42 protein-coding genes and 1 pseudogene (2 of these 43 cut by a window edge) are annotated in these 57,671 nt (G+C 54.7%); 29 read left to right on the top strand and 14 right to left on the bottom strand.

Annotated elements, in window-relative coordinates; translation table 11 throughout:
• Positions 1-806: the 3' portion of a hypothetical protein gene (locus VN12_RS14740; RefSeq protein ID WP_146677544.1), read on the top strand. 271 nt of this gene lie to the left of the window's left edge; only the last 806 of its 1,077 coding nucleotides appear in the window; its start codon lies beyond the left edge, outside the window; it ends in the stop codon at positions 804-806.
• 12 nt (positions 807-818) lie between these two features.
• Positions 819-1,184, top strand: coding sequence for a hypothetical protein (locus tag VN12_RS14735; RefSeq protein WP_146677543.1), 366 nt, complete (start codon positions 819-821; stop codon positions 1,182-1,184).
• A gap of 64 nt (positions 1,185-1,248) precedes the next feature.
• Here the strand turns inward: VN12_RS14735 and VN12_RS14730 are convergent, their stop codons facing one another.
• Complete coding sequence (locus VN12_RS14730; protein WP_168164425.1) at positions 1,249-2,802, bottom strand: c-type cytochrome; 1,554 nt, start codon at positions 2,800-2,802, stop codon at positions 1,249-1,251.
• A gap of 302 nt (positions 2,803-3,104) precedes the next feature.
• On the opposite strand from VN12_RS14730, the gene VN12_RS14725 reads away from it, so the two are divergent.
• The 3 genes from VN12_RS14725 to VN12_RS14715 all read left to right on the top strand — a co-directional run bounded on the left by VN12_RS14725 (position 3,105) and on the right by VN12_RS14715 (position 6,574).
• On the top strand, positions 3,105-4,679 hold the full coding sequence (locus VN12_RS14725) for an FG-GAP repeat domain-containing protein (RefSeq protein ID WP_146677541.1): 1,575 nt from the start codon (positions 3,105-3,107) through the stop codon (positions 4,677-4,679).
• Positions 4,680-5,025: 346 nt separating this feature from the next.
• Positions 5,026-5,715: a phosphoribosylanthranilate isomerase gene (locus VN12_RS14720; protein ID WP_168164424.1), complete on the top strand. Its 690-nt coding sequence runs from the start codon at positions 5,026-5,028 to the stop codon at positions 5,713-5,715.
• Positions 5,716-6,112: 397 nt separating this feature from the next.
• Entirely contained in the window at positions 6,113-6,574 is a 462-nt protein-coding gene (locus VN12_RS14715; protein WP_146677539.1) for a hypothetical protein, read from the top strand.
• 9 nt (positions 6,575-6,583) lie between these two features.
• On the opposite strand, the gene pgl is transcribed toward VN12_RS14715, so the two are convergent.
• From pgl to VN12_RS14700, 3 genes are read right to left on the bottom strand one after another with little or no spacing between them, the layout of a single operon-like run.
• Positions 6,584-7,342: a 6-phosphogluconolactonase gene (gene pgl / locus VN12_RS14710; protein ID WP_146677538.1), complete on the bottom strand. Its 759-nt coding sequence runs from the start codon at positions 7,340-7,342 to the stop codon at positions 6,584-6,586.
• A complete protein-coding gene (locus tag VN12_RS14705; protein ID WP_240491157.1) occupies positions 7,320-8,048 on the bottom strand; it encodes a DUF2293 domain-containing protein in 729 nt (242 codons plus the stop codon). Before VN12_RS14705 ends, pgl begins: the two co-directional genes overlap by 23 nt.
• 53 nt (positions 8,049-8,101) lie before the next feature.
• Positions 8,102-9,499 (bottom strand): enolase C-terminal domain-like protein, encoded by a 1,398-nt coding sequence (locus tag VN12_RS14700; RefSeq protein ID WP_146677537.1) that lies wholly within the window; start codon positions 9,497-9,499, stop codon positions 8,102-8,104.
• A 212-nt stretch (positions 9,500-9,711) separates the two neighbouring features.
• Here VN12_RS14700 and VN12_RS14695 point away from each other — a divergent pair, with 212 nt between their 5' ends.
• From VN12_RS14695 to VN12_RS14680, 4 genes are all read left to right on the top strand, one after another.
• The gene (locus VN12_RS14695) at positions 9,712-10,551 is read left to right on the top strand and encodes a glycosyltransferase (protein ID WP_146677536.1); all 840 of its coding nucleotides are present in this window, start codon (positions 9,712-9,714) and stop codon (positions 10,549-10,551) included.
• Positions 10,552-10,775: 224 nt separating this feature from the next.
• Entirely contained in the window at positions 10,776-11,711 is a 936-nt protein-coding gene (locus VN12_RS14690) for an AAA family ATPase (protein ID WP_146677535.1), read from the top strand.
• Positions 11,708-13,111, top strand: a complete 1,404-nt coding sequence (locus tag VN12_RS14685; RefSeq protein WP_146677534.1) for a DUF58 domain-containing protein — start codon at positions 11,708-11,710, stop codon at positions 13,109-13,111. Before VN12_RS14690 ends, VN12_RS14685 begins: the two co-directional genes overlap by 4 nt.
• A 50-nt stretch (positions 13,112-13,161) precedes the next feature.
• Positions 13,162-16,611 carry an ABC transporter permease gene (locus VN12_RS14680; RefSeq protein WP_168164423.1) on the top strand — a complete coding sequence of 1,150 codons (3,450 nt, stop codon included), beginning with the start codon at positions 13,162-13,164 and terminating at the stop codon, positions 16,609-16,611.
• 43 nt (positions 16,612-16,654) lie between these two features.
• On the opposite strand, the gene VN12_RS14675 is transcribed toward VN12_RS14680, so the two are convergent.
• Positions 16,655-16,999 carry a hypothetical protein gene (locus VN12_RS14675; RefSeq protein ID WP_146677532.1) on the bottom strand — a complete coding sequence of 115 codons (345 nt, stop codon included), beginning with the start codon at positions 16,997-16,999 and terminating at the stop codon, positions 16,655-16,657.
• Positions 17,000-17,193: 194 nt separating this feature from the next.
• Here VN12_RS14675 and VN12_RS25860 point away from each other — a divergent pair, with 194 nt between their 5' ends.
• A complete protein-coding gene (locus tag VN12_RS25860) occupies positions 17,194-17,337 on the top strand; it encodes a hypothetical protein (RefSeq protein WP_168164422.1) in 144 nt (47 codons plus the stop codon).
• 90 nt (positions 17,338-17,427) lie between these two features.
• On the opposite strand, the gene rsmG is transcribed toward VN12_RS25860, so the two are convergent.
• Both rsmG and VN12_RS14665 read right to left on the bottom strand, forming a co-directional pair.
• Positions 17,428-18,132 carry a 16S rRNA (guanine(527)-N(7))-methyltransferase RsmG gene (gene rsmG, locus VN12_RS14670; RefSeq protein ID WP_146677531.1) on the bottom strand — a complete coding sequence of 235 codons (705 nt, stop codon included), beginning with the start codon at positions 18,130-18,132 and terminating at the stop codon, positions 17,428-17,430.
• Positions 18,125-20,866: a hypothetical protein gene (locus tag VN12_RS14665; RefSeq protein ID WP_146677530.1), complete on the bottom strand. Its 2,742-nt coding sequence runs from the start codon at positions 20,864-20,866 to the stop codon at positions 18,125-18,127. The genes rsmG and VN12_RS14665 overlap by 8 nt, the downstream gene beginning before the upstream one ends.
• A 242-nt stretch (positions 20,867-21,108) precedes the next feature.
• Between VN12_RS14665 and VN12_RS14660 the strand changes: the two genes are divergently transcribed.
• The gene (locus VN12_RS14660) at positions 21,109-22,545 is read left to right on the top strand and encodes a hypothetical protein (protein WP_146677529.1); all 1,437 of its coding nucleotides are present in this window, start codon (positions 21,109-21,111) and stop codon (positions 22,543-22,545) included.
• Here VN12_RS14660 and VN12_RS14655 read toward each other — a convergent pair.
• Complete coding sequence (locus tag VN12_RS14655; RefSeq protein ID WP_146677528.1) at positions 22,458-24,029, bottom strand: hypothetical protein; 1,572 nt, start codon at positions 24,027-24,029, stop codon at positions 22,458-22,460. The two genes, VN12_RS14660 and VN12_RS14655, sit on opposite strands and share 88 nt — an antisense overlap.
• Before the next feature lie 325 nt (positions 24,030-24,354).
• On the opposite strand from VN12_RS14655, the gene VN12_RS14650 reads away from it, so the two are divergent.
• Positions 24,355-25,542: a peptidase MA family metallohydrolase gene (locus tag VN12_RS14650; protein ID WP_146677527.1), complete on the top strand. Its 1,188-nt coding sequence runs from the start codon at positions 24,355-24,357 to the stop codon at positions 25,540-25,542.
• A 315-nt stretch (positions 25,543-25,857) separates the two neighbouring features.
• Positions 25,858-29,442 (top strand): type II secretion system protein GspD, encoded by a 3,585-nt coding sequence (locus VN12_RS14645; RefSeq protein WP_146677526.1) that lies wholly within the window; start codon positions 25,858-25,860, stop codon positions 29,440-29,442.
• A 153-nt stretch (positions 29,443-29,595) separates the two neighbouring features.
• Here the strand turns inward: VN12_RS14645 and VN12_RS14640 are convergent, their stop codons facing one another.
• The gene (locus VN12_RS14640; RefSeq protein ID WP_146677525.1) at positions 29,596-29,991 is read right to left on the bottom strand and encodes a hypothetical protein; all 396 of its coding nucleotides are present in this window, start codon (positions 29,989-29,991) and stop codon (positions 29,596-29,598) included.
• 278 nt (positions 29,992-30,269) lie between these two features.
• On the opposite strand from VN12_RS14640, the gene VN12_RS14635 reads away from it, so the two are divergent.
• The 3 genes from VN12_RS14635 (at position 30,270) to VN12_RS14625 (ending at position 32,883) form a co-directional block, all read left to right on the top strand.
• Entirely contained in the window at positions 30,270-31,202 is a 933-nt protein-coding gene (locus VN12_RS14635; protein ID WP_146677524.1) for a helix-turn-helix domain-containing protein, read from the top strand.
• 175 nt (positions 31,203-31,377) lie between these two features.
• Entirely contained in the window at positions 31,378-31,764 is a 387-nt protein-coding gene (locus VN12_RS14630; RefSeq protein WP_146677523.1) for a PAAR domain-containing protein, read from the top strand.
• Positions 31,765-31,773: 9 nt separating this feature from the next.
• Positions 31,774-32,883 (top strand): class I SAM-dependent methyltransferase, encoded by a 1,110-nt coding sequence (locus VN12_RS14625; RefSeq protein ID WP_146677522.1) that lies wholly within the window; start codon positions 31,774-31,776, stop codon positions 32,881-32,883.
• A 17-nt stretch (positions 32,884-32,900) separates the two neighbouring features.
• Here VN12_RS14625 and VN12_RS14620 read toward each other — a convergent pair whose 3' ends face one another.
• The 3 genes from VN12_RS14620 to tssK are packed head-to-tail and all read right to left on the bottom strand — an operon-like array spanning position 32,901 to position 36,944.
• Positions 32,901-34,784, bottom strand: a complete 1,884-nt coding sequence (locus tag VN12_RS14620) for a type VI secretion protein IcmF/TssM N-terminal domain-containing protein (RefSeq protein ID WP_168164421.1) — start codon at positions 34,782-34,784, stop codon at positions 32,901-32,903.
• A 46-nt stretch (positions 34,785-34,830) separates the two neighbouring features.
• Positions 34,831-35,472: a DotU family type IV/VI secretion system protein gene (locus VN12_RS14615; RefSeq protein WP_146677520.1), complete on the bottom strand. Its 642-nt coding sequence runs from the start codon at positions 35,470-35,472 to the stop codon at positions 34,831-34,833.
• Entirely contained in the window at positions 35,469-36,944 is a 1,476-nt protein-coding gene (gene tssK, locus VN12_RS14610; RefSeq protein WP_146677519.1) for a type VI secretion system baseplate subunit TssK, read from the bottom strand. The genes VN12_RS14615 and tssK overlap by 4 nt, the downstream gene beginning before the upstream one ends.
• A 406-nt stretch (positions 36,945-37,350) precedes the next feature.
• On the opposite strand from tssK, the gene VN12_RS14605 reads away from it, so the two are divergent.
• From VN12_RS14605 to VN12_RS14545, 13 genes and pseudogenes are all read left to right on the top strand, one after another.
• Positions 37,351-38,718: a hypothetical protein gene (locus tag VN12_RS14605; RefSeq protein WP_146677518.1), complete on the top strand. Its 1,368-nt coding sequence runs from the start codon at positions 37,351-37,353 to the stop codon at positions 38,716-38,718.
• 200 nt (positions 38,719-38,918) lie between these two features.
• Complete coding sequence (gene tssA, locus VN12_RS14600) at positions 38,919-40,094, top strand: type VI secretion system protein TssA (RefSeq protein WP_146677517.1); 1,176 nt, start codon at positions 38,919-38,921, stop codon at positions 40,092-40,094.
• A gap of 120 nt (positions 40,095-40,214) precedes the next feature.
• A pseudogene (gene tssB / locus VN12_RS14595) lies at positions 40,215-40,709 on the top strand (type VI secretion system contractile sheath small subunit); the annotation flags it as partial.
• Positions 40,710-40,974: 265 nt separating this feature from the next.
• On the top strand, positions 40,975-42,453 hold the full coding sequence (gene tssC / locus VN12_RS14590) for a type VI secretion system contractile sheath large subunit (RefSeq protein WP_146677515.1): 1,479 nt from the start codon (positions 40,975-40,977) through the stop codon (positions 42,451-42,453).
• A 215-nt stretch (positions 42,454-42,668) separates the two neighbouring features.
• Complete coding sequence (locus VN12_RS14585; protein ID WP_168164420.1) at positions 42,669-43,211, top strand: type VI secretion system tube protein Hcp; 543 nt, start codon at positions 42,669-42,671, stop codon at positions 43,209-43,211.
• Between the two features lie 173 nt (positions 43,212-43,384).
• Positions 43,385-43,936, top strand: coding sequence for a type VI secretion system tube protein Hcp (locus tag VN12_RS14580; protein ID WP_146677513.1), 552 nt, complete (start codon positions 43,385-43,387; stop codon positions 43,934-43,936).
• A 43-nt stretch (positions 43,937-43,979) separates the two neighbouring features.
• Positions 43,980-44,882 (top strand): type VI secretion system accessory protein TagJ, encoded by a 903-nt coding sequence (locus VN12_RS14575; protein ID WP_205855050.1) that lies wholly within the window; start codon positions 43,980-43,982, stop codon positions 44,880-44,882.
• A gap of 9 nt (positions 44,883-44,891) precedes the next feature.
• A complete protein-coding gene (tssE, locus tag VN12_RS14570; protein WP_146677512.1) occupies positions 44,892-45,395 on the top strand; it encodes a type VI secretion system baseplate subunit TssE in 504 nt (167 codons plus the stop codon).
• 43 nt (positions 45,396-45,438) lie between these two features.
• On the top strand, positions 45,439-47,310 hold the full coding sequence (tssF, locus tag VN12_RS14565) for a type VI secretion system baseplate subunit TssF (RefSeq protein WP_146677511.1): 1,872 nt from the start codon (positions 45,439-45,441) through the stop codon (positions 47,308-47,310).
• Complete coding sequence (gene tssG, locus VN12_RS14560; RefSeq protein WP_146677510.1) at positions 47,274-48,317, top strand: type VI secretion system baseplate subunit TssG; 1,044 nt, start codon at positions 47,274-47,276, stop codon at positions 48,315-48,317. The genes tssF and tssG overlap by 37 nt, the downstream gene beginning before the upstream one ends.
• 53 nt (positions 48,318-48,370) lie before the next feature.
• Positions 48,371-51,091 (top strand): type VI secretion system ATPase TssH, encoded by a 2,721-nt coding sequence (tssH, locus tag VN12_RS14555; RefSeq protein ID WP_146677509.1) that lies wholly within the window; start codon positions 48,371-48,373, stop codon positions 51,089-51,091.
• A gap of 32 nt (positions 51,092-51,123) precedes the next feature.
• Positions 51,124-52,023 (top strand): hypothetical protein, encoded by a 900-nt coding sequence (locus VN12_RS14550; RefSeq protein WP_146677508.1) that lies wholly within the window; start codon positions 51,124-51,126, stop codon positions 52,021-52,023.
• 14 nt (positions 52,024-52,037) lie between these two features.
• Entirely contained in the window at positions 52,038-53,741 is a 1,704-nt protein-coding gene (locus tag VN12_RS14545; RefSeq protein WP_146677507.1) for a type VI secretion system contractile sheath domain-containing protein, read from the top strand.
• A gap of 290 nt (positions 53,742-54,031) precedes the next feature.
• Here the strand turns inward: VN12_RS14545 and VN12_RS14540 are convergent, their stop codons facing one another.
• Together VN12_RS14540 and VN12_RS14535 are read right to left on the bottom strand one after the other, a co-directional pair.
• The gene (locus VN12_RS14540) at positions 54,032-54,652 is read right to left on the bottom strand and encodes a DUF4240 domain-containing protein (RefSeq protein ID WP_168164419.1); all 621 of its coding nucleotides are present in this window, start codon (positions 54,650-54,652) and stop codon (positions 54,032-54,034) included.
• Between the two features lie 37 nt (positions 54,653-54,689).
• A protein-coding gene (locus tag VN12_RS14535; RefSeq protein WP_146677505.1) for a hypothetical protein crosses the window boundary here: on the bottom strand, positions 54,690-57,671 show its 3' portion. The gene runs 300 nt beyond the window's last position; the window shows 2,982 of its 3,282 coding nt (coding positions 301-3,282); the start codon falls outside the window, past its right edge — the gene reads right to left on this strand; the stop codon is at positions 54,690-54,692.

Raw genomic sequence — 57,671 nt, 5'->3', positions numbered from 1 at the left:
AGCGAGATCCCTCGATCCAAACGTTGCTTACCAAACTGAACGGAGTCGTTTCCGCGGAGACTTTGCCCGATATCGAAAAAGCACTCAGCTCCGTTCTTGCCAACGGCGGCATTCCCGATTGGCTTAAAGCCGATGTGCAACTTCTGGTTTGCCGTAGTTGCGTCCAAAATGCCTTGTACGACGAAGCCATTGTGAAGCTCGAGATGCTTCCGCTGGACGCCGTGAGCGATCCATCGACGCTGCTGTTCCACTTGGCCGTCTGCCAACACCACCTGCTCCAACGGGACGCATGCGTCGAAACACTTGGCAAACTCTTAGAACGCGAAATCGATTTGCCCACCCGCTACGCCATCACGGCGCGATTGATGGAAGCGGACATCAAACCGCTCAAGGAAGATTCGCTCGACGAAATCTCCCGGTTGATGAATGACGTCGAACGACGATTGGCACATGGTCGAACCGGCAAACTCGTTCGAGATAAGCAGCAGGCAATCATCGATAAGCTGGAAAAGAGTATCGATCAAATCGAACAGCAGATGAAGCAACAGCAACAGCAGCAACAACAACAAAAGCAAAAACAGCAGCAACAAAACGATTCCTCGAAACCGATGGATCAATCCGAGATCGCCGAGGTCAAAGGGCCTGGCGAGGTCGATTCCAAAGATGTGGGCAACAGTTCGGGCTGGGGAAATCTCCCTCCCGCGCAGCGGCAAGAGGCGTTGCAGAACATGACCAAGGACTTGCCCAGTCATTACCGTGACGTCATTGAGGCGTACTTCAAACGCCTTGCGACCAATCCAAAATAACCACCTCTCCCTATGCTTGGTTTTCAACACTGGTATGTCTACCCGACGGAAGGGAGCCGCTTCTCCGTCACTTTCGAGCAGTTTGCTGAATCGGTTTCGGACTGGCCCGGCATGTATTTCGAGATGGATGGCTCGTTCGTCTGGTCCATCGTTTCAGAACCGAATCAAGTCCGTGCGCAAATCGATGGTATGGTGTACGATCGTGACGACCGCATCGAATACTTGGACCTCAAAGGGAACGCGCGACCCGAGGATTGGCTGGCTCTCTTTGGAGTGCTGGCAGGGTCTCCCTGCGACGACGTCCATCAGCAGTTGCGAATCTTTGACAATGCCAAGCAAGCGTATGTGAGTTGGAACGGGATAGAAGGATTGAGATGAGGGATGTCAGGAACTTATAATCGATCAGCGATAATCATTCCTCCATTTGGAAAGGACCAACGACCTACCAAGAAGGGTAGCGGCGGTTGTGGTTGGTCCCAGAACTCGGAGCTGTTTTCGCCAGTGCGATGACATAGTCGATCAGCGCGCGAGTCTCTTTGTCGGAAAGTTCTCCCAGGACCTTGGGGTGAAGCGTTCCGGGGATTCCCAGGAATATTCGCCGATACAATTCAATGGGGTCCGTCCCCCGGCGCATCGGTTCGTTCTGAAATCGACGCGCGATAATCGTTCTTCCTATGGCATCGTTGAATTGCGTCGAAGTAATAGGCCCGGAGTCATGCCCGGCATGGCAGTTGAGGCAAGCAAACTTTCGAAAAAGCTCTGCACCGGCAGAAAGCTGCGCGGGTTTTATCTCCCCTGTATCGTCTGACGACAATGCGATCGAAGATGCCGTCAGCCAAGTAGGTATGGGCAGTGCTTCGACGTCGCGCCAACGGGCTTCGATCCATGCCTGCGCGCTCGTCTCACCCGCAGAGGTAGTTTCATCCAATTGCAATCTGCGTTTGAAAGCGACCTCCAATCCAACCCGCTGCAATCTTCGAACTTCCCGTACCAACGCATCGATTTCATCGGGAGGGAGCTGAGAAAATCCCGGCATCGAAACCCCTTGCAAGCCTTCTGCAATGGTCTTTCTCAGATCTTCGTCGGTGGCCAACGATCGAATTCCCGAGACGTACCTCATCGGCTCTTTCAGGAAGTTGCGAGCTTGGGGTTCCAGAAACCTTGAGGCCGTTCCCTTGCTATCTCCTTGGATTCCATGGCACGCAGCGCAGTGCGTTCGGAAGAGCCGACCATCTCTAGGCGCCGTATCAGCCATTCCTTCCGACGGCGTTGGTGTTTCGAGCAACTTGGAGTCCAAGAAAGGTTTTTGCAAATCCTCGACGGCGCGAAGCATTGTCGCAATCGCTGCTTCCTTAGGCGCGATCATCTGCATCGTTTGCAAGTCTGCGATACGACGGATTCTCGCCACGCGATCGAGCTGGAGATTCTGAATCGCTCCACCACTGCTTCGATCCCCTGTGAAGGACAGGATCAAATTCGCGAGTTGGACATCGTCGGTAGGGTCATAAGCCTTCGAACCATCCCCTCGGAGCACATGTTGAAACAAGCTATCGATCGCCGGTTTGTGCGCGGACACTGCCAGCAATCCCTCTTCACGCATCGTATCTTTTGCTCGAGTCCATTCGCCGGCTTCTGCAAACAAGCTAGCCCGCTCTAGTGCAGGGAGTTGTTCAAGATCCTCCTGGGTCAGCGACTGGATGGCTTCGGAACTGCGTCCGACGGCTCGCATGGTTCTCGCATACTGCGTGAGGAACTCCTTGTTTCCTGGACTCTCTTTCCTCGCGACGCTCCAAAAAGAGATCTGCTCGTCCAGCGAAGCGCTCGATAGATCTGGTGGAGCCCAAGCCGTTTCAGGGGTCGGTGCGGGGGCTTTCTCAGGAACCGTCTCTGTCGAATTCCGGACGCACCCTAGAACTGCCAGGGCAAACATCGAAACGATGACGCATTGGCTCATCGACCATCCCGCTTCGTTCGACCAACACCGATCGCTCGACATATACCAATCCAAGTGCGAGTCCAGGTCCCCAGGAATGCCCCTTCTCTTTGTCCGTTCCCAAAGGAATCGTTCATCAGATCGAGCATCAGTATAGCCAATCCGCTGGCGGTTAAACATTGTGTCGCCGAGCGGGATAGAATGGAACCGTTCCCATCGTTACGCAATAAGAAGGCATCGTGCGAACGGGATGGGGAAACCCCCGGTGATGAAGACCTAACCCTTCGCTTTCTGTCACCGGGCGAAATGCAAACAACCAACATGCAACGCACACTGGACGAAAACCCTCTCCCGAGAACGGCTTCATGAACGTCACCCACTATTGGTCCCGTCGGTCATGGAAAAACGCCTCGCGTATCTTCTTTTTCTTCTGCATCGGTTCCTTGGGCCATCCGACTTCCGCGTGGTTGAGTGCGGTCCACTTTGCTCCGGACGAAAAGGAGTCAGAGGCAGAGGCGTCCATCGAGCGGATCGAGCGGTTTTGCAGCGATTGCCATGCTCTTCCCAATCCGAAAAGTTTCGAGCGGGACGTGTGGCACGAGGAAGTTCGAAAGGGTTTTGAGTTTTACGCTCGATCGGGCCGAACCGATTTGCAGCTGCCCGTAATAGAAGAGGTTGTTCGCTACTACCGAGAGCGCGCGCCGGAATCTCTTCCGCTGGAACCGTCGCTTAAGCTCGAAGCGAGATGGTTCGATCGATTCCAAATCGACAAGTTGGATTGGAAGGACGAAACCTATATCCCCCCCGGGATCGCATCCATACGTTGGGTCGAATCGTGGGAAGGAAACGGGGAGCTAACGGGTGGGGGTCGGCTGCTGGTAACCGATTGTCGGGACGGCAGCATCAATCTGATCACCCCATCGCCGGGTCGATCGGAAAGGAAGCTCCTGTTTCGGGCACAAAACCCCGCGCGAGTCGCAATGGGAGATTTGAATCAGGATGGAAGGCAAGACATTCTCGTCACCGATCTCGGCAGCCTCTATCCGTATGACCATGGACTAGGCAAAGTTGCGACGTTGCTTCGGGATTCCTCGGCGGATCGATTCAAGCCTGCATTGATTGCGGGGAATGTCGGCCGCGTCGCCGATGTTGCAGCCGGCGATCTCGGTGGGAGTAGCATGCCCGATCTCGTCGTCGCCGAGTTTGGTCATCGCGACACTGGCTCGTTGTTCTGGCTCAAGAACATCTCTACCCAATCAGGGGGCATGCAATACGAGAAGATCGTTTTAGACCCTCGCCCCGGCGCGGTTCGCGTCGAGCTCCACGATTGGGACGGGGATGGCCAACTCGATATTACCGCTTTGATCACTCAAGAGAGCGAAGCGGTGGAAATCTATCGCCGGCAGGGAGACCAGTTCTTGCGCACCACCGCATGGACTGCGAACGATTTAGCGTTTGGTTCGGTAGGGATGGAACTCGTCGACTTGGACCGGGACAACGACATGGATATTTTGCTTTGCAACGGCGATTCCTTTGACAACAACTTTGCCAATGCCTCGCATGGGGTTGGTTGGCTCGAGAATTTGGGATCGCTCCGGTTCAAGTACCATCGGATCGCGTCTCTGTTGGGTGCGTACGCTGCGAAGGGAGGGGACATGGATCGGGACGGCGATGTCGATATTGTCGCCGTTGCCAATTTACCTGCTTCCGTCAAACCGGAACGACTGAGAAGGGAATCGCATCCCGCCATCGTGATTTTCGAAAACGATGGAAAGGAGCAGTTCACACCGCGAGGTCTGAGTTTGGATCCTCCTCGTCACGCAACGATAGAGCTTGCGGATTTCAACTCCGACGGGCGACTCGATCTCGCGATTGGATCGCTTCTGTTCGCCCCGAATGAAGTCGCTCCGCGGCTGACGCTTTGGTGGCAAAAACCTTAGATCCCCTACAGATCCCCATCGAGTTTAGGGACTAGCGAAGCGAGTCGGGCGAGAAGAAAATTTTTCATGCATGGGGGAGAATGAGCCGATGAGAATCGCTCGCATGCACGCGAAAGGTCCGCTACCGTTGCGGACTTCCAAGTCTAAGGATGGGCGGTTCCTCACTTTTTGAGCAGCCTCGACGCTGCGTGGAAAGGTCCGACCCTATGTCTGTCGAAATCCTGAATACCGTGATGGCATCTCTCTTCTTCGGAGTATGGTTACTTGTCGGCCATATCCTTTCGGTGGATCATTTTTAGTGCCCAATTCCGGTTCTAACGAGCCTCCCCAAAATCATTCAAGTTTCATGACCCGGACGAACATCGACTTTCCCAGACTCAAGTTCTGTGGGTTCACACACCCCGAGGACTTGGAGAATGCCCTGCGCTGCGGTATCGATGCCATCGGGCTGAACTTCTATTCCAAAAGCCCTCGCTTCTTGTCGCCTGCTCCAGCGACCGATCTCGCTCGCCGTGCTAAAGGGAAAGTGCTCCGGGTAGGGGTATTTGTGGACGAGTCGCCCGAGGTCATTGCGCGGCTTGTAGCGGACGACGTGATCGATGTGGTGCAACTCCATGGGGACGAAGAGTTGGAATACCTTCATCGGTTCCGGTCGCGTGCAGAGCTGGCTTCCATTCCTATCCTTCGCGCCGTTTCATGGCGAGGGGCTGAATTTCCGCAGGATGCACAGAGGTGCCGCGAATGGGCCTCTCAGATCGGAATCCTCGGTTTTTTGGTGGATGCCCACGACCCGGTCCAACGTGGGGGAACCGGAAAACGAGCACGTTGGGATTTGCTCACCCCACGGCCCGAGGCTTTCCTGGGGCTTCCTTTCTTGTTGGCAGGAGGAATCACTCCTGAGAACGCGGAGGAAGCCATTCGAACAGTGAATCCCGATGGGCTCGATTTAGCATCGGGAATCGAGTCTTCACCCGGTCGCAAAGACCAGTCGAAGATGACCGCCGTCGCGGCCGCTGCCCGGAAGGCTTGGGCATAACGAGCAGCCGTGCCGCCTAATGAGGCCATTTCGACCCTGCGCAAAATCCGAGCATCCCTGCCTCGCCTCGACCAAACCTTCTAACGCCGTTCTAAACTCCTTTAAAAGGGCCCTTCTACCGCACTACTCGACAGCGGTTTCGTGAGTGGTGAGTTTAGGGAGGGTTCCTCATGCTGTTTTTCCGCGCATCGGCGGCAGTCTTGTTCGGCCCGACGAAAACGAAGAAAACAAAAAAGATTCACATTCAAAGGGACTGAAAACTCCCTTAAGTCCTATTCTCGACTGTATTGACGCTTCTAGGGAGTTCGCGCGGTGTGTGGTAGGGGGTCCGTGGCACAGGAATCGCATTCTGTTCGCTTCGTTTGCGAATGCGACCCGTTCCATCGAGGAGAACACTGTGGAGACCATTAGTATCCGTACCGTCGAGTTGGAATATCCCGGCTTACAGGCCGAGGTGAACGGCTGGTACGAGCAGGGAGCGATGATACTTGGAGAGTGGATCGGGAGGCTTCGGGCCTTTTGGTTTCGATCGGCAACAGCATGCTGGCTCTATGCGAGTGTGATTGCGTCGGTGGCCGTTTACGACATCTTCCTCACCATCAAGTACGCGAGTTCACTTCCACAAATGGAGGTCAATCCGGTCGGACGCTGGCTGATGAATCTAAAAGATGCACCGATGTATTATTTAGACCAGCCCCCTGACGTTCTTCCGTTTTTGATATTGAAGGGGGTTGGAACGTGTGTCGTTGTTGCGACGATCCACGCGCTGGTCCGTTGGAAAGGGGACATGGGGCATGCCGTCGGGTTCGGCGTTAGTTTGTTCCAGGTCGGTTTAGCGGGTTATCTAACGTTTCGTTAGGCGCTAGGTCTAGGATTGGTCAGGGTTCGCGGCAGAGTCGAGGAACCAGAGTAAGCGACCGTGCTTCGGTTCAACGAGTTGTGCAGGGTATTCGCTTGGGTAGCGAGGACCATGAAGAACCACCTCGAGGGCCGGTCGTTTAGAAATGCCGCATACGAGGAACGCGACGTTCCTCGCTGAGTTGATCATCGGAGCGGTTAGGGTGAGTCGATAGGCGGCGAATTTCGGGACGTAGTTCGCAACAAACAGTCGACTCGTCTCTTCGAGCGCATCGGTTTCTGGAAAAAGGGATGCGGTGTGCGCATCGTCTCCGAGGCCAAGCAAGATGATATCGATCGGTGGGAAGTCGTTCGTGTATTCCCCTTTTGGGTCGATCGCTCGACGGATTTGGAGTTCGTATTCCGCTGCGGCTCGGTCGGGGGAATTGACGGAGATTTGAACCGGGAATGCGTGGGGAAGTTGTCGGCTGTGGCGAGGATCGATGCGATCGAGCCATGCCTCGCGAACCATTTTGTAATTGCTATCAACGTGGTCGTGTGGCACGTTGCGTTCATCCCCCCAAATCAACGTCACTTTCGACCAATCCAGCTCTTCGAGCGACGATTCCGCTAGCAGTTGATAAAGACGCTTGGGGGTCGAACCCCCGGACAGTGCAATACTGCAAAAGCCTCGGGTCGCGATAGACTCTTGAATCGTTTCGATCAACCAATCCTTGGCAGCAAGCGCGACATCCTCCGCGTTCGTTTTAACAATCGTTTGGTGGTACATTGGACCTGTTGTGGTTGTATGCGGGGGGCTGTTGGAGGGCTGATTGTAAAGGACAGCTCTTGGCTGGGACAGATTCCCCCTTGCGATACGATTCTAGCAACTGTCGAGAGCGTTGGGCGAGCATGCGTCGGACTTCGCGCCGCTCGCCACGAACTCGGGGAATTTTCATGTTGTCGTAAGCAGTCGTTTGGTGGCGCATCCAAGCGATTACGGCAGCTTCGGCTCGTTCTTCGATGGGGATTCGTTCGGTTCTTGCGACGGTGCCGCTACCGACTGGGGTCGCATGGTCGGAGACGGCTTTGGCCAAATTCTTAGCCGTATCAAGGTGACAGGGATGGAAATCGAGAAAGCGAAAAACAGTGGCTTCAAAGCTTTCCACGTACGCTTCTTGCTTGCGTTCGCGGCGAGCTAGATCGGATTGCTTCCTTTTGGCGTAAGCCTCCGTAGCCCTTTCCTTTTCCAGCTCCGCGCGTTTGGCGGCTATGACGTTTGCAGCGGCCCAGACGCCTTGAGAGAAGAGCTTCCGTCCCTTTTTGACTTGAACGGTCCACGTATCGGTGGCCGCTTTAACGCGTCGAGTCAACCCGGCGTCCCCTGGAGGGAGCAATTCCCATCCGGGTGGGATTTTCATCACGACACCATCCGGGGCAATGACCGTATCGGGAGTCTTCCCGGGTGCGACAATACAGGAACGTATGGAATCCACGCTTATGAAGCTCTTTGAGATTGCGTCAACACAAGTTTGCGACAGCTCGCTGCCTAGCCTTGTGCGAGCGACGCGTACTTTTTAGAAAGCAAATTGCGAGGCCAGGCGAAACCGAGTCCCACGCCTCCCAATAGTTCCGTCGGCACAACTCCCCCTAAAACTTTGAACATGGGGCGGTAAAGCGACTCCCAATCTTTGTTTCCTGCGGGGCAATACTGTCGTCCATTCCCTTCGACGGCGGTCAAGCCCGCGATGCGCGACGCCAGGGAGGCGGATGTCAGGAACGAAGCACCGACGCAGGTGAGATCTTGCACATAGCACTTCATGCCGTAGTTCTTGGCGGCAGCAGCAAACAGAAGCGAGTCGCTCAGCCCCTTGCAAGCCTTGATAGCGATCCCTGAATAGCCTTGCTGTTTGGCGAACATAAAGGCATCCAAATCGGTGAGGGACTCATCGATCACAACCGGCTTGAGTCGGCTCACGCGGTGCATGGTGACTTCTTTACGGGCTCGAAGGTCTCGTCCCATGGGTTGCTCGATGTAGTGGAGCTTTCCAATCGCTTCGCGGGCTAGCCGATCGATTCGTTCCAAGAAATCGATCACGTAGTCTTCGTTCTCGCATGCTTCGTTGAAGTCCATTGAGTAGGACCAAATGCGGGTTGGGGCGACTCGCATCGCGATCCTCTCGATTTCGACCAACCGTCCGACATCGGCGTCGAGGTCTTGGCCGGTCAGCTTGATCTTCAAGTGCGAAAGGTGCTGCGTGCGGATCCATTCTTCCAATGTTTCGGGCAGCCCATCCCCGATCGGCTTGCTCAGATCCGCTGTGGAGAGCGGGTCCAACGAACCAACCAAGTGATAAAGAGCGAGTGTCGAAGTCGGCTTGCTCAAGATCGCATCTTGGAAGTGTTTGCCGACGAAGTCCTCTCCCAGCCAAGTAGACAGGTCCCCTCCGATGTGCTCGGGGGTCAAGCAATCGAAGGCGTTGGCGTTGTTCAATCGACCATAGGCATCGTGCAAAGCGATATCGGCAGTCGAAGCCGCCAGGGCGATTGCCAAATCCGGAATGGGTTCGGTGAGCTTCATCGCTTCGACCAGTTCCGCGGCCTTGGCCTTTGCAATGGCTTTGATTTGCGGCCAGAAGTGGAGCGGGTGGGAGGCTGGTTCCAGGTCCGGAAGGGCTTGAACAATCCGATCCGCCAAAGTGATCACGGTTCGGAGCGCCATTTCCGGCGAGAGCTGTTTGCTCGGCCAGGCCCAGGCGGTCCCCATGGTCATTTCCCCCATGCCGACTGCCGTCTTCTTCTTGGCCTTGTCCTCGATCGTGAGGCTGGTGCGGAATACCGTCACGTCCTTGACTACCCGTCCGCCGAACTTCAGGGGAGTCCGGTAGACGAAAGGAAACTTCTCGGATTCCGCTTCAACAATGGTCAGTTTGGTCGACTTGGACATGGCAAAAAACAGGAAAGATCGAGGTCTCGGGCCAGTGTTCAGAATTCGGTAGCATACGGCCCAGAGAGTCCGTTTCGATACCCCTAACCACGAATTTTCTTTGGGGATTCTCAATGATTCCCCGGTGTGGTGGCCTACCGAGGTTGACGGGGATCATTGAGTTTTTGAATAATGTTCCTGCGATATCATCGATGCCGAAGTAAAGGAATACCATGGTCACTGTCGTCTGCACCCGTTGGCTCGATGCCTTTCCGGTGTCCTATGTTCGGCTTCTCAAGAACGCGGTCGCTGCGAACTTGAATAGACCGCATCGATTCGTGTGCGTGACGGACAATTTGGAGGGGCTGGATTCGGACATCGAAGGGATTCCGATGCCGGACATGGGGCTCCCTTTAGCGCATCAAAAGTTGGGTTGCTGGCCCAAACTCTCCATTTTTGCCCCTGGCATGCTACCGCCCGATGAGCCCGCACTCTATCTCGATCTCGATGTACTCGTCCGTTCCAGTCTCGATCCGTTCTTCGAACAGATCCGTTCCAAACCGGGGCTCCATGTTCTCCGGGAATGGAACCCAACGCTGTGGAATCTGCTCCCATCTTCCCTGCGGCCCGACCGAGGAGTCCAAGGCTCGATACTTGGCTTCATTCCGCGGGAGCAATCCAGCATCTACGAGAAGTTCATGGCGGACAAGACGATTCCGTCGCGATACTTGCTCGACCAAGACTTCTTAACCGAGCATGTTTCTCAGCGCTCGTATTGGCCGGTTTCTTGGACGGCTAGTTTCAAGTGGCATTGCATGAAGTACTACCCACTGAATCGATTGATTCCGCGAATTCGAGAACCCAAACGGGCCAAGATTGTGGTCTTTCATGGCAAGCCGCGTCCGGTAGATGTCGTACCACTGGGCAACTACCGATGGGGAACGAAAAGAAAATTCGGCTTCGGTCCCGTCGACTGGGTTCGAGATTATTGGCTTCGTTATGACCCAACTTGGACCGAACCCTCCGCGGAAAAAGATATCGAAACGGAACCTCGCGCGCGGGCAGCGGCCTAGGGGAATCCAAGGTCCGGCGAGGGGGCGATGACGACGGGCGATGACGTCAGTCTTCCTTGTACAACAACACCTTATACCAACCGGCACTCTGACCAGGTTCTTCGCTTCCTTTACTTAATCACTACAATATCGAGGCACCTTCGAGCGAATCCGCAGCGAGATCGCTCCCCTTGCACCGCGTCGACCTTCGCGTTCGCTCGGTTCCTCTTACCCCTCGGTATGGCATGGCCAATGAAATACCTCCGGTTCTAACCCGACTGGAACAAAACATCGAGTCGGTCGTTCTTGGCAAAAAGGAAGTGGTTCGCCGCATTCTGATTGCATTGCTCGCTGGAGAGCATCTTTTGCTGGAAGACGTGCCTGGGGTCGGTAAGACCCTCTTGGCGAAAGCGATTGCGAAGAGCATCGACGGAAAATTCACACGCGTTCAATTCACTCCGGATCTTCTCCCCTCCGACATTATCGGCAGCAGCATCTACCACAACGGGGAATTCAAATTCTCCCCGGGTCCGATTTTCGCCAATGTTGTGTTGGGAGATGAAATCAATCGTGCACCACCGCGAACGCAGAGCGCCCTTCTCGAAGCGATGAGTGAACATCAAGCGAGCGTGGACGGAAAGACCTACCCGCTTCCCGATCCGTTCCTGGTGATCGCTACCCAGAACCCGTTCGAATTCGAAGGAACCTATGTTCTGCCTGAAAGCCAACTCGATCGCTTCATCATGCGAATCGATGTGGGCTACCCAGGACGCGATGCCGAAAAGAACGTACTAAAGTCCCACCAGAGCGGTGAACCAGTCGACGCGCTGAAACCGGTCGCATCCATCGAGGAAATCAAAACGCTGCAACAGCAATCTCGTGCAATCACCGTCGAAGACACCGTCATCGATTACTTGCTCGAGATTGTCGAGCAGACGCGCCGCAGCAATGAGATCCAGGTCGGTGTCAGCACGCGGGGAACGATCGCGTATTACCGCGCCGCGCAAGCGCATGCGTTGATCTCCGGTCGCAAATATGTCGTTCCCGATGACGTCAAGTCGTTGGCCATTCCTGTCTTAGCCCACCGGATCATGCCGCGCGGGTTCACGGCGGGCAGCGAACGCTCGACTGCGGAAGCAATCATCGAGCGGTGCTTACGCAATGTCGACGTTCCCCTATGATCAGGCATGAACGCTCAATGATGTTCACGGACAAGAAGGCGGACGATTCGGTTTCCAACACCGACGCAACCGCCCCCCTTTCTTCGGAACAGGATGCCAGGACAGCGGAAGCAGCGGCAACGGGCGCCGAGCGACTGCGGGGTTGGAGCTCGTGGATTCTGTCTCCCTGGCGCGCGATTCGATTAGCGAGGCGTTTCGCAACTCCGGTCACGACCCGTTTAACGCGAGAGGGTTGGCAGTTCGCGTTCATGATCTGCTTTATCGTTCTCGGAGCGGTCCTTCGCGACGTGAACTTGCTCGTCATCCTCGCGGGTACCCTTCTCGCCTTGATGCTTGTCCAGTGGCGGGTCTGCGCCAAGACGCTCTACGGGCTGCATCCCTTTAGGAGGCTCCCTAAGTCGATTCAGGCTCGCAAGGAATTCGAAGTCGAATTGGAGGTGACCAATCCAAAGCGATGGCTTGGGGCTTGGTTGGTTCAAGTTCAAGAGCGAATCGTCTTTGCACCGAAGTCGTCGACCGCCAAACAGGTGTCACAAACCATCGCACTCCTGTTCCCCATTCTTCCACCTCACGCACAACGATCACAGAAATATCGCTGCACTGTCCAACGCCGTGGCAACTATCGATTTCTGGACACAGAAATCTCCACCCGATTCCCCCTCGGACTGATGCGATCATTTCTCCAAAGCTCGAGCACAGCTTCGTTCATCGCGCAGCCTGCGATCGGTCGCCTGCTTCCCGGATGGCTCGAGCTCTTTGAAGGAAAAATCACTGGCGTCCAACAGCGCAAGTCGCGATCGATTTCGGACGAAGGGGAGTTCTTTGGATTGCGGGCCTACCAGCCTGGCGACAGTCCACGGTGGATTCACTGGCGCTCCTCTGCTCGCTTGGGGGAATTGATGGTGAAGCAGTTTCAAAGGTCTGATAGCCGCGAATTCATCTTGGTCCTCGATCTCTGTCTGCCCCCTAGCTCTTCCCGCATGACAAGGGAAGAGTTTGAGAGCACTGAAGACCTCGCGGTCGAGTTTGCGGCGAGCGTCGCCAACCAAATCGCCTCCTCCAACAATGCCGTCTTGACCCTGGCCATCGCGGACAGCGATCCGACCATCGCGATTCGCATTCAGACGCGAGCCCAGAACACCGCCTTGCTCGACAGGCTAGGAACGGCTCGCGCAGGCGAGACCGACGGTCTTCCGTTGGCTCTCGAGATGCTAGAAGGTGAATACCGACGAGTGGAGAATTTGCTCGTCGTTAGCACCCGCCCCAAACATCAAGCGATGGCTCCTAGCATTCGCTCGCCTAGCCAGGATCGCAACATCCTCTTCTGGAAGAATCTAATCTGGCTCAACGTCGCGAACGAGGAAATCACACCGTACTTCCAACCCTCCAACCCGGGGTAACGCCCATGCTATCGCTGATTCTCAGAACGATTGCACACTTTCGAAATCTCTTGATTCCCGTAATTGCAGGAGTAGCCGTGGCGGGCGCCGTCATTGTCGGCGCATTGATCGTAGGCGATAGCGTTCGAGGGTCGCTTCGTACCATCGCGCTAGACCGCATCGGCGACATCGATCGCATCCTCCTCGCTCCTCGCTGGTTCTCCGCCGCCCTGCTCGACAAGACTCAGGTGCAAGGTAGTGTTCATGAACTCATCTACCTACAACAGTCCACGGCTCAACACGAAGTTCGTGGCGAGGATGGCAAAAAGATCTACCGGGCGAACGAATTGACGTTACTGGGAGTCGATGCCTCGTTTTGGGAATTGGGTGATCACCGTCCCCCGAAACTTCCGAGCGGTGAGCAAGTCGTCCTCAACCAATCTGCCGCTGATACCTTGCGAGTCCGCATCGGCGATTTGATCACGCTTCGAGTTGCCGCCAGCGCGTTAGTCCCGGCCGAAAGCGCTCTTGGAAAACGAGAGCAAGACACGTATGTGATGCCTCGGTGGGAGGTCGTCGATATCTTGCCCGATGAAGGACTGGCTCGATTTTCCCTTCGCAGCGATCAACGTCCCCCCGTCAATGCATTCGTGGACAAGAAGGCGATCCAAGACGCCATAGAGATCGGCGATCAAATCAATGCGATGGTCACGACTATCGCCTCTACCGAGCAGGCCGCCGGCCCAAAATCGGTTTCGCTTCTACAGAACATACGCCCTAGCCTTGCCGATCTCGGACTGCAGTTCGACCGCGTTCAAGCCTCGAGCCCCCAAGATCGGTCGCTTGTGCTCGATTACTATCACATCACGACCGATCAAATGCTACTACCCGACACCATCGCCCATGAGATCCTTCGAGGGACGCAGGACTATTCTCCCAAGCCCATCCTGACCTATCTCGCCAACAATGTCGAAAACAGGAACGTCACAAAGCCTGCAGACAACCATCGCCAAAGCGTTCCCTACTCCACCATCAGCGCCGTCGACTGGGAGCTTTTAGCGCAGTTGTTGAAGCAGGCCAGTCCATCCGCGGCCCCCATCCAAAAGCCCGATGGCGACGAATGGGTAGTCATCAATCAATGGTTGGCGGACGAATTGAAGCTAGCCGTTGGCGACCGAATCACCATCGACTATTTCTTGCCCGAAACGGTCGAAGGAGAAGAAATCGAAAAGCAATTTGAAGCGACCATCGTCGCAATCGCCCCGTTGACGGAACCCAAAACACCCTACCTGCGGAATCGCCCGGCGGTGTTCGAGCAATCGCCGACACCCTTCAATGATCCGCAATGGACTCCTACCGTTCCAGGGATCACCGACCAAGACTCGATCAGCAAATGGGATACTCCCTTTCCACTCAAACGGACCATCGATTCGCGGGACGATGATTACTGGAATTCGCATCGACTGACTCCCAAACTGTTCATGCCATTGGAGCGAGGAAAGAAGCTGTTCGGTTCTCGATTTGGAAACGTTACGAGCATTCGTTTCGACGGGCTCGACGAAGCATCCCGAGATGCAGTACAGAAAAAGGTGCAGTCGATTGTTCAGAGCCATTTGGGTGTTTTGGGATGGAGAGAGCTACCCCTGCGCGAGCAACAGTTGGCGCGTTCCAGCGGAACGACTCCCTTCGATGCCCTCTTCCTATCGCTTAGTTTCTTCCTGATCGCAGCGGCTTTGCTGCTCGTCGCTCTTCTGTTTCGTCTTTCCATCGAACGACGCGCCAATCACTGGGGGTTGTTAGCGGCGACCGGTTGGACGAGATCTTCCATTCGTAAATTGTTGATGGCCGAGGGAGCTATTTTGGCAGCGATTGGAGCGACCTTGGGTATTGGCCTAGGAATGCTATACGCGTATGCGATGATCGCTCTTTTAAAGACTTGGTGGGTCGGTGCCATCACAGTATCGTTCTTGGATTACTACGTCATGCCGACCAGCTTGATCGCGGGATGGCTAGCCAGTTGGGGGACTGCCCTGGTGGCCATCTATATCGCATCGCGTCGCATTGCTAAATCCCCAATCACGCTCTTGCTGCGGGGGAAGTTCGAAGAGCCCGGCATTGCGATTCGATCGTCGAAATGGTCCACCTTCGCCGTCGGCCTATCCCTTCTCGCGGGCGTGGGCCTGCTCGGGGTCGGAGTCGGTTTGCAGGGGCAAGCCCAAGCGGGTGCGTTTGTGGGGGCGGGTATGCTATTCATGATCTGCGGACTCGTTTGGGTCTGGGGACGACTGCGACGGTTTCGCCATCGAGTCGATAGCATTCCAAATGAGTTCGCGCTCGCGAGCAGCAGCGCCAGCCGCGCTCCGGCGCGAAGCATCCTGGCAATCGCTTTGGTCGCCATCGCATCGTTCCTGATCCTATCGATGAGTCTTTTTCAAGCGACTCCGACGGAGCCTGGCATGGGAGGTTTCGTGTGGATGGGTAAGAGCAGTAGCCCCATATACACGGAGCTGGGAAATGCCGAAGCACGCCGCGAAAATCTTGCGGCAGCAGGCGATCCCTGGACCGATATCGAAATCGTTTCCCTGCGTGTTCGTGGCGGGGACGATGCGAGCTGCAACAATCTCTATCAGGCCAACGAACCGCAAGTCCTAGGGATGAGCCCTCGCATCGTCGAGATCGATCGCCAGGAGAACGGTAACTCCCGATTCGCGTGGTTTCAAAAGTCTGCCCCAGCAGGCCAATCTCCTTGGACCTCCCTAGAGGGAACGGGAAATGGGACCAAGGAATCGCCCATACCCGTGGTGCTGGACCAAAACACCGCTCTATGGGCTCTCCATTTAGGTGGGTATGTCGGAGAAGTCTTTTCGTTCGAATTCGATGGAGCTCCGATCTTTTTCAAGACCGCTGGCGTGTTGCAAAACACGATCCTGCAAGGGAGTTTGATCATCGGTGAAGAAAACTTCAAACGCATGTTCCCCACGATCGCAGGTTATAAATCGTTTCTGGTCGAAGTTCCTTCCGACAAGATGGCTGAGTTGCCTGCCTTGAAGAGCCTTTTGGAAAACGGATGGGAGGAGCAAGGCTTGGACTTGGTCGAAAGTTCCAAGATCCTGTCTCAACTCCTCGCGGTGCAAAACACCTATTTGTCCGCGTTCCAACTCCTCGGCGCGATGGGACTCTTGCTTGGGACCGTTGGACTGGGGGTGACGCAGATACGCGGCGCGCTCGAACGCAGGGCGGAGCTCGCTTCGATGCGAGCGTTAGGGTTCACCAAACGAAGACTTGTTTGGATCCTGACACTCGAGAACGGTTGGCAGTTGTTCCGAGGGCTCGCTATCGGAGGAGTGGCGGCCGCATTGGCCACGATCCCTGCCCTCGTGGCCGGCCAGCCTTTTGGAGGGCTGGTAACGCCGCTGTGGATGCTCGGTTTGATCTTGATAGTCGGCGGGTTAACGAGTTGGTTTGCAGCGTCGTTCGCGATGCGTTGGCCCTTGCTCGCAGCCCTTCGCTCCGAGACGTAAACTCTTCTTCGTCGGGAAGGGCGACTCGAGTGGACGGTTCGACTTAATTGGATGGGGCGACCCATTCATTTGCCGGTGCATCCATAGGAGCATCCGCATCAGGCTTCGACGTTCGTCGTCGACGTCGCGGCTTATTGGTCGCCCACTCCTTGGTCATCAGCTCGAAGACTTCAGGGGACTCGTATCTCGCAATATTCTTTCCTTCGGGAATGGGACCGATCAATCCGCGAAAGACTGGCATGCCGCGGAGATCCAAGTCGGTGCTACTATCGTCGATCCCGATTTGTGTATGCGTTCGAAAGATCGACTCGGCGGAATGAAAGTCCCGGATCCGAATCGATCCATCTTCCGCACGGGTGACAACTCGAAAGACATCTTTTTTGGACATGGGATCCTCCGTTCGTGTTCAAAAATACGGATCCCTCCATCCACCCGATGAGAGACCATTGCTAAGAGACCTCGCGAGAGGTTTCCATGGTCTGCGCAATTCAGGTCGCATCCATGCGGCCGCGTTGCAGATCGGGGATTGCCCAGCAATGGGCGACTCTTCCTCCTTGCGTGTATCGGCATAGGAGCGCGCCGATGTTTGAAGATGCTTTGCGTCGCGGAACCACCGGAAGGATAGGCACGACAGGTGTTGCGTGCACAACCGATACGGGCGTCTCGCACCGAACGACCGGACCTCGCCGCCCCTACTTGGATGTGGCCCGAATCGGATCTGCCTAAGAAGGTGTGAACTTTTGGTGGTGTGCGGCGATCGAGGGCCCAGAGGGCTCAGGTAGTGCAGCGAGATTCGAATCCAACCCGGAAGAGCCGCTAGGAATGAAGCCGCTTGAGTTGCAGGATTGTGCTTTCGGATTCCGTATCGGGCATCGGATAGGAGACCATCCGTCGGAGTTCGACTTTTTTAAGAGCGCCTTTGTGCCTCGCTTCGCCTCGTTCGTCCGGCCATTTCGGTCCTTTGATCGCTAACATTCGCCCGAAGGTATGCCAGTAGGGCTCTAGCCAACGGCAAAGCTTCACCAAAGGCCCGACGGCGCGCGAGGTCAACGTGTCGTAACGAAAGTCTTCGAGGAGACTCTGAACGTTTTGCGGATAAACCGGGACTTGCAGTCCAAGCTTTTTCACGATGTCATCGACGACCTTGGCTTTCTTGGCCACGCTATCGCAGAGAGTGACTTGCACGTCGGGTCGAAGGATGGCGACGAGAATTCCCGGCACACCGCTGCCGGTCCCGACATCGAGAACCTCTTCGTTGGGAGCCAGCAGTTGAGACACATGCCAGGAGTCGAGCAAATCGCGTTTAACAAAGAGCTCCGGGGTCGTGTGCCGGGTCAAGTTCACGCGGGTATTCCAATCCCAGAGTTGCAAGCAGTAGTTTTGAATTCCTGACCAAGCCTCTTCGGGGATCGTCAGTTCCAATTCCGTTGCCGTGGTGCGCAATCGTCGATCCAGTTCCTCGCGACTCCCTGAGAACACCTCGGCTGGCGGGGAAAGAGGCTCCATTTCAGAATCACTCATGCTCGGTTGTTAACGCTTTCGAAAATCGTCGTATTTGTTTCTTGTGTTGACCGTCTCGCGGTTCCAGAGCGCGGCATTGCTGGGAAAGTTCCAAGGCCTCGCGGGCCCGTCCGCTCCGAAACTCCACTTCGGCGAGTGTATCTAAATAAGTCGGGTCGCGTCGAATTGCAACGGCTCGATCCGCAAACTCCTTGGCTTTGTCCAGATTTCGGTCACAAAGGGCACACAACCAAGCGGTGTTGTTGAGGCTGACCGCATCGTTTGGAAAGGCGTCGATGGCTTGAACCATCGATTGGAAGTAGAGATCGAACCAGCGATCGACAACCTCCTTTGGAAAGATCTCGTCTGCCCATGGCAACACATCGATTGGGATTTGTATTTGAGTCGGTTCGATCCGGTGGGCCATGCGTATCCATCGGTCTGTTTCTGCGAGATTCTTTTCATGGATTGCTTGAAGGCAAAACACAGGGAGTGCATCGAGCAACAAGATTCGAGTGCGCGAGTCATCCGCTTGAAATGCTTCCCCATCCCCCGCTCGGACGAAGAGGTTCCTACTGGCTGCTTCGTAGGCCTCGGGAATTTTCTCTCGATGCTTCTTGGCGATGATATAACGCCAACTGCTTTCGATGCGACTACCAATATCGGGGTAAAGCCGCCGCCAGCGTTCCGCGATCCACTCCATCTCGGGGCGTGTCGCAGCATGTTCCTCGAGACTCTCTAAGTCAATGCGTCGAAGCCCGGTCAGGAGCGGCAGGGAATGAACGGCCGAGAGTTCTCGCAGTCGCAACGAGTCGAGTTCGCTGTGGCGACCGGATCGCTCTAACAAATCCGCCGTACGCAGAAATAAAAAGTGATTTCCCGGTGAGGAGTCCATCAGTTGTTTCATGAGGATGGCCGCCTGGTCCATGTTCCCCGATTTAGCAAGAAGATTGGCCAACTCGCTCGCACTATTCAAATTCTCGCGTGATTCTTGCAACAGCGCGATGGCACCTTGGGGGTCTCCCAACTCTTGCAACAACAGAGCAATCCCCCAACAGAACAGCGAGTCGTCCCGATGAAGCTCACCGATGCGTTGTCGTACCGCGAAGACCATTTCGCGCAGAGGCTCCAGGTCGTTCCATTCCTTCGGTTTGCGTCCTTCGTGCAAATCGTTCAAGTTCTCGAAGGCCTTTCGTATCGCTTGCTCGGCCGTGCCATCCTCACCTTGCATGTGTTTCTTGACGAAATACTCGTAGATGAGAAAAGGCTCGATCAAATAGCTTCCGAAGACCGCCTCAAAGCAGGGCTCTTCCAACGAAGGGCTTTCCTCCGTCAAAATCCGATTGCTGAGTACGGTGAGCGGATAGTTCTTTCGAATGGAAAGCTCTCGCAAATAGTTCACGGCTTTGGTGCGTTGATTGGTTATGCGCCAAATCTCAAGCAGCTCGCGCGAGAGGAAGGATCCGGCCGAACGCGAGTCGCGTAAAAGCTCCTGCTCGCACACCCCATCGATGATCGTCTCTATTTCGGGCTCGCCGATCTGATGGAAAGCGCTCAATAAACTACGCAGGAGGTCGTGAGGATAGGAATCGTTCGGCTTCCTCGTGGCGAGCAGTTTGCGAAAGTACGACTGCGCCCACGTTCGGACCGTTTCGGGCTCCAAATTGTTCAAGCCCACCACGGCAAACGCAGCCTTTAAATCTCCAAGCTGATTGTGGTAGATATCGAAGGCGACCGCGGGATCTGCTTTCTCGATCGCAGTTTGAAAAGTTTCGCGATCATCGAATGCGAGGGCGAGCGAGAATGGCGCTCCGGCCACAGTCCCTTTCGATCGGTCCTTGATGGCGTTCCAGTGATGTCGCATTTCTTCGTTTCGGCCCAAGAGCATCGAAGCAGCCAGTTTCTGCCCCAACGTGTTTCGACCGTTCATTCGCAGCCGTGAACCGGGTCGTTGGACTTCTTCGAGCCAAAGGGACCAATTCCCGGACCGAACCAACACGCGTTCGAGGGCAAGCTCCAAACCATTCGACTTGGCGAATTGCACCGCAGCATCCCATTCCTCGGCCGCTTGCAACTTGGCCAACTCCACGCTGGGGGTCGGCGGCAGGGAGAGCTGCCACGAATCGGGCATTCCCAAGTCCCTCCACCAGCGGTTGATAAAGGGCTTCTCTTCAGGAGGTGTGACAAGGTCGATCAGTCGAGGAACGATTCGCTCTTGGCCGGAACTCCAAGCCAATTCGATCAACCTTCCCAACTCGCCTTGGTCCCGCAGAATGTTCTGCACGATAGGTGCGGGCAAAATTTGCAAAACCTCGAGTGCGCGGTCCCACTGCCCATTCGCAACCATCTGTCCCAACAGTCTTGAATCCCCTTGGGACGCGCTTTGAAATGCGTTCAGCACTTCCAAACGTTCCTCGAGCGGACCGTCGGTACGGCGTAACTGCAAAAGCCAGTTGGCCAAGGCGGCGTCGTGGCGATTGTCGCTGATCGATTGCTCTTGCAACCACGCATCCACCGGATAGCTACGATCGCAGAGTTGCAAAAAGGACTCGCGACGGGTGCGGTAGCTCGGCGACTGCAACCCTTTCAGCAGAGGTTGCGGATCTTTCGTAATGGGTTGGGTGGAAGACTGTTCTCCTCCCCAAGCGGACGGACAAAACGTCGGCAGAATCGCGAACGAATGGAGAACGAATGGAACGGCTGCAAGGAGCATCCACGCGTGTCGGGTTCGAATCGAGTCGTTGCCAAAATCCATTTTCTACACATCCATTCCTTATCGAGCGGGCAGTCTTCAGCAAACGGCCATCCATCATCGAACGGTCAACACCCGTCGAATAGCCATCGCGAGCGAGGCTGATTCCGGTGCGTCTTGCTGGACGACGCGAACCCCACCTATTGGCTATTATTGTACGTTCCTGGAAAATGCCGAAGATACAGGACCGGGTTTCAGCAGATTTTCTTTTGAGTTCGACCGCCTCTAGCCCCTTGAGATGAACGATGAAAGTGCCTTCTCCGTGGAAAGACCTACTCCCATTCCCCCTTGAGAAGATCAAGGAAATGGCGCAGATGGTCGGTCAGCCCCAATGGGTTTCCGCCGTCAAAGAGGCGGTGGAAAAAGTGGGTGGCAAAGATCCGTTTGGCCCCGGAGGTATTTTGCAATTCCTACAGCAAGCAAGCCGCTGGGCCGAATCGATGGCCGAGCCATTTGTCAGTTCGGGAGGGTCGGGAAACCTCAGCGCTGGGGTGAACGGGACCGGGGAGCTCTTCTCTAGCCGATGGACCAATGGTCTGTTGACACAAGATGCTCTTGCGGCCCAATTGCTTCTCTCGGGGCATCCCTCGGAGGCTTCCCGGGTCACGGGGGAACTGCGTTGCTTGGCCGTCGGATTGATGGGGGGAATGGATGCGGTGGTGGTCGCCAATACCACCACGGCGATCGCCGCCTTGGGGTTGGCGCATCGCGACGAAGGATCGTGGATTCTGCCTCGCGTCGATTGCGTCCGACCCTTTCGTTTCGGCGTCTCTTCGGCCGGCAGTCTTCAAACGATTCTTCATGAAGCCGGCGCGTCGGTAATCGAAGTGGGTTCGAATCAGGAGTGCTTACCAAGCGACTTGGAGGCCGCCATCAAATCCCCATCGACGATCTTGCTGACGGCGACTCCCGGCGGAACACCTGATGCCGATTCCGCTGCCAAGTACTTAGCGGATATTTCGCAATGGGCATCGCAACAGAACACGTCATGGATTGAAGTCTTGTTCAACGGTTCGCTGCATACCGTGCCCGAACACGCGTCCCTCACATCGGTCGTGGCGGACCGCTGGCATCTCGGGATGGAGATGTTGGTAATTCCGTGCGACGCATGGATCGGTGGCCCAGAATGCTGCTTGATTCTGACGCGAAAGAAAAGCCCCCTCTGGGAATCGGTGCAACGTATTGTCCAGAACCTTGGAATGGGGGCTTCCACGCTCACGCAATCGATCTTGCTCAAAGCCTTGCAATCGACCGAGGGATTCGCGGGTTGGCAGCGTACTCCGGCTGCGCACGCCCTGACTGTGGGCTTGGATAACTTGAAATTTCGAGCGGAAAAGATCGTCACTCAATGCACGGGACTTGGGAAGATCGAACAAGTCACTGCACTAGAGAAGGATTGTCGAATTGGAATGGGAGTGTGGAGTGGATCGCGATGGAGGAGCGCCGTCATTCAAATCCGGATGCAAGGCATTGCACCGTCGGAGTTGGCACAAAGGCTGGCTGAGGGGAGCCGTCCCATCTGGTGCCAAGTTCAGAGCGACTGCATTGAACTGGTTTTGAGAACCATCGATCCCGACGAAGATCGATATGTGGTTCAACGCTTGAGCGAAGTTGCAGGGGCTACGGCGGCTCCTACCGACAGCGATTCTTCGACGAACAACGCGAAGACCTCGTCTTCGTAAACGAGCCTGAAGTGCTCTGTTGCGTAGTCGACCGACCCCAGGAGAGAGCGGACCGGGGCCGATTGCTTGACCAAAATCGCGTCGGCGTGGTATTCGTCTAGAACCGATCGCCACCCGGGCTTTGCAGCGTAAAACAGGTCATGCTTCGGCAAAACATCTGCTCGATAGGCGACTTCATAGCGTCCATCGAGGCTCACGCGAATCTGGGGGTAACACTCCCAGGTCAGGTAGGCACCTGCAGAAAAGGGAGTCATCACATTCCCGCTGAACCCGGACTTCTTGAGGTAGTTGACGGCTCCGACGGGATAGACCATACCGCTCTTCGGATCGCTATTTGGAAGTTCGATTCGCCAAACAGGGTGATGGATCGTGAAACAAATGGCTGCGAGGCTGGCCCCCCACGCCACCAACACCACGCCTTGCCGATGCAACTGGATCCATGTCAGGACTCGGCGGCCAAACGGTGTCGGTGAGAGCCACCCCGGTGCCAAAGCCACCCACACCACGGCGAATAAGGAACCATGGCGGATATGTTTGAGAGCCATGTAGGCGGCGAGCAAACAGAAAAGCCATCCCCGCAATCGGTCCCATCGGCGGTATCGCAAAACATACCCGAGTGTGATCACGAGCGCGGCGAACGAAGCCATAGCCAGACCCGGCTGGTAGGTTTTCCAAAGGGGCTGCCATTCCGCCATGGTTGGGCGAGACATGAGCAAGGCGTGCCACAAGTAACCAGGATAGTCCGCTCCCCAAGGGTTCAAACAAAGGCTGGGTGGAATCACCAGGATCAACACCGCGTGGTGCCAAAACGCAGACAGGAAAGAGAACGAATCAAATCGCCACCGGCGTTCTTTCAGAAAGACCACCCAGCGCTCGAGCATGTGAAGCCCTAGCATGGAAACGCCTACCACAAACCCTGCATGCAGGTTGAGCCAAATCACCAGCATGCACCACCAGAGCAATCCCCAGCGTTTCTCACCGCGCCAGTCGGACTGTTGCAACAGAATCTGCAACGACAGGAACAGCAGGGTGAAAAGCTGCGCTCGAAGCGTTGCAAACCCGACCCAGCCGATCGGAAAGGCCACGATCGCGGCGAGTCCGATCCAAAGTGGATGTGCCCCATTGTTCCGAGCCACGCGATAAAGAACCAATCCCAACAGCGCGATCATCAAAACGCGAATGACGGCCATCCCATGCAGTCCCAATGGACTGATCCCGGCAATCCAGTAGAGAATGAGGCCTGTTCCCCATTCATGATGGACTGTTGGAGTTACCGTGGGAGTGAAGGCAAAGATGTCGTCATAGGGAAAACTCCCTGTTGCGAAGAACGCTCGGACCAGCGCCATTTCATGGAACGCGTCATGCGTTACGTCTCGCAGACGGGCGACGTATGCGAGAAACAGGAGCCATGAAGCAATACAAACCGAACCGATCAGGCGGGCGTCTCGAAAACTACCGATGCGCAGGTTGCGATTCCAGAACATAGGGTTGTGTATCGAACAAAGAGCTCGTTCCTTCGAGCCCACTTCGCAATTCTCGGGGACCTGGTTTTCTCGGTCGGTTGGGTGTAGCGAATGCGCGGTCTGTATCGAGAGCTAGCATTTCCCAATAGCCCTAGACATTTTGTGAGATTTTCAAAACTTTGATTCAAGATTGGGCTGGAGGTCGCGATCGGTCGTTTTCTAGACTTCCGCTCCCGTATGTCCGACCCGCGGACTCAACGCGTCACTCGCTCGTAGTCACCTAACCCAGTCGCGAACGATCCCACATGGATGTGGAATCCTCGCGGAAATGCAGGGAGCAACACGCATGGAAGCTGTTCTTGCTTACTCTCGTCTCACCTTACTGACTTTCGTCGGAATCCTGTGGAGCACTTGCTTCAGTTCGATTGCCTGGAGTCAACATCGGGGGGCGCCGATGGTATCGGTCGCGACCCCCAATTTTGTGGTTTATGCACGCGACAATGCTTGGGCGCAACAGGTTGCTCAAGTGGCCGAGGCCAATCGCCGTGATCTCGCCCTCCACTGGTTGGGGGAAGAGTTGCCTCGCTGGTCGAAACCATGCCCCCTCGTCGTCCAAGACGGTCCGAACAAGCTGGCAAGTGGCGAAACCAAGTACACGTTGATCCGAGGTGCCGTCGTCAACTTCAACATGACGGTAGTGGGCACGCGAGAACGCATTCTCGACAGTGTCTTGCCACACGAAATCACCCACACCATTATCGCTAGTCACTTCGCCCCGTTTGGCAAGCCAGTTCCGCGATGGGCGGACGAGGGCATGTGCACAACGGTCGAGCATGAATCGGAACGTCGCAAGCATGACAAGATGCTCATTCAGTTCCTACGTGAACAAAAAGGGATTCCGTTTGCAACCCTGTTCGCGCTGCGCGATTATCCGGCTGACATGCTCCCTTTGTACGCTCAAGGCTACAGCGTCACGAGCTTCTTGATTGCGCAAAGTGGCCCTCGCGAATTCATCAAGTTCCTCGAGATTGGCATGCGCAACGACGATTGGTACACAGCGACCGAACAAATCTACGGATACCCTTTGGTGGGCAATCTGCAAACCGCTTGGAACAATTGGGTGATCGATGGAGGCGGTACCGTCACCCAGCATACAGCATTGGCACTGGGCTATACGGCGCGTCCACTGATCGCTTCCAACACACGAGGATCTTCGGTGCAACCTGCTGTTGCGAACATTGGAACCGAACCATCGAATGTTCAGGTGGCAGGGGGTGTCATGAGCGACCCAACTCGAATCGCATCGAACGCCACGATGACGGACAACAAGTCGATGCACCCGAGTACACAGAACTTACCAGCGGGTGCAGCCGCTTCGGATAACGGCGAAACGGGAAGTTACTACTTGCAGCAATTCCAGAAGCATCGAGAGGACCATTCCGTCGAAGCTCCCCGAGGTTCCCAGGGAGTCGAGCACACCGTGGGACAGCCGCGACCCATGCAGACGTTGGGCGGCGGGACGATTTATCGATAACCGCCTATGCCCAATGGTGAATCCATCGCGTCGGAGCGATCAACCGGGGGATTCACGAAGGATAAGTAAGCTGGAAAAGGCCGCAAAAGGTTGCCCAAATTACCTTTTGGGAAAATGTTACTTCGAACCGGAAAGTGATATTGACGGGAGCGGAGGACAAGGCCTATTCCGTTGGTTGTTACGCAAAAGTTGCCGGAGGTCGCAGGACTCAGGTGCCTTCATGGATGAAAGGCTTGGAGTCCCGCAGCCTCTTGAAGACTGTCGATACGAGACGAGCGTTTATTGGAAAATTAGTAGCGATAAAGGAGTGTCGCGTTGAAACACCTCAATCCTCTACGGACATTACGGCTATTGACCACGTTGTCAGCGGCGTCCTCGCCCGTCTATGTTCCATTGTTTGTGGGTCTAGCCACGCCAATGGTCTCGACGTCAACGGTCAACGCACAGAGCCAACCGGGCGGTTCATTACCCCCATTGCCAGCAGCTCCTGGAGCGACCGCATTACCAACGGCTGCACCTGCAGCCGATTCTGCGGCCCTCGCTCGAGAGATGTTGGCCAAGGCCAAAGCAGCTTTGGCAGAGGGGCGACGCGAAGTTGCGTTGCAGACTCTCGCACAAGCTCACTTGGCAGGTCCAGCGACCTCCGAATTCAGCACTGAGTTGATCAAGGCTCGGCAGGAGTTTATGGCCAAGGGCGTACCGACCTCGGCGATCGAATCCGCAGTCTCGTTGGCAATTGCCTCGAGCACGGCTGCTTCGAACAACCCGATGCGGTCTGCGGCCACTACCCCTGCAACACCCAATGCTCTACCACTGCTGCCACCTGCTGGCAATCAAGGGATTGCTGGGGGCCTGCCGACCACTCTCCCACCCCTCCCAGGGATGGTAGCCTCGGGAACAACCGCTGCCCCGAATCCACTTCGCGACCAGGCCTCCGGGTTGGCCTCGCAAGCCAAATTGGCACTGGATCGAGGTGACGTCGCGGGCGCTCGACAGTTGATCAATCAAGCCGGCGCGCTCAAAGTCTCGGACAAAGAGTTCGGGCCAGGGCAAATGAAACCTTGGGAAGTCGAACTCGCTGTACGCGGCCGAGAAGCCTTGCTCTCGGGCGGTGTAGCCCAAGCTTCGGCAACCATGCCAGTCGGAAATCAGGGCGTTCAAAACGCCTCCGCAACCGGGACCAACACCGGAGGTGTGCAGTCGGGTGTCTATCAACCTCAGAAGGACAACTCGAAAGTCGCACCTGCGAGCGGCGTACTAACCAGCTACGATGCCGATACCAGCGGACCTGAGCTTTACCAACAAGGCATCAGTGCTTTGTCGGCCGGCAATAAGGATGCGGCCATGGAGAAATTCCGTGCCGCTTGGGAAAAGAAAGACCAACTCGATCCCCCAACCCTTACCCAGCTCAAAGACAAGCTAACGTTGCTGCAGGGGAATTCCCGAGCATCGGGAGCCCCCGAAAGCGTCGCGGCACTCAGCGCCGAAGATCGCGATATGCAGATCCGAAAGCAACGTATCTTCTCCGAGGTAACCGGTGAAATCGCTGACGCAGAACGTCTGGCGGTCGCCAACCAACCTCTCGAAGCGCTCGACAAGCTCCGGACCCTTCGGCAACGCATCGGCCAATCCGATGTCAGCGCCGAATACCGAAAGAGCTTGCTCACTCGCATCGACCTCGTCTCGGCCAACATCGAGGCGTGGGTGGATCAAAACAAAGTTGCGATCGAACTGGATCAACGCAACAAGCAGATTGAAAACCGCATGGAGGTTGAGGCCGCAACGCGAGCCAAGACCGACTTGCAAGTCCAAAGCCTGGTCGACCAGTACAATGACTTGATCGACTCGCGACGATTCCCCGAAGCCATCGAAGTGGCGAAGAAGGTATCGGAGCTGAAGCCGGGATCGGAGATCGCTTCGGTCATGATGACCAAGGCGAAGATTCAAGCTCGTTACGAAGAATATGAGCTCATCCGTAGCGACAAAGATGAGGGCTTCACCCGAAGCATGCTCAATGTTGATATGGCCTCCATTCCGAATGATGATAACCGTCCTTTCTCGTACCCCGATGCGGAGACTTGGGCGCGCCTGACCAAGAATCGCTTGGGATCGGTGGAAGACACCAAGATGCTTCCTTCGGAACGCCGCATTCGTGAAGCACTCACGGAACCGTTCTCGGGAAGCTTCGACAAGAGACCGTTGGGCGAAGTCATCAATACCATCGGTGAAATGTTCGGAATTCCTGTCGCGATCGACACCCGTTCGATTACAGAAGAGGGAATCACCGAAGAGCAGCTCGTTAGCCTTGATCTCCGAGGAAACTCCATTCAGCTCCGGAGCGCCCTAAATCAAATTCTGGAACCTTGGAATTTGACCTACGCGGTGCGCAATGAATTGCTGACGATTCAAAGCAAGCGTTTCACGCAACGAGAAAATATCATCAAGACGTACAATGTGAAGGATTTGGTGATTCCAATTCCTAACTTTGTATCTGATAGCAACTTCGGTATGGCTGGAGCGTTGCAATCCGCGTTCTATGCCCAGTCGAACTTGGCAAGCGCAACGGTAAGCCCTGCGAGCAACGCTCTCAATGCTTCCCGAGTCGCGAGCATCGATCCGAAGTCGGAGGTGATGGCGCAAATTGCTGCGATGCCACCTTCTAACGGTATCTCCCCAAGCTTGGCGAGTGCGTTGCCCGGAGCGATGATGCCTCCAACGGCAGGTGGTTTGGGAGGTGGTAATGCGATGGCCAACTATGGCGACATCATGAATTTGATTCGCAGTACCATCACACCCGACCTGTGGGATCTTAACGGTGGTACATCGACCATGACCCCGTTCAGCCAGAACTTGACCTTGATCGTATCGGCTCCGCAAGAGACGCATGAAGCGATCGCCGACTTGCTCAAGAGCCTTCGTTTGCTGCAGGGCCTGCAAGTCACTATCGAAGTGCGGTTCATTCAGTTGCAAGACACGTTCTTTGAACGGATCGGTGTCGACTTCGACATGCAGATCGATGACAAGGTACGGCAGTTGCCAAACGATGACTCCGGTCCGAGCGTGGCGGTTGGGTTGGCATCGGGCGTGGGTGCCACCGGTCCGACGTTCACGACCGACCTCGACATGACCCTCGGTAATAACTTCTCCGTGACACCTCCTTTCGGTAACCCGGACATCAACCAAGCGACTTCGTTCGGGGTGGCAATCCTAAGCGATCTGGAGCTCTTCTTCTTCTTGCAAGCGTCGCAAGGGAACAGTCGCCAGAACGTTTTGAATGCCCCGAAGGTGACGATGTTCGATGGTCAGACCGCGAGTATCAACGATACGGCCCAGCGTCCGTTCGTGACCTCGTTCAGTCCTGTCGTCGGTGACTTTGCCGTCGCACAACGACCGATCGTGGTGGTCCTCAATGAAGGAACGCAAATGACGGTTCAATCGGTTGTGTCGCAAGACCGCCGCTTTGTCCGGATGACACTCAATCCTCAGTTCACGCGACTGGAATCGACCGACCGAACGTTTACCTTCCAAGGTCGACGGGTGTCGAGAACGGGAACCAGCGTCTTGAACCCGAACGGTACTCCGTCGGGAACGCGAGACGATGAGGAAGATATCATCGAAGGTACGACGGTCCAGCAACCGACGTTGGGTACGACCAGTATCGGGACCACTGTCAGTGTTCCTGACGGCGGTACGATCCTCTTGGGTGGTATCAAGCGATTGCGTGAAGGTCGAGTCGAGCGTGGTGCACCGATCTTGAGCAAGATCCCGTACCTGAATCGATTGTTCAAGAACGATGCGATTGGGCGAGAAACGTCCACACTGATGATGACGGTCACACCTCGCATTATCATTCCGGAGGAAGAAGAAGCCCTCATGGGAATGACGACGGGCAATCCTTAATCCGTCTGATGCAAACCACCGCTTCATCGAACGAACGGTGGAAAGAGTCCTACAGAACAACCCTCGAGATCTTCGCCGGTCTCGAGGGTTGATTCATTACCACATGAAGAAGGAGGGGATCGACTGCCGCCAATTACCCCCAAAACCGGACGGTTAAAGGCCTAGAGAAGCAAGTTGGTTTTTCATATTCTTTGCATCCTCATTGGCCAGCTCTTCGCCACTTTCTTTGTATAGCTTTGCCAAAGACTTTGTGATGCTACCCAGTTCCTTGCTCCAGGACTTCAGCTGTTTGTTAGCTTTCTCATCGAGCTCCGCTTTCGCCTCCTTGAGCTTGATGAATTTCTCAATTGCGGTTTCCAGTTTGTCTGCTTCGGTAAAACACTTGCCCAAACTCTTTTTGCCTGGGGTGTTTTTGCAGGCATCCAGGGCTTTTTGAAATTTCTCGAGCTGCGGCCCCACATCCGCTTTTTTGAAAAAGCTGGATTTGGAGAGGTTGTTCTCGTCTTTAAATTTTCTCCACTTGTCGCGGGTTAACGTTAGAACGCTCATCGTTTTGTACTTTGAAAGAAGAAGGAAAGGAGTGACGTTCCTTCGCTCCAACGGGTGTGCGGATGAAGGAATAGGATCTCGCGTATGGGAAATCGTGGATGGGATTCACCAAGGGATAGGAGAGGGTATCCTGAGACGCTGTTTGCATTTTAGGGGATAGCGCTGATTCAGTGGTGTTGAGGTACGAGTGAATTGGTTCAAAATTCCGGTATCGCGATAGGCTCCACACAGACTTCCGGTCGCAGGGGCGCGCGAAACGGACCGAGACCATTGAAACTTTGAGTGCTCCCTCTAAACTGCTCCCGAAGATCGCGGAACCACATCGGGAGTCGTCCGGGAATATGGGTAAACGAGGCGTAGTTCTCAACGGCGAATTGCTGACCAAACTCTACACACGTCGGGGTTGGAGTCAGCAGGAATTTGCCATGCGTGCAGGGGTCGATGCCCGTACCATTGCCAAGATCAAAAAGGGGGGGAGCTGCGATACCAGAACGCTTCAGATTCTTTCCGGAACATTGAAGGTATCACCCGAGAGTCTGCTCGCCGATGATCCTGGGTTCGATATTGCCACCGCAAAGGAAACCGAGGAAGGGGTCGATGGGAAACCGTCGGAGGGCGTCGCTTCGTTCCAACGATTTCGGCTTCAACATCTCTGGAAAATCGTCGACTTTCGTCGCTCGGACGTCGGCCAGCATGGAGCGGCAGCGCACGTTTGGAATTGGTACCGCATTCAAAAGCTGAGTGAGGATTGCGAGCCTTATGTGTTCCCCTTTCTCACTTGGGGGGAGGGGATCGAGTGCGACCATGCACCCTCAGGGGTCTCTTTCCAACGCGTCGGAGTGGTGCCTGGCGACTTGGTTCACAGCAACAAGCAATGGGAGATCTCCATCACTCCACCTGAGGGGCGTGTTGGAACAGCGTTTGATTGTGGCCCGATCGGCCTTCGATACGTCGACGCTTTTTTTCGCGAAGGACAGCAATGGTGGCAAACCAGAATCACCGATGAGACGGATGTGTTGTTGATCCAGGTTTGGTTTCGGCCCGAACAATGTTGCAACGAGGTGTTCGGCGAATGGGCGCCCCCCGGGGGACATCGCTTCCGACCGCTCGAAGCCTGCCAACCTCAACGGAATCCCGATGGTGAAATCGTGACCTGGATGATTCAAAAGCCCATGCAAGGTGCTTTTTATAAACTATCCTGGGGTTGGTAATGCCTCGAGTAGAAGTAAGCCTAACCCTTACAACGTTGACGCCGTCTGCTCGCAGCAAGTAGGATGTGGATCTCGGGTTAGGAATCGCGCAGGTTCCAGAATCACGCATCGAACCGATATCCCGAGCAAAACCCCCAGCAAGACACACACACATGAAACAATCGAGTAGGGAATAATGGGATCTCCGGCGGCCCGGGTGGGTGATTTGATTCTTCAGGACAACCCTCATTGCCACGCAGCAATCCATCCTGCTGCGCCGGTTCCCACTCCAGCGCCCCATCCTGCAATGCCGTTAGCGATCGTAAAGGGGCAGCCAAATGTTTTCATCGGAGGCCAACCGGCAGCTCGGGTGACCGACACCTCGGCCCCTTGTGCATTGCCGAGTTGTGTGCCCGGAGGACCGGGAGTGATCTCCAAAGGCTCCGCAACAGTGATAATCGGTGGCATGCCCGCAGCCCGCCTCAACGACCTGACTTCGCATGCAGTGTGTGTGGGGCCTATTCCTGGACCGACCGGCAAGATCACTGGCCCTGGATGTCCGACTGTCTTCATCGGGGGTTAGAAATCGAGCGTGCGCGTTTCCTTGTTCGAGTCGCTCCAACCGGTCTGTCCAATTTGCCTTCATGGCAATGGGATTTCCGATGCCCGTCTCCGGCTGCTTCAGTCATTCTCCACTTCGGGGGATCACATTGTTCAAGGCATCTTGCGGTGTCCACGCGAGGAATGCTGCGCCGAGTTTCCGATCATCGATGGTGTTCCGATCTTGGTACGCGATGTCCAGCGTTACATTTCCGAGAATATCCAAGCCATCTCCGAACGTTCCGATCTGCACCCTGCGCTCGAAAGCTTGATCGGGGACTGCTGTGGCCAAGGGACCGTGTGGGATTTGCAGCGGCAGCATTTGAGCTGTTACGGATGGGATCATTTCGGAGATTGTGTGGAGACTCCGTTCCCACCGGACCAAGCGGTCGAAATGGGACTTACCTCTCCTGGCTCGGTGCGAGCATTGCTCCGGGCGCTATGCGAGATGAAAGATCTAACGCACTCGGGACCCATTCTCGACATCGGGTGCGGGTGTGGCCGAACGACCTTGGACCTGGCCTTCTCGACCGAGAAAGCCGTAGTAGGAATCGACCTACAGTTCCCCCTTGTTCGATTGGCATCCCAAATTCTCCGAACAGGAGCAGGCCGCTTTCCCCTTCGGCATACGGGCATTGTTTATCGGGACACTCCTATCGTCTGGAGCGGCCCTCTCCCTGACAACGTCGACTATTGGGTGGCAAATATCCTGGAGCCTCCTTTTTCAAACTCCCTGTTCTCCGAATGCTTTGGTTTAAACGTCCTCGACGCCGTAAGTTCACCGGCTCATCTGCTTGTAATGATCGACCGATTGCTCCAGCCCCATGGCGTTGCGAGACTTAGCTGTCCCTACGATTGGTCTTCGCTCGCAACCCCTGCCATCAGTTGGGTTGGCGGTCACTCGCAGCGAGCGGATCATCGGGGTGATGGTCCCACAGTACTCAGGAATTGGCTCCAATCGCAGCGCGACATCGGCTTGAGGATCTTGGGTGAGATAGCGAGAGTTCCATGGGTGTTACGCCTCCATTCACGGAGCGCGATTCACTATACGTCCCATCTGCTTTGTCTCGAAAAGAAGCCTTCAGCAAATCCTGACGTTTAGCATCTGCAGGAGCGTTCCTAGAGAAGCCCCGAATTGAATGCGATGAACATCCCGAGGAGGAGCAACAACAGGCCCAGCACAACGAAGATCCCGATTGTTGCCAGCGCCGACTGCAATCGATGCGAGCGCAGGGCGGATGGGGCCCATTCGATGAACTCTTGCTCTTCGTTCAGCTTTTCAACAATTCCCTTTACGAAGGCTTGCCTGTCCGCGGTCTCCCCGGTCCCAGCGAAATAGCATCCACTGAAAAGGACTGCATCTCCATCCGGTCTCGTATTCTCCTCGCACCCGAAGCCCTGCGACAGGATTGTCGACAATCGCGATTTCCAATTGCATCGAACTTTCGAAAGCAATTCGTACAAGCGAGTATTCCCAGGTTTGGTCAGTGCCTGCTCCTCTCGGAAGAGCGAATAGGTCCAATCCTCGAAAGCGCTGCATGCCAGGGTCGCCAGCGACACCAATTCCGTTCGCGTCGGAATGCTTTGAACGTCAAATCGCTTCCCGAAGCGCTGACTCAGGGCGCGATCGCGTCCAACGCGGCGCACAAGCTCGCGAAATCCTCTTTCCTTTTCAAGTCCGACGATCAACGCAGTGACCGGACAGCGAATCTGAAAAGCGTATTGAACCGTCTCTAAATCGGAACGAATCGCTTTGGTCAGCTCCTCGATCTCGACAGGAGAGCCGTGGATCGCCTCCATCTGAAGCAAAGTCAATACGCCGTTGAGCGAACAAAGAGGTTGTCTCGATTTCCGAACCAAACTTCCCAGGTAAGCGAGTTCCTGCAGGCAAGCGGTCGAGTATTGGTGCGATACCAAGACGGGCTTTCGCGTTCCTTGCGAGTCCGAAGGTTCGACACCTGCGGAGTAAGCGATCGATGTGGTATTTCGATCCACTTGCGCAGGCCCACGAGATGTTGGCATTTCTGGTTGCCCCGAAGCGGCAGTCCCCGAGTCGGAACCGGCTCCGTTCAAGATCAACGTTCCGCGGTAATTAGTCGGCCCCGTAGTCACCTGCGGCTCGGGTGATGGTAGCGCAGCGGGTGGTGGCGCAAAGGGTTGCTGCGAGGGTGTCACGAAGGAATCGAATTCAAGCGTCCCGCGAAATCGGGGGGCTGGTGGGGCGTCGGGGGTCGCGGAGATAGGACGGGGTGGAGTCGATGGAGTGGAGGCCGAGGGCCCCAAGGGAAACGAAGACGGAGCTTGCTGAACCGTTGTGGGGAAGGCAGCTATGGCTGGCTGTTGCATTCCAAACGCCATCGGTTCGGGCAGGTCGATCGGAGAATCCGATACGAGAGAGGATTGCTCCTTGGCGAGCTCTTCACGGAGAGAGGCCAGAGCGCTGGTCCAGCTCGCATCCGAACAGAATAGGTAGATCGCTTCGGCGTTCGCGTACCAGTGAATAGGTGCAGGACCATGCGGTACGCCTTGCACGCTAAAGCTCATTCCTGTCGCTGCCATCATCGCCCGTTCCTGCGCCTCGCCATTCGAGCCTACGATGAGAAAGAGCGGCGCGTTTTTCGGTGTTAGTTCGTTAGCAGCCAGCGCGTTGATTCCCGCTTGCCATGCCATATCCAATTCAGGGAACGCGCGCTGAGGACCTTCTAACCAAGCCTGAATCGTTCGAAAGACCACCCAAGGAATAAGAATGATCAGCCCGAGGATGGTGAGGATTCTCAACCAGCTGTAACCGTGCCTCCAAGGAATGTTGACCGGATCCAGCCAAAAAACGATCCAAACCGAAACCACGGTGGTAAGGAGAAAGACGAGCGTGAGAGCTGCAGCGCATCCCGGAGTCGTGACGGGGATGATTCGCGTGAGGCATCCCGAAGGCTTCGCATCTTGCGATTCAACATCCGCGGCTTGTTCATCCACCGGATCGGTGCCCTCAGCGACGCCTGACATATCCATTTCTCCTAATGTAGTGGCATCCCGCGAGCCAACGGCATAATTAACGACTGATGATCAACACAAAGTAGAGGACATTCCATGCAGCCAGCATTGAAGCGATCAGCCAAGGCCAAACGACTCGATTCTTTGCGGCGAGCGGAGGCGCACCTACGATCTCACGTCGTGGGGGAGCCAGCGCGGGTCTCCCCTGTCCCAATCGGATGGACATCGCGACTTGGCGAGCCCAATCCTTGATATCGGAAGGGAGTCCGAGACTGCTACTAAACATCGCGGCCAAATTTGGTTCGCTGTAGAAACCCCGAAAGCCGAGGACTACGCAAACGTAGTAAACTTCCAACGCGTCGCGGAGAGATCGCGTCGAAGCCTCTTTGGCGTTCACGAAGAATCGTTCCGCGCAATCACGGCTGTTAAAAAGTTCCCGTTCCATCACGTTGTTGCTCCACCACTCGCGGTGAGACCAATTCGCTTCCACGAGCATTTCATCGATCCAAGAGACGAGCGCATAGCTCGCCAGATCCCAATCCATTCCCGTCCCGACGATAGCCTGACCATTTTCGAGAAGCACCTTCATCCGCACTCGTTCGTCTTGCGGGTTCGGCTCCTGTCCGTTGCCGATGCGATCGAGCAAATGAAGACAATGGAGCAGGAAGGGATCTACAGCGAGGGAGTACTTGGGGGTCACGATTGTGCGGGAACTGCGAAAAGAGCGAACTTCAAAGCGATCTTGCGTCCGAAAGCAACGACGACCAACGTCTGTTGCCCCTGCAAACGGTCCAGGTTGGCGATCAGGGAATCTTTCAAGCGAATCGCCAGCGTCTGCGTTTCTTGGACATCCCTCCACGCGGGCGTGTCCTGCCGAGGTACTTCAAAGAAGACCCAATCGGCGCGTCCCGGCAAGGCCCGGACGGGTCGATCGACAGGAGTCAACGTCACCCCTGCCACGCGCTGTTTAAACAGGAACTCCACTTGACGAGAACTTCCCACTTTCAAATCGAGCTGCCCCGCCGAAAGAAGCTCCAAGCATTCGCGCTGCGTGAGTTCACCTTTATCCACGCCAATGAACCATTGCCAATCGGAATTGAACCACCTCGGATCGAGCGCGACCTGGAGTCCGTGTCCGATACCGACAAAGTAGCGTTGCTGAACCTCGTAGTCTCGAACCGCGTGGATCAACGCCTCGATTTTACTCCGCACATCGATAAAGATTTCGTGCAAGTTATCGTGGTCGTAGGGCATCAAATCGGCAACCTTTTTGGAAGCCGAGAAGACCGATAGCTGGCCGACAATGCGGCAGAGTTCGAGGTAGGCGGCTCGAGGGGGTACCCCACGATCGAATGCGAGGATCGAGAGGACTGCGTAGGCTTCGTTCAATTGACTGAGCATGAGGATGCGTTCTGCATCGCCAGGATCTCGGCTATCCAAACCGATGCCGCGATTGATGACTTGCTGACTGAGCACCTCGATCTTTTGACCGATCATGTCGTACACACCCCTCAGGATGTCTCGATTTAGATACGGCCAAGCGTCCGTGGTGAGCAAGGGTGGGATGTACGTATTATCAAGCTGGGGAGAGCTCTCGCCATCGCTCGACCTCTTGATCTGCGCGATGGGCAAAACTTCGTAGCCCGAAAGATCCTGTGTAGAAACCAAGAGCTGAACATTCAATCGTTTCAATTGGATCTCTTGTTCGTCCCCTCCCCAACTTTCGTCCGGCAGGGAGCTGATGTCTTCGATGTACCGAAGTTCATTTTGGTTGGCTTGATTTCTCGTCCCCACGTTGGCTCGCCCCAGTCTCAGCTTGGGGATGGCGAGATAGACTTTCAGCGTGCGTTCTTTTTCGAAAGCGTCGGCCAAACTGGCCGTTAAGCCACCCTGCTGGTCGAACGATTTATGGAGATCGATGCGGTTGGGTTCTTCGCCGACGGCGATGTCGATCAACGTCCCGTCCGGCATCCGCGCCTGAAGCCTTCGCAATTCGAATTGATGGTTCGCAAGCGCTTCTCGGCTAAAGTCCACCGAAACGATCCCATAATTGTGAGGGTTATCGAAAGCACTGCTGCGCGCGAGATTCGAAGAAAGATATCGCTCAGCCGTCTGGAAGTGCTGAGGTCGAAGAAATGCGCCTTCGTACCAATGAACGGGATGTTGATGCATAGTTTCGTTTCAGTTCCGACGGTAAAACGCCCATTCGATTGCTAGCAGTCCTGCCGAACGGACCCGCGTTGGCTCTCTCGGGAAACGATCGGGGGACCGGTCCGGTCCTTTTGAAGAGAACTCAGGTCCTCTTGGAGAAAACGACGTGAGATCCGATTTTGCAGCAATCGATGGCTATCTCATTTGTCGGCTCAATATAGCGATTGGATGCCTTTGGATGGAAGGATTTGATCGAATTCCGAAAGGTCGCCATGAGCTCCCCTCCTAGGTGTATCCGGATGGCGGATAATTTTGAATTTCGGAAAAGGAAGACTCTTCCTCTCAAATTCGCGAGTCGTCATTCCCGATACAACCGTTAGGGACCCTCTCTCTATCGAAGTCTAGATCCAAATCTAGGTAGACTTGCGTGAAACCAAAGCCAGCGAACATTCTCTCTCTCATCGCGTTTCGACGTTCGCCATGCGATCGCCCCACGCGCACACCCAGCGAGCTTTTGCCGCAGGTGGGGGGTCGGACGGTCGCATTCCGCTTTCTCGCTGGCTTCGCCTCGTTATTTTTTCTGTGGCAACCGGATGCAAGGGCGCAAGTCGGGTCCGCGGAGTGGGAGGCGAACGAGGCTGCGATGCGATCGACTCGCGTGCTTTCGTTACCGCAATCGATCGACACCCCTCGTTCGGAGCTCGAAGTTGTTCCGAGGCTCCATATTGAAACCGGCGAGGAAGGCTTTGAGGCGTCTCGAGCTTCGTTTAGTTATTTCCCCCGACCCAGCGCGAATCTGGCGGGGAATGAAACTCCGTTTGCCTACGTCCAAGAGACGTTGCCCCCTCCTATCCTCACGCCCGATTCTCCGTTCCCCACCGAAATCATCGCAGCCGAGCCTGTCTTTGGGTCTCTCGCGGATGAGTTTGCGAGCACACCTCGGTTCTATGCTGCGGAATCGTCCGAGCCAGGATTGGGACATGAGCGATTGGCGTTTTCGTTGTTCGACATCGACGCGGCGCAGCCGGCCAATCAGTTTCGAGCTCGCGTTCAAATTGCTCATGGATATCGAGTACCCGATCGCGCCGAATATTTTTGGGCGGCGACGGGGGGGCCTCTCGGTCCGCCTCTCGGTGAATCCTCTATTAACTACCAAGAAGCTCGGTTGCGGGTGGAGATGGGAAGTAAAAAGTTCTCGACATCGTTTGAAGTTCCGTTTCGAGCAGTCGACCCCGAGTTGAACAGCAACCATGCCGGCTTATCGGATATGCAGCTGGCAATTAAAACCGTTCTGTTGGATGGGAATCAGTGGATGCTGACTCAATACTTCGGCACCAAGTTCTCGACCGGTTCCGCGAAGATGGGGCTAGGGACTGGGAGCGTTGCCCTCGAGCCAGGCTTGCTGTTCAGAAACCGCCTGCGCGAATCGACGTGGCTTCATGGGGAGATGAAATTCTGGTTCCCGCTGGCAGGTGACTTGAATCATCGCGGCCAAGTCTTGAAATTTGCGACCGGGATCAACCATGTTTATTGGGAGACCGATTCCAAAGCGTTGATCCCTTCGCTCGAGCTCTCGACGTATAGCATTCTCAACGGCTTGGCTCGGGACTCATCCCAGCAGTTGCGAGAGGTCGATGGCGATTTCGTTCTGAATCTGACGCCAGGGATCCGTTACGCGGCGGACAATCGGGGGGATTTCGGACTCTTTGAGATTGGAGCGGGATGGGCGATTCCCGTCACCACACAGCGTCTGGCCGACTCCTTACTGATGATCGAATCCCGTTGGTTCTGGTAGCGTGTCGGACAGGATTCTTTCAATTTCCTTGTCTGCTTCGCAGTCGACGATTATTCTGCGTGAGACGATTAGCCAATTCTAGAGATTCCGACGAACCTACCGGATTTCCGCCCTAGAGGTCCGTTTCCAAAGACTCTTGCGAAAACGACCGATGATCCGCTGAGCTAATCGTTCGTCCTATCGCATGCACCGAGCCCCCCATGACGGAAGAGTTTTCAACCCTCCTATCCCCGATCTCTCCAGATCAACCGTCTGGGATCGACCTCGAATACGACCCCGACTTTTCCGCCATGGAAAAGGCGTCCCAAGGGACTTCCGATCAAGAATTCGGGTCCACCGTCATCGAGGGAGCACCGCCGGATTGGGCTTTGGTTCGCCAGTTAGCGGTGAAGCTCTTGCAGCGTTCGAAGGACTTGAGAGTCGCGAGCCTCTTGGTCCAATCGGAACTGGAGCTGCGTGGCTTACCCGGAATGCGTGATTCGCTAGAAGTCATCGCGGAGATCGTTACCCATTTTTGGGAAACATGCTTCCCTCTCCTCGACCCTGACGATGACAACGATCCGACGATCCGCATCAATGCCCTGCTGAGTTTGACCAAACCAGGAGGAGTTTTACGCCAAGTTCGGACTTGCCCGATCGCCAAGAGCAGATCGGTCGGGCTTTTGTCATTGCAGGACGTGATGATTGCCAAGGGCGAGATGGCTCCTCCGGCGGGAATGGATGACCCGCCTACTCTGAAGAAGGTGGAAGCCGTTTTCCGGTCTGGCAATCTATCAGAACATCGAGATTTACACGCGGCCGTCGAAGAGAGTATCGCGCTGCTAAAGAAGATCGAAGAAGGGTTTTCTTCGCAAGTTGGAATGAATGACAGTCCCGATTTCGATCCGCTTCTCAAGGAGCTGCGGGCGATCGGCAAAACGCAGGCCATGTGGATTGCAAACGTCATTCCCGCCGAGGAATCAGGCGTGGAAGTTAGTTCGTCCGATGAGGGGACCAGCGGATCGGAGTCGTTTGGAAATTTCGCGCAAGGAGAAGGTGCTAAACCGGTCGGTGGGATCGGCAAACTAACCGTCGCCCAGTTGCAACTTTCCTCGCGTTCGGACGCGATTGAGTGCCTTGCCAAGATCATCGCTTGGTTTGAGAACAATGAGCCATCCAGTCCGTTGCCCATGCTGCTTCGACGGGCGAGAAAGCTCTCCACCATGAGCTTTCTGGACATCCTCCGGGATATTTCTCCCGATGGCATCAATCAAGCCATGTTGGTAGGTGGATCGGGAGTGGAGGACGAGGAGCCCAGCTCGGAGTCGCTACCCGCTCCGGAACGCCGCGAAGAAAAACCAAACATATCGCCACCTCCGCCCCACGATCGGTATTAAACTGTTCCCTCAAATCTCCTATTCCCGTGTTACCACTTCGCCATGCTGATCCATCGGACATGACGACGTATTCGAATTATCCATCCATCTCTTTCGTTTCGATTCTTGAAGGTTTCTCGAATGGCTAAGCAAAGTGCACAGAAGTTCATCGCTCGGAATCGCGCCCCACGCGTTCAAATCGAGTACGACGTCGAAGTCTACGGCGCCCAGAAGTCCATGCAGCTCCCTTTCGTTATGGGTGTCCTCAGCGACTTGTCGGGCAATCCGAGCGAAAAGCTCCCCGCGGTCGGAGATCGTAAATTTCTCGAAATCGATGTGGATAATTTCGATGAACGATTGAAGTCGATGAAGCCTCGCGTGGCGTTTTCGGTACCGAATACGCTCACAGGTGATGGCAATTTGATGTGCGACATTACGTTCGAGAGCATGGATGACTTCTCCCCCGCGGCGATCGCGCGAAAAGTGGAGCCATTGCGCAAGCTTTTGGAGACCAGAACGCAGTTGGCGAACTTGCTCACCTATATGGATGGAAAGTCGGGTGCCGAAGAGCTGATTGGCAAATTGATCAACGACCCATCGACGCTTCGATCGCTCGCATCGACTCCCAATCCCGCGTCGAAAGCTCCGGCAACCAGTGCACCCGCTCCTGCCGCGACCATCCCAACACCGGCCGCAGCTGCTCCCGCTGCACCGGCTGCTGTCGTTCCTCCCTCCTCGCCCACCCCGCCTGCCGATGCGGGAGGGGAAGACGATTTGGATTCGCTCTTGAACGATCTATAAGAATTGGCTGTCACACCGGTCACCACCACGACGATAGGCGATGCCCTATCGACAAAAGAAATCTACCAAAGACCTATTCAAAACAAGCACACGGAACACTATGGAACGACAGACCGAGTCCCTCTTGGGAGCAACCCAGTTCGCTGACAGCGACCTTTCCTCTTTGCTCAAGAAAGAGTTTCGCCCTCAATCCGACGATGCCAAATCAGCTATCGAAGGTGCGGTAAAGACGTTAGCCGAGCAAGTCCTTCAGGATGCGAACGTTATCTCCAACGACGCATTGGCTTCGATATCCGCCATCATTGCATCGATCGATAAGAAGCTCACCGAGCAGATCAATGTGATTTTGCATCATGAAGATTTCCAGCGTCTGGAAGGTGCATGGCGAGGGTTGCATTACCTTGTCAATAACACCGAGACCGACGAGATGCTCAAGATCCGAGTCTTCAATGTCTCGAAGAACGAGCTCGGCAAAACGTTGAAGAAGTTCAAAGGGACAGCTTGGGACCAAAGTCCTGTCTTCAAAAAGATCTACGAAGAAGAGTACGGCCAATTCGGGGGAGAGCCTTACGGAGCGTTGGTGGCCGATTACCATTTCGATCACAGTCCACCCGATGTGGCCCTCCTCACCGAGATGTCGCAGATTTGCGCTGCAGCCCACACACCGATGATAACGGGGGCGGCACCGAGCATTCTTCAGTTGGAAAGCTGGCAAGAGCTCAACGATCGACGCGACTTGACAAAGATCTTTGGCACCCCCGAGTATGCGGCTTGGAGATCGCTACGAGAATCCGACGATTCGCGATATCTCGGTTTGTGCCTCCCAAGATACTTGGCGAGACTACCCTACGGTTCGAAGACCGATCCCGTCGAGGATTTCGATTTCGAAGAAGAAACGGGGGGCGGTGACCACTCCAAGTACTGTTGGGCGAACGCGGCCTACACGATGGCCACCAACATCACGCGATCGTTCAAGCAGTACGGTTGGTGTACGTCGATTCGTGGCGTCGAGTCCGGGGGAGCAGTCGAGGGATTGCCAACCCACACCTTCCCAACCGAAGATGGCGGGGTGGACATGAAATGCCCCACGGAAATTGCCATTGGCGACCGTCGCGAAGCCGAATTGGCGAAAAACGGTTTCATGCCTTTGATCCACAAGAAGAACAGCGATTTCGCGGCCTTCATCGGCGCTCAATCGCTTCAAAAGCCTGCGGAGTACGACGACCCGGACGCCAGCGCCAACGCGCAGCTGGCCGCCCGTCTCCCCTACTTGTTCGCGACATGCCGTTTCGCGCATTACCTCAAGTGCATGGTGCGAGACAAGATTGGGTCTTCCCAGGACAAAAACACCTTGGAAAGCTGGCTGCAAGGTTGGATTTCGCAATATGTCGAACCCAATCCCGCAGCTGCATCACAAGAAGATAAGGCGAGAAGGCCCTTGGCAGAAGCCAAAGTGGTCATCGAAGAAGATCCGAGCAACCCAGGATATTACAAATCGAAGTTCTTCCTCCGACCACACTACCAGTTGGAAGGCTTGACGGTCTCGCTGCGATTGACGTCGCGGCTGCCCACTTCCTGATCGATGCGCGGAGCGGTTGATTGGGAGGCGGAGTGGTTGATTGGGAGAGCAGTCCCTCGATTCCAGATTTCCTGGCGAGGGAAATAGCTCCCAGAATGCGGCAAAATTGTATTTATGATGTTTACCGCATGTAGTATGGTTTCCATTCGGATATGTTTTGGTCCGGATTGTGGATTAGACAATTCGTCACTGCCTGTTTTTTGGAGAATGCAAAGATGATTCTTGTGTGGATCGAAGGTGTAATGGGCGACTGCCAGATTTCCGGATTCAAGGATTACTTCACGGCCGAGAGCTTCGGTTTCGGAGTGGAGCGAGAGTTGGCAGACAGCGCCAAGGGTGGTACGGCGGACGTGAACATCGGTATCGGTGAACTGCAAGAGTGCACCATCTCGAAGAGCATGGACACTGCCTCCGCCTATCTCGCGAGGAAAGCGATCAGCGGATCGTCTTGTCGCGAAGCGGACATCAAGTTTGTGGAAGCGATCACGACACCAGGTAATGATCGAAAGAACGTCGTCTATTTGGCATTCAAGCTCGATAACGTGTTCGTCAAGTCATGGAGCATGTCCGGAGACGCCGACGATCGTCCCTCCGAAGACGTTGCATTGTGGTACAACAAGATTGCTTTCATTTACTTCCCAACTGTCAACGGCTACGACTTCTTGGCTGGCCATGACTGCCGCTGGGATCAGGTTCAGTCGAAGCCTTGGACGGACGCAACGTTGCCAAAGAAGGCCGAGATGCATCCAGCTGGCTAATCGGACATCCATTTCGCCTGCTCGTTGGCTGGTGCTGGGGGGATCGAGTCCCCTCATGTTCAGCCCGAGAGGGTGAATGGGTCTTCGACCGCAGGCATCAGCCACCGCAGTCCATAGCCAACGCGGCGACATCTGCGGATTCACGTTGTCGTTATACCTGATTCAGGTGATCTATGATCCTTGTCCGAATTGACCGAATCAAAGGTACCGTGTTGCTTCCAGGCTACAAGGATTACTTCGTTGCGGAATCGATCGGCTTCGGAGTAGGGAGAAAGGTTTCGGCCTCAAGCAGCGACCGAAACGATCTCACGATAGGAGAGTCCGAGGAACAGGAGCTCTCCATCGAAAAGTCGGTGGATGCAGCCACCGTGTACTTGATGCACGCAGCCATGAAGGGTCGGACCGATACAGGGGGCCCTCGTACGCTCAGTATCGACATCCATCTAGTTCAGTCGAAGCGGTACGAAGATGCGAGCGCGTCAGGCGGTTTAACCGCCCCTTATATGAAAATCCGGATTGAAAACGCCATCATTCAGGACTGGAGTATTGACGCATCGGGGGACGAGCGGCCTACCGAGTCATTAAAGATTTGGTTCAATCGTGCGGCGATGAAGTATCGCGCAACTCAAGACGGCAAAGTCTATGAGACGCATGGCCCGTTGGGATGGGACCAGCAGACAAACAAGGATTGGAAATCGGACGAGCTCCTGCGGCGCGACGAGTAGTCGTTCCCTCGCTCCACAAGGCCGCCGCATCCAGTCGAGATAGATGGAAGATGAACCACTGGGAGAAAACATGTCGGCGTTGCAATTCTTAAAAGCTGGCGATCTTGCGAAAGCCCAATCCGCTTTGCAGGACGAGGTCCGGAACAATCCGTCTGACCCCAAGCTACGCGTCTTTCTTTTCCAGTTGTATTCCATTCTCGGCCAAAGCGAGCGGGCCCTCAACCAGCTCAATGTGCTTCGGGATTTGAGCAGGGACGCGATGACGCTGGTGCAAACGTATCAAGAAGCATTGCAATGCGACTCGCTTCGAGAAAACGTTTTCGACGGGAAGAGAACCCCGTTGGTCTTCGGCCAACCCGAGGAATGGATCGCGATGATGATCAATGCGCTCTCGATGGGAGCAAATCCTGCGGCCGCATCGGAGCTTCGATCGCTCGCGCTCGACAAAGCGAGCGCTGTCGCGGGTGTGATCACGTTCTATCCGAAGCATCAGCCTAAGGACGAAACCCCGCCGAGCGATGACGGAAAGAAAGAGACCAAAGAGTCCTTTGAATGGATTGCAGATGCGGACTCGCGAATCGGTCCTGTTTTCGAAGCGATCATCCACGGTAAGTACTACTGGGTACCAGCAGGTTGCGTGCGATCGGTCACGTTGGAAAAGGTAACCGATCTCCGTGATTTGGTGTGGTTGCCAGCGAAATTTGAATGGACCAATGGTGGAGAAGCCGTAGCGTTCATTCCAACGCGATATCCCAAGTCCAATCAGCATCCCGACGATTCCATCAAACTTGCCAGGACAACCCAATGGACCGAAGTGGACGAAAATACCTATTTCGGCGTTGGATTGCGAATCTTGGCTACCGATCAAGGTGAGTACGCGTTGACCGATATCGCACGCATCGAATTCCAGCAACCGGAGTCTGATCTCCATGCGTCACGAGGATAACAAAAGGTCTTGGCCGAACTAACTCAAAAAGAAAAGCTTCAACCCTCCCTCCTGGATCGCCTGACCGACGATGCTCCTCAAGATTCGCTTGAGTCGCGTGAGAATCGGGTATTGAGTCTTCAGCGGTTGCGCGAGTGCGTGCTGCGCGATCTTGGATGGCTATTGAATACGGAGAATCACGAGTCGGTCGAGGACATCGAATCGTATCCAGATGTACGATCGTCGGTCGTCAATTTTGGGATCCCTACCTTATCCGGGTTAACAGCATCCGGGCTCGACCTCAAGAAACTTGAGGAACAGGTTCGCGAAGCAATCTCGATTTTTGAACCCCGAATCTTGAAGGACTCCCTCTCCGTTCGCGCCGTCAATGCATCGGACTTGATGAGCCGCAAGACCCTATCGTTCGAGATCCAAGGTGAATTGTGGGCTCAGCCAGTCCCTTTGAAAATGTATTTGCGAACCGAATTGGATCTTGAAACCGGCGCGGTTTCCATCGCGGAAACCCCGACCTAAGAGGCGCGGTGATTCGTTCCCTTCCCTTCGATTGAAATAAACGATGCATCCTCAGTTCTTGGAATTCTACAACCGGGAGTTGCAATTCATTCGCGAAATGGGGGGGGAGTTCGCGCGTGAGTTTCCAAAGATTGCAGGCAGGTTGGGGCTAGATGGATTTGAATGCGCGGACCCCTACGTCGAACGTCTGATCGAGTCCTTTGCCTTCATGGCCGCTCGGGTTCATTGGAAACTGGAGTGCGAGTTTCCCAAGTTTACCGATCACCTTTTGGAGATCGTCTATCCCCAGTATCTCGCCCCCATTCCATCGATGGCGATTGCGCAGTTCAGCCCGGATTTAAACGAAGGATCTTTGAAGGATGGTTACCGCATCCCCCGAGGAACCTCGTTGAATAGTCTATTGGGACCCAACGACCAAACACCCTGCGAGTATCGCACTTGCCACGAGATCGACTTATGGCCGTTGCATTGCGTCGAGGCCTCGTATGTCAGTCGCGATTCGGCATCGGCCAAACTTCCGCCGGGATATCAGAGCGCTAAAGCGTTGATTCGGATCAAGCTTGAAGCGACAGGTGGCAACAAGTTCAGCGATCTGAAACTGGATCGATTGCCCTTCTTTTTGAGAGGGACCAGTGCACGCACCAACAAACTATACGAGCAGATCTTCTGTGACGCATTGGGAGTGATCATCCGTCCGAGCGGAGCGGGGCAAGAACGCGTGCTGACGCAACCCATCGGGTCGGTGGGATTCGAGGATGAATCCGCCATGCTTCCTACGCATTTCAACATGTTCAAGGGCTATCGCCTTCTCACCGAGTATTTCACGTTCCAACAGCGTTTTCTCTTCTTCGAATTTCTCGGGCTCGGGGAAGTTCTGCCGTCGATGGGTGTCGACGAGTTAGAGATCCTCATACCCTTAAAGCGATTAGATCCACAGCTGGAGAATCTGATTGATGAGAGCAGCTTTGGACTTTTTTGTTCACCTGCGATCAATCTTTTCACGCACCGCGCGGATCGCATTCACTTGAATCACGGTTCGCATGAATACCACATTGTCCCGGATCGAACCCGGCCGATGGACTACGAGGTTCACTCGGTTCTTCAAGTCGAAGGCTACGGACAAAGCTTGGAGAAGTCAGTCAATTTCAAGCCGTTCTACAACTTGAATGACGGCGAGATGGACAATAGTCGCGTCCATCGCAATGCGTTTTATTCATTGTCTCGGTCGACCCGGAATCTTTCGACCAAGCAAAAGCGGCGGGGGCCTCGGTCCAGTTACCTGGGTTGCGAAGCGTACCTTTCCATCGTCGATTCGGATTGCGCTCCGTTTGCCCCCGATTTGGAACAATTAGAAGTGATGTTGCTGTGCACCAATCGCGACCTTCCACTGACGATCCCGATTGGAAAGGGGAGTACGGACTTTGTGATGGAATCCGGAGCCCCGATTCGTTCGATTCGGTGCGTCGCGGGGCCGACCGAGCCGAAACCATCCTTTGCCTCCACATCCGGAGATCGAAGCTGGAGACTGATCAGTCATCTTTCGTTGAATTATCTCTCCCTGGTGGAGGGCGAGGGAGCAGGGGCGTTGAAAGAGCTTTTGTCTCTCTATCAAGAGGGTCTGGCATCGGGAGCCTTGGATCAATCCGATTCCATTGTCGCCTTGGAGTGCCGTCCAATCATGAAACGATTATCCGATTTCGGTCCCTTGTCCTTTGGGCGAGGACTGGAGATCAAGGTGCTGTGCGATGAGTCGAGAATGGCCGGTTCCAGCGCCTATCTGCTGGGTGCCGTCCTATCCGAGTTTTTTGCCAAATACGTTTCCATCAACTCTTTCACACAGACCACTCTCCATACGAACGAACGAGGGGAGGTAAAACGATGGCCAGCGAACATCGGACGGCGCCGAGTACTGTAACGCAGCTCGAAGACCTTTCTCGAAACGCTAACGAATACGATCTGTTCGAAGCGATTCGATTGCTCGACTCCTTGTTTCGATCCAGTCCGAGGACCGGACATGCAGAACGCCCTGTATTCGAAATGTTTCGAATCTCCCAGGTAGCATCGCTCAAGTTTGCACCGACCGCGATCGCCAAATTCGAAAAACGAGCGGGCCGCGAATACTGGGATTTGGCAAATCATGCCTTCGGCGTTTTTGGCCCCAACGGTGCATTGCCGCTTCACCTAACCGACTTTGCCGAACAGCGGATTCGTCATCATCGCGACGAAACGTTTGCTCGATTTGTCGATTTGTTTCATCACCGCATGGCGTCGTTCTTCTACCGGGCTTGGGCCGATTCGCAGCCCACCGTGCAGATGGATCGGCCCGAATCGAATCGCTTTTTTGACTACGTCGCTTCGTTGGCTGGAATCGGAACACCCGGGCTTCAAAACCGAGACGCCATGCCCGATTCGGCCAAATTGCACTTCAGTGGTTTTTTAGGAAACTCCGCCAAGAGTGCGAGCAACCTGGAGTCGATGCTGCAATCCTTTTTCGGCGCCGAGGCGAAGATCCTGCAATTCGTAGGCAAGTGGGTGAGCTTGCCTGACGATTGCGAGTGGTGGTTAGGTCGGACGCCCGAGTCGGGCACTCTCGGCAGGAACGTGACATTGGGAAGCAAAGTGCTGTGCTACCAGCAACATTTTCGTGTCCTACTCGGCCCATTGGACCTCCCTGCCTTCCGAAAGCTTCTACCCAATGGCCCGAGTCTCAAGCGACTGAAAGCCATGTTGGATAACTTCGTCGGTTTCGAACTGACCTGGGACGTTCAACTCTGTCTTCGGAAAGAAGAAGTCCCACCGTTTCAACTAGGGCACGGCGGAAACCTCGGTTGGACTACCTGGTTTCCGAGCAGGGGCCGCAAGCGAGATGCGGACGATTTGGTTATCGATCCCTCGAAACGCAATATGGTCGGCGCAACCTGAAATCATCTATAGAAAACATTCCATCCAAGTCAAACATCAAACGGAGCGATAGTATGTCGGAAATCAGTCGATCAAAACTATTTGGAAAATTGAATTCACTATGTTTTAAAGCGATCGAAAGCGCGACGACCTTCTGCAAGTTGCGTGGAAACCCTTACGTTGAAGTGGTTCACTGGCTTCATCAACTTCTCCAGCTGCAAGACTCGGATCTGCACAAGATCATTCGCCACTTCGAATTGAATCCGGCGAAGCTTTCCAAGGATTTCACCGATGCGCTGGATCGATTGCCCAGGGGAGCCACCAGTATTTCCGACCTTTCTTCGCACGTTGATGACACGGTCGAACGAGCTTGGATTTATGCGTCGTTGATGTTCAATCAAACATCGATTCGCAGCGGGCATCTGATGCTTGGGATACTAAAAACCGGCTCGCTGCGCAGCGTTCTGCTGAGCATCTCGCGCGAATTTGAAAAAGTGAAAGTCGAGTCCCTTTCCGATGAGTTTGGAAAGATCACGGGAGGCTCGCCAGAAGATCATTTGGGTGGCGAAATGAGTGGCGGTGGCGCAGCGCCGGGTGAAGCGAGCGGCGCTATGCCCGGGGCAAGCCAATCCGCAGAAGCTCTCCAAAAGTTCACGGTCGATCTGACGGAACAAGCTCGCAATGGGAAGATCGATCCGATTGTCGGTAGAGATGATGAGATACGCCAAGTGGTGGATATTCTCATGCGGCGGAGGCAGAACAATCCATTGCTCACCGGGGAAGCCGGAGTGGGCAAGACAGCTGTAGTCGAGGGCTTGGCCTTAAGAATTGCCTCCGGGGACGTTCCCCCGTCGTTGCGCGATGTTTCTCTGCGAACGCTTGACGTCGGACTGCTTCAAGCGGGCGCGAGCATGAAAGGGGAGTTTGAAGAAAGGTTGAAACAAGTTATTGAGGCGGTCCAATCCTCTGAGAAGCCAATCATTCTGTTCATCGACGAAGCCCACACACTGGTTGGGGCGGGAGGTGCCGCAGGGACAGGAGACGCAGCGAACCTGCTGAAACCTGCACTCGCGAGAGGATCGCTCCGTACGGTCGCCGCGACGACTTGGGCCGAATACAAGAAGCACATTGAAAAGGATCCCGCCCTCACCAGGCGTTTCCAGGTGGTTCAAGTCGAAGAGCCATCCGAAGACAAGGCGATCTTGATGATGAGGAAGCTTGCTAGCACGCTCGAGAAACATCACCGCGTCCAGATCTTCGACGAGGCCATCGAAGCTGCCGTTCGACTTTCACATCGCTACATTCCCTCGCGTCAACTGCCGGATAAATCTGTCAGCCTGCTCGATACCGCAGCCGCTCGCGTCGCCGTTAGCCAACACGCGGTGCCCGCTCAAGTCGATGATTGCCGAAGAAAAATCGAGGCCTTGGAAACGGAACTGGAGATCATCGCAAGGGAAAAAGCGGTCGGTGCACCACGCGATGAGCGAGAGCATGTCGTGCGTGAATGGCTCCTGGCCGAGCAAGTCCGTCTGGAGGGACTGGAAGAGCGTTGGCAGTCCGAGAAGAAACTGGTGGATGACATTCTCAAGATCCGCGCGAAGCTGCGCGGAGATTCCGGCAAAGTGGAAGGGACCCATACCAAACTGGAGGAGCAAGCGGACCAAGTCGCCAAAGAAGGAGAAGGGTCCAAACTCAACGATGCCCAACGAGAGAAGCTGCTTTCTATTTTGCAGGACTACCAGCAAAAGCTCGGAGAACTCCAAGGTGAGAATCCATTGATCCTGCCGACGGTGGACGAGCAAGCGGTCGCATCGGTGGTTGCCGATTGGACGGGTATCCCCGTCGGAAGGATGGTGAAGAACGAAATCGAAGCGGTCCTGAAGCTCGGCGAAACGTTGAACAAACGAGTGATCGGACAACGCCACGCACTGGATATGATTGCCAAACGAATCGAAACCACTCGTGCGAAATTGGACAACCCCAACAAGCCGATTGGCGTGTTCATGCTGGCAGGGCCATCGGGGGTAGGGAAGACGGAAACCGCTCTCGCCCTGGCAGAATCCCTTTATGGTGGCGAGCAGAATATCGTCACCATCAATATGAGTGAGTTCCAAGAGGCTCACACGGTCTCCACACTCAAGGGGGCACCTCCAGGATATGTCGGCTATGGAGAAGGAGGTATCTTGACCGAAGCCGTGCGCCGAAAGCCGTACAGCGTGGTTCTGTTGGACGAAGTCGAGAAAGCTCACAGCGATGTCCACGAGATCTTCTTCCAAGTTTTCGACAAAGGGATCATGGAGGATGGTGAGGGGCGATTGATCGACTTCAAGAACACGTTGATCCTTTTGACGACCAACGTGGGAAGCGACTTGATCATGAACCTTTGCAAAGATCCGGATCTGATGCCTTCCCCCGAAGGAATCGCCAAGGCTCTCCGCGAACCGCTTCTCCAAGTTTTCCCAGCAGCCCTCTTAGGCCGGATCGTTACGATCCCGTACTATCCTCTCAGCGATGACATGGTTGCTAACATCTGCAAACTGCAGCTTCGTCGAATCGAAAGCCGAATCGTGGAGAATCACAAAGTGCCGTTCGAATACTCGGAAGACGTGGTTCGATTGATTGTCGAGCGATGCACCGAGTTGGAGAGTGGCGGTCGGATGATCGATGCGATCTTGACCAACACGATGCTTCCATCTATTAGCCGCGAGATGCTTTCGCGACTGATGAACGGTCAGAAAGTCTCGCGAGTGAATGTCGAAGTACAGAACGGTGAGCTTTCGTATCTATTCGATTGATCGATTCGATCAGCATCTTTGGGGAGATCAACATGGCAAAAGGGGAATCGATTGAGTTGAAGGAAAAGTGGCTCGATTTGAACACTCTTCCTTACTCGAACGGAATCAGCGCGGAATTGGTGCGCGAGGTGGTCACCTGGGCACCCATCAAGCTAACGGTCGAACTCAGTTTGCCGTCGGGCAAGAGCGCTGAGGGATTCGATCCTCAGCGCAATCCAGCATTGCAAAGGTTTCGAGAGCGTTGGAAGAAGGATGTTGGCGAATCGCTCAGCGCCCTTGTCCGTTTTCGCAATGACGATCGAGACGGGGATGACGAAGCCTTCAAAAAAGCGGATTCGGAACTCAAGCGGTTGAATAGCTTGATCGAGGACTCCTTTGGGGAGTTTCGGCAGGTTCTGCGCGAGGCTGTCGCGGAGTATGTAAACAGCAACGGGGGATCGAAGCTCAAGGCTAACGATTTGATGACGATCGGTTCCAACAGCTTTCGGGCCTTGAAGATTCTCCCCGGCGTTTTTGAAAATCAGACCTCTACTCCTTCCGAGTTACTCGACATCACGAAGGCTCTCAACCGTAAGAAATGGCAATATTGCGGAGTAGCTTGGAAGTCAGGCGTCGCGGTGCTCACGATCCGGATGAAGAAGCCTTTTAAAGAGTCGGAACTGAAAGAGCTACGAGAATCGATGCCGGAAGGAACGAACCGGGGCGCGCATATGATCTCCGGTCGCATCCGAGCTTGGTCGGCTACGAAAGTCGCCTTTGAATTCCCAGAACAGCCGAAGCTTCCCAAGCGGAAGACATTGGCCTCTGCATTGAAGGAGCAGTCTGGAAAGGCAGTGGTTGTCGAAAAACCATTCGGTCTGTGGGTACCAGATTCGGATGAGGACAAGTCCAAGAGCAACAAGAAAAAACCGACTAGCAAAGAAGATCGATAGCGGAAACGGAAAACATGGAATACCAAGTTCATTTTGGGACCTTGAATAGTCAACAAGCCCCTGCGCGCGATACCAAAAAATTCAGAATCGCGCTGTTGGGTGATTTTTCCGCCCGAGGAAATCGAAACGAGATTTCTGTCGGAGGGGAACTTGCTCAACGAAAGGTGCATTTCGTCCAGCATGACAATTTGGACGAGATCCTGCAGCGCCTCGATGTGACACTGCAGCTCCCTGCGGGTCCGAGTGGCGCCATGATCGAGGTTCCGATTCGGAGCCTCGACGATTTTCATCCGGATCAGCTATACACCAATGTTCCCATCTTCGAGAAGTTGCTAGGGCTTCGTGCCAAACTCCTCGACCCTGCGAGCTTTGACAAGGCAGCCTCAGCCGTTCGAGCATTGGCGTTGCCCCCAGGAACGGTCTTGCCAAAGAAAACCAAATCGACGAGTTGCCATATTCCTCGCACACGATTTGAAGACTTCTCGCAGCTGCTCTCGGCGGCACCGACAAAGCAAGAGCCGGGGGAGCTTAAAACACTTTTACGAGACATCGTCGGGACGCACGTTGTTTCAAGTATGACCGGAAAGGATGAGCTGGTCGCAGCCGTGGATCAAGCGTTATCGGGGTTGATGCGAACGTTGCTGCATCATCCCGATTTTCAGGCGTTGGAGTCCCTCTGGAGATCCTTGGATCTATTGGTCCATCGCGTGGAGTTGGATGAAGGGATTGAGATTGCACTGCATGACGTGCATGCTGCAGAGTTTGCGGCCGATCTTTCGATCAGTACCGAGCTTGCAGAAACCGGGATGTACCAGTGGCTGGTGGAACAGCCAGCGATGCAGGTCCATCATGGTGCTTATGCAGTGGTCGTTGCGAATTATCAGTGGGAGAAGATTCCACCGCACATCGATTTGCTTGCGAGGGCGAGCAAGGTATCTGCCGCGGCTGGTGCATCCTTCCTAACGTCCTTGGATCGGGCGAGTTTAAAAGGAAAAGGGGATGAAGAGCACCCCTTGGTCAAGCAAGCATGGAATGACTTGAGAGAGTTGCCGGAGGCGGCGTACTTGGGGGTTATCTCGCCTCGGTTTCTGCTTCGTTGGCCATATGGGAAGAAGACCGATCCGATTGAATCGTTCGCGTTTGAAGAGTTTTCGAGCCAAGCAGGATTGCAATCGATGCTGTGGGGCCATTCGACCTATTTGGCGGCGATCGCCCTCTCGCATACCTTTACCACCGATGGTTTGGCAGCGATGAAGCCGGAGAACTGCTTGACGATTGACGATCTTCCGTTTTATTACTTTCAAGACCGATACGGAGATCAGATTGCATTGCCGTGCACCGAGGTGTTGGTCAATGTAGCGCTGTCGCAGCAGTTAGTAAATCAAGGGATCATACCGGCATTGTCGATGCAAGGCCGACCGGAGGTACGTTTGGGTGGATTGCACTCGGTGCAAGGCAAACCTCTCGCAGGGCCTTGGAATCCCGTAGACATCGCTGGGATTACCCCCGTCGCATCGGTCCGCGTCGTGGAAACGCCAATGGCCTCGGAACCGGTGAAACCAGTTCAGGAGGTCGCAGCAGCGCCAGCAGCTTCCACGGGCACCGACGAGCTCGATGATTTGCTCGCAGCGCTCGATGCCGGGGACACTGCGAAGGCCGACACGGCAGCCGCCACCGGCATCGACCCAGAACTCGATGCGTTGCTAGCGGATTTGTAGCACCTGGGTAAGAATACACCCACACCAGTCGCTGCAGCATTGCACTGGACGACCTAAAGTGGATGGGACTGCACAGACGGGCTGACTTCCTTCTCGCGCGGGATAGAACGAGCGAGAATAGCGGAAGTCTATATCTTTTGGCTTGCTCCCTTAGCGAGCTTCGCGCCTCAGCGAGAAATCTCCCACGACTGTTCTCCCTCTCCAAGGCGCCACGGCGCAAAGGGAAGAGCAGTCATCGATGTAGGTTATCACGACCGCATGAGGAGCAGTTTTAGGCACCTAACACGTTATCAGTCGGTGACGCCGTAAGGATTTTCTTCGTCGGATACATCCGTGGAGAGGGGAGCGAAGGGATCCTCTTCTGTCTGGGAATCAACTGTCGATGCGCCGGGCTCTGGCAAGAGCCCGAAGTCGCTAGCTAGTTTTGGAAGACGGTTTGGCAAATCGACTCGCTTAAATTCCTCTCCGTCCGGAAACTCCTTCTCGACCGGGAGGTTGGAAGTTGGGAACTCCTCCATCGTCACCTCCTCGTAAACATCGGGAGCAAGTCTCCCCAGTTCAAAGAAGTAGACTTCTTCCGGTACCAAATCGAGTTCAGCGATCGAATCCATATCCGCTAATATCGCTTGCATCTGTTGTTCCCCTCGCGACACGATCCAGAAGCGGAATCCATCGACGTCCAAGCGATCGCAATTGTCACCGAATACGATCGCTGCAGCGGCGACAGCGTCCCAGTGAAATGTTTTGTGAAACTCGGTCATCAATTGAGTTTGAAAACCCAAAATCTCCTCGGGCGCCAGCTCCGCGAGTTGATCTCGGATAGAAAGAAAAAATGACTCACGGTCCTTCCCTTCGTTATCTTCGGAGAGTCTAGCGGTATCGATGATCTTCCAAAATTCAGATGCGTTCATAGTTGACATTTTCTAAGCGATAAGAGTTCGTGCATTCCTACTTGGCAAATTTCGGGAATTGTAAAATCTCGTCTTGAGCAGCCGCCACTTCCTTCAACAGGGCTTCGCGGCAGCTTGTCGCGTCAGCAATGAGACATCGCACGATATCTGCGGTTAGGGCCATGTTGGACTCGTCGTCCGGCGCCTTGAGTGCTCGTTCGCACTTTCGAACGCCTGTAGCTAGCGAGTGACGGAAAAAATCAACATGGGTAACAATCTTCGGCGTGGTGGCCGTGTTATCCTGCAGCGACTTTAACAAGTCCGCCGCAATGCCTTTTGTAAGGATAGTGTCATAAAGCTCGGTCGGTGTTCTGCCTTCAGGAGAACCGAATTTAGGAATCGCAACCGCGATCGCTGAAACACATGCTTCCCCAGAAGAAACAATGTTTTCAAAGCCCTTTTTCTGTGAAGTGAGGATACTCTGCTGGATGGTGATTTTTGACTTGGTCTCGTTGACGTATTTCCGAGCCACACTCGCTAGCTCATTGAGGTAGCTTTGAAATTGTTCAAACGGCAAATCTTGCACCGTTAGTGGTTTGAAAGCGGAAAGCGCCTCTTCGAGTTTCTCAAGATTCGATATATGGGTATTCCAGCTCGGCAGAAACTCCTCCCATTGCGATGGCTTGAAGATCTTCGCGAGATCGCTTTTGGCGATTTCCTCGGAGGATAGTTCCACCTCGCGCATCGCAGAATCGATAGCGATTGTCTTCTCCGTTTTCCATCTTCCTGATTCAGGATTCTCGAGGTGTGCGGCCATTTCTTTGTTCTTAATCCAAACCGCGAGCGTTAGCGGCTCGCCGACGTCGGGCGCAAATCGGGACAGAACACCTTCCACCTTGATATCGTCGGAGAACTTTGCCTCTAGATACAACACGACCTTGTCGACGTTCGAAGACTCTTGGGCCAATACAATGTCATTGAGTCCAATCTGTCGCAATGCTTCTCGAGCGATCGGATCCTCCATCTCGATCGCACCATAGGCAATTCCATATTTTGCCAAGGTTGGATTCGTGCGGAAGGTTTTCAAGATGTGATTTCGATCGCGAGGGTTGTCGATCGCCTTTTTGTACATCTCCCAAGCTTTCGCAGTCTTTTTATCTTCGAACTTCTTCTTGAGCAGGTCCTTTGATTGTTTGAACGCATCGAGGGAGGAGCTAACGGCGCGCCCCACTACCCCAACCACCGCGCCTGTACCCATCGCACCGCTCGCGATATCGCCGATCGCAGCGGCCGACAAGCTAACCGCTTGCCCAAAAGCGATCGCAGCTTCGATCGTGTCATTGGTCAAGTGTCGCTTCAATTCGTCGACTTCGGCCAACAGCGTTGCGACTTGTGGGCTGCCCGCTTTCCGCGCGTCGGAAACCAAATTGACAAAGTTCATCAAATCGAAACTTCGTTCTGCTGCTGCTACCACGTTCATCGCGAACGCCTTGGCCTTGAGAGGACCACCCAACTGCGGGATGAATGTCGTAATGACAGCGCCTGCGGAATCAAAAATCAGATTGAAGATCTCGAGTGTCGCTCTATCCTTTTCAATCTGGGCAATCAGTGCATCGATCGAATACAACTCATCGATGAATTCCGTATCGCCATCATCGGCGCCCACGGACATATTGAACGCTGCCGCTAATTGCTTACCGAACAGCTCGCGCCCTTCGGCTAACTCTTGGTCGGATGCCTCGGCACCTTTCTCCAATGCTTTCTGTTCGACCTTTTTGGTTAGCTCCGTCATGATAGCGCCGTCATCGCTGACGACACCTTCAAAGATCTTGTCGAGGCCATCGAGCATCTTGGATTGCTTGTCCTCGAGCTCCGATAGTTTCTTTTCCCATTTCTTATAGTCTTCGGAATCCTCCTCAAGACCAACCATCTGATCCTTGATCTGTTGCCGCTCTGCTTTGAGGGTCGTATTGTCGAGCGAATTCCGGATGGATAGCTTGATGGCCTTCTCGGTAATCTGAGCAAGCAGCTTTTTCACCGCTTGCATATCGACGGGCTGTTGATTCAGCAGATAGACAAGCTGCCCGGACCGGTACGCACCTTGAAGTGCCGAGCTTGCGCTGTTGGCGATCGCAGTAATTTTCTTGTTCTCGGTCGCGTCTCCAATGCAACTAAGCGCAGCCCCTACGGCATCGGCCAACATATCAAATGCGCTGTCGTATTCGCGTTGAATGAACTTCTTTCCTAAGAGCCCCAAACTGACACAGCCGTTGAATGCGGTCTTCGCGAGAGACCCAATACTCTTGCCCTTGTCACCGCCGATCGAGGCCTCGAGAACGGATCCTAGGATCTCTGCCACTCCCGCGCCTGCCGTTTGAAAATCGGCCTCCATTTGCAGCAATGCGGAAGTCGACTTGATCGCTGATTGAGAACACTTGGTCGCAATGGCGACGATCTTCTGAGCATTCCCGCCAACTCCAACGACCGATAAAACAATATCTGCAGCTCCTGCTCCGATACCGAGCACCGTAGAAAGATCGTCCAGATGATCTCGGACGTTTTCGTGCTTATCAATTGGCTTTCGTGCCGTCGCCTCAAGCCGCTTGTTGTAGAGGGTGCTCGCTCCGCGAAACAATTGCAACACGCGGGAAAATTCATCCGGGCACTGTGGCTCGCTAATCAGTCCTTCCCGAACCATTGGCGTCCAAAGTTCGTTCATCAGTTCCTGAGGTGAGAAATCGATCTCTTCGTCATTCTGAAGCTTCTGCGTCAATAATGTAAGTTGATCGATTACCTCCTGAATGGCCTTTGACTGCTGTGGAGAAGGACCTTCAATAACTCGATTCTTATAGTGTTCGGGATCGAACGATTTCTCGCTCTTTTTTTCTTTCGACGAAACGGTCTTTGAACCGAAGAGGATCTCCTTTCCTCCCACCTCAATCCGGCGTTTCACTTGCATATCGTAGTCCATCGACGCGCGAATTTCTTCTTTCTGAAGTTCGATCAAGTTTCGAACTTCTTGAAGACGCTTGTCTTTCTT

It is taken from the genome of Pirellula sp. SH-Sr6A (assembly GCF_001610875.1).
Lineage (GTDB): Bacteria > Planctomycetota > Planctomycetia > Pirellulales > Pirellulaceae > JBKCUI01.
This window is presented reverse-complemented; position numbering and strand designations above follow the sequence as displayed.

Bases quoted from the DNA above. Each gene is read 5' to 3' on its own strand.
- VN12_RS14730 (WP_168164425.1), bottom strand. From the start codon at position 2,802: ATGTCGAGCGATCGGTGTTGGTCGAACGAAGCGGGATGGTCGATGAGC.
- VN12_RS14660 (WP_146677529.1), top strand. From the start codon at position 21,109: ATGAAAGTGCCTTCTCCGTGGAAAGACCTACTCCCATTCCCCCTTGAG.
- VN12_RS25860 (WP_168164422.1), top strand. From the start codon at position 17,194: ATGTTTGAAGATGCTTTGCGTCGCGGAACCACCGGAAGGATAGGCACG.
- rsmG (WP_146677531.1), bottom strand. From the start codon at position 18,132: ATGAGTGATTCTGAAATGGAGCCTCTTTCCCCGCCAGCCGAGGTGTTC.
- VN12_RS14725 (WP_146677541.1), top strand. From the start codon at position 3,105: ATGAACGTCACCCACTATTGGTCCCGTCGGTCATGGAAAAACGCCTCG.
- VN12_RS14650 (WP_146677527.1), top strand. From the start codon at position 24,355: ATGGAAGCTGTTCTTGCTTACTCTCGTCTCACCTTACTGACTTTCGTC.
- VN12_RS14700 (WP_146677537.1), bottom strand. From the start codon at position 9,499: ATGTCCAAGTCGACCAAACTGACCATTGTTGAAGCGGAATCCGAGAAG.
- VN12_RS14695 (WP_146677536.1), top strand. From the start codon at position 9,712: ATGGTCACTGTCGTCTGCACCCGTTGGCTCGATGCCTTTCCGGTGTCC.
- VN12_RS14675 (WP_146677532.1), bottom strand. From the start codon at position 16,999: ATGTCCAAAAAAGATGTCTTTCGAGTTGTCACCCGTGCGGAAGATGGA.
- VN12_RS14550 (WP_146677508.1), top strand. From the start codon at position 51,124: ATGGCAAAAGGGGAATCGATTGAGTTGAAGGAAAAGTGGCTCGATTTG.
- tssK (WP_146677519.1), bottom strand. From the start codon at position 36,944: ATGCATCAACATCCCGTTCATTGGTACGAAGGCGCATTTCTTCGACCT.
- VN12_RS14585 (WP_168164420.1), top strand. From the start codon at position 42,669: ATGATTCTTGTGTGGATCGAAGGTGTAATGGGCGACTGCCAGATTTCC.
- VN12_RS14665 (WP_146677530.1), bottom strand. From the start codon at position 20,866: ATGGATTTTGGCAACGACTCGATTCGAACCCGACACGCGTGGATGCTC.
- tssA (WP_146677517.1), top strand. From the start codon at position 38,919: ATGACGGAAGAGTTTTCAACCCTCCTATCCCCGATCTCTCCAGATCAA.
- VN12_RS14630 (WP_146677523.1), top strand. From the start codon at position 31,378: ATGGGATCTCCGGCGGCCCGGGTGGGTGATTTGATTCTTCAGGACAAC.
- VN12_RS14690 (WP_146677535.1), top strand. From the start codon at position 10,776: ATGGCCAATGAAATACCTCCGGTTCTAACCCGACTGGAACAAAACATC.
- VN12_RS14575 (WP_205855050.1), top strand. From the start codon at position 43,980: ATGGAAGATGAACCACTGGGAGAAAACATGTCGGCGTTGCAATTCTTA.
- VN12_RS14545 (WP_146677507.1), top strand. From the start codon at position 52,038: ATGGAATACCAAGTTCATTTTGGGACCTTGAATAGTCAACAAGCCCCT.
- VN12_RS14735 (WP_146677543.1), top strand. From the start codon at position 819: ATGCTTGGTTTTCAACACTGGTATGTCTACCCGACGGAAGGGAGCCGC.
- tssH (WP_146677509.1), top strand. From the start codon at position 48,371: ATGTCGGAAATCAGTCGATCAAAACTATTTGGAAAATTGAATTCACTA.
- VN12_RS14685 (WP_146677534.1), top strand. From the start codon at position 11,708: ATGATCAGGCATGAACGCTCAATGATGTTCACGGACAAGAAGGCGGAC.
- tssC (WP_146677515.1), top strand. From the start codon at position 40,975: ATGGAACGACAGACCGAGTCCCTCTTGGGAGCAACCCAGTTCGCTGAC.
- VN12_RS14540 (WP_168164419.1), bottom strand. From the start codon at position 54,652: ATGAACGCATCTGAATTTTGGAAGATCATCGATACCGCTAGACTCTCC.
- VN12_RS14655 (WP_146677528.1), bottom strand. From the start codon at position 24,029: ATGTTCTGGAATCGCAACCTGCGCATCGGTAGTTTTCGAGACGCCCGC.
- tssG (WP_146677510.1), top strand. From the start codon at position 47,274: ATGGCCAGCGAACATCGGACGGCGCCGAGTACTGTAACGCAGCTCGAA.
- VN12_RS14620 (WP_168164421.1), bottom strand. From the start codon at position 34,784: ATGTCAGGCGTCGCTGAGGGCACCGATCCGGTGGATGAACAAGCCGCG.
- tssF (WP_146677511.1), top strand. From the start codon at position 45,439: ATGCATCCTCAGTTCTTGGAATTCTACAACCGGGAGTTGCAATTCATT.
- pgl (WP_146677538.1), bottom strand. From the start codon at position 7,342: ATGTACCACCAAACGATTGTTAAAACGAACGCGGAGGATGTCGCGCTT.
- VN12_RS14580 (WP_146677513.1), top strand. From the start codon at position 43,385: ATGATCCTTGTCCGAATTGACCGAATCAAAGGTACCGTGTTGCTTCCA.
- VN12_RS14640 (WP_146677525.1), bottom strand. From the start codon at position 29,991: ATGAGCGTTCTAACGTTAACCCGCGACAAGTGGAGAAAATTTAAAGAC.
- VN12_RS14720 (WP_168164424.1), top strand. From the start codon at position 5,026: ATGACCCGGACGAACATCGACTTTCCCAGACTCAAGTTCTGTGGGTTC.